The organism is Pseudomonas sp. 21615526 (assembly GCF_013386245.1).
In the GTDB taxonomy this organism is placed as follows: Bacteria; Pseudomonadota; Gammaproteobacteria; order Pseudomonadales; family Pseudomonadaceae; genus Aquipseudomonas.
The window spans coordinates 1-57,671 of record NZ_JACAOM010000010.1 but is presented as its reverse complement, the minus strand read 5'-3'; the positions used below and the strand labels follow the sequence as shown (position 1 = coordinate 57,671).

At 61.6% G+C, this 57,671-nt stretch carries 48 protein-coding genes and 3 pseudogenes; 31 read left to right on the top strand and 20 right to left on the bottom strand.

Translation table 11 applies throughout. The features are described from left to right. Positions 1-101: 101 nt before the first annotated feature. From HX786_RS04425 to HX786_RS04415, 3 genes are read left to right on the top strand one after another with little or no spacing between them, the layout of a single operon-like run. Positions 102-1,019, top strand: coding sequence for a putative 2-dehydropantoate 2-reductase (locus tag HX786_RS04425; protein ID WP_177067572.1), 918 nt, complete (start codon positions 102-104; stop codon positions 1,017-1,019). Positions 1,020-1,065: 46 nt separating this feature from the next. Further along, positions 1,066-3,102 carry an ATP-binding protein gene (locus HX786_RS04420; RefSeq protein WP_003209782.1) on the top strand — a complete coding sequence of 679 codons (2,037 nt, stop codon included), beginning with the start codon at positions 1,066-1,068 and terminating at the stop codon, positions 3,100-3,102. Positions 3,103-3,104: 2 nt separating this feature from the next. Continuing rightward, positions 3,105-3,683 carry a cob(I)yrinic acid a,c-diamide adenosyltransferase gene (locus tag HX786_RS04415; RefSeq protein WP_008432363.1) on the top strand — a complete coding sequence of 193 codons (579 nt, stop codon included), beginning with the start codon at positions 3,105-3,107 and terminating at the stop codon, positions 3,681-3,683. 148 nt (positions 3,684-3,831) lie between these two features. Here the strand turns inward: HX786_RS04415 and HX786_RS04410 are convergent, their stop codons facing one another. The 3 genes from HX786_RS04410 to secA all read right to left on the bottom strand — a co-directional run bounded on the left by HX786_RS04410 (position 3,832) and on the right by secA (position 8,893). Next, positions 3,832-4,776 carry a Nudix family hydrolase gene (locus HX786_RS04410; RefSeq protein WP_102369787.1) on the bottom strand — a complete coding sequence of 315 codons (945 nt, stop codon included), beginning with the start codon at positions 4,774-4,776 and terminating at the stop codon, positions 3,832-3,834. Positions 4,777-4,817: 41 nt separating this feature from the next. Continuing rightward, complete coding sequence (gene argJ, locus HX786_RS04405) at positions 4,818-6,035, bottom strand: bifunctional glutamate N-acetyltransferase/amino-acid acetyltransferase ArgJ (RefSeq protein WP_177041498.1); 1,218 nt, start codon at positions 6,033-6,035, stop codon at positions 4,818-4,820. 122 nt (positions 6,036-6,157) lie between these two features. Further along, positions 6,158-8,893 carry a preprotein translocase subunit SecA gene (gene secA, locus HX786_RS04400; protein ID WP_003209775.1) on the bottom strand — a complete coding sequence of 912 codons (2,736 nt, stop codon included), beginning with the start codon at positions 8,891-8,893 and terminating at the stop codon, positions 6,158-6,160. A gap of 305 nt (positions 8,894-9,198) precedes the next feature. On the opposite strand from secA, the gene HX786_RS04395 reads away from it, so the two are divergent. After that, positions 9,199-9,654 carry a DUF721 domain-containing protein gene (locus tag HX786_RS04395; protein ID WP_008432358.1) on the top strand — a complete coding sequence of 152 codons (456 nt, stop codon included), beginning with the start codon at positions 9,199-9,201 and terminating at the stop codon, positions 9,652-9,654. Between the two features lie 121 nt (positions 9,655-9,775). Here HX786_RS04395 and HX786_RS04390 read toward each other — a convergent pair whose 3' ends face one another. Next, on the bottom strand, positions 9,776-11,254 hold the full coding sequence (locus HX786_RS04390) for a helicase HerA-like domain-containing protein (RefSeq protein WP_008432355.1): 1,479 nt from the start codon (positions 11,252-11,254) through the stop codon (positions 9,776-9,778). Between the two features lie 196 nt (positions 11,255-11,450). On the opposite strand from HX786_RS04390, the pseudogene HX786_RS32275 reads away from it, so the two are divergent. Next, positions 11,451-12,482, top strand: a pseudogene (locus tag HX786_RS32275) (cache domain-containing protein); the annotation flags it as partial. Between the two features lie 93 nt (positions 12,483-12,575). Further along, a complete protein-coding gene (locus HX786_RS32270) occupies positions 12,576-13,340 on the top strand; it encodes a methyl-accepting chemotaxis protein (RefSeq protein WP_371132408.1) in 765 nt (254 codons plus the stop codon). A gap of 10 nt (positions 13,341-13,350) precedes the next feature. Here HX786_RS32270 and HX786_RS04380 read toward each other — a convergent pair whose 3' ends face one another. Together HX786_RS04380 and purU are read right to left on the bottom strand one after the other, a co-directional pair. Then, positions 13,351-13,551 (bottom strand): hypothetical protein, encoded by a 201-nt coding sequence (locus tag HX786_RS04380; protein ID WP_023659227.1) that lies wholly within the window; start codon positions 13,549-13,551, stop codon positions 13,351-13,353. Positions 13,552-13,635: 84 nt separating this feature from the next. After that, entirely contained in the window at positions 13,636-14,484 is an 849-nt protein-coding gene (gene purU / locus HX786_RS04375) for a formyltetrahydrofolate deformylase (RefSeq protein ID WP_003209762.1), read from the bottom strand. Positions 14,485-14,833: 349 nt separating this feature from the next. Between purU and mvaT the strand changes: the two genes are divergently transcribed. After that, a complete protein-coding gene (gene mvaT, locus HX786_RS04370; protein WP_008432352.1) occupies positions 14,834-15,208 on the top strand; it encodes a histone-like nucleoid-structuring protein MvaT in 375 nt (124 codons plus the stop codon). A gap of 90 nt (positions 15,209-15,298) precedes the next feature. Here the strand turns inward: mvaT and sbcB are convergent, their stop codons facing one another. Beyond that, positions 15,299-16,726: an exodeoxyribonuclease I gene (gene sbcB, locus HX786_RS04365; RefSeq protein ID WP_003214166.1), complete on the bottom strand. Its 1,428-nt coding sequence runs from the start codon at positions 16,724-16,726 to the stop codon at positions 15,299-15,301. Between the two features lie 189 nt (positions 16,727-16,915). On the opposite strand from sbcB, the gene HX786_RS04360 reads away from it, so the two are divergent. The 6 genes from HX786_RS04360 to HX786_RS04335 are packed head-to-tail and all read left to right on the top strand — an operon-like array spanning position 16,916 to position 23,571. Next, on the top strand, positions 16,916-17,608 hold the full coding sequence (locus HX786_RS04360; protein WP_003214165.1) for an RDD family protein: 693 nt from the start codon (positions 16,916-16,918) through the stop codon (positions 17,606-17,608). Further along, a complete protein-coding gene (locus HX786_RS04355; protein ID WP_003214164.1) occupies positions 17,605-18,585 on the top strand; it encodes a stage II sporulation protein M in 981 nt (326 codons plus the stop codon). Before HX786_RS04360 ends, HX786_RS04355 begins: the two co-directional genes overlap by 4 nt. Further along, positions 18,572-20,101 carry a DUF4129 domain-containing protein gene (locus HX786_RS04350; protein WP_178911767.1) on the top strand — a complete coding sequence of 510 codons (1,530 nt, stop codon included), beginning with the start codon at positions 18,572-18,574 and terminating at the stop codon, positions 20,099-20,101. Before HX786_RS04355 ends, HX786_RS04350 begins: the two co-directional genes overlap by 14 nt. Further along, the gene (locus tag HX786_RS04345) at positions 20,098-21,255 is read left to right on the top strand and encodes a DUF4350 domain-containing protein (RefSeq protein WP_102369791.1); all 1,158 of its coding nucleotides are present in this window, start codon (positions 20,098-20,100) and stop codon (positions 21,253-21,255) included. Before HX786_RS04350 ends, HX786_RS04345 begins: the two co-directional genes overlap by 4 nt. Next, the gene (locus HX786_RS04340; RefSeq protein ID WP_178911766.1) at positions 21,252-22,232 is read left to right on the top strand and encodes a MoxR family ATPase; all 981 of its coding nucleotides are present in this window, start codon (positions 21,252-21,254) and stop codon (positions 22,230-22,232) included. Before HX786_RS04345 ends, HX786_RS04340 begins: the two co-directional genes overlap by 4 nt. 7 nt (positions 22,233-22,239) lie before the next feature. Continuing rightward, positions 22,240-23,571 (top strand): DUF58 domain-containing protein, encoded by a 1,332-nt coding sequence (locus HX786_RS04335; protein WP_177041493.1) that lies wholly within the window; start codon positions 22,240-22,242, stop codon positions 23,569-23,571. Between the two features lie 16 nt (positions 23,572-23,587). Here the strand turns inward: HX786_RS04335 and HX786_RS04330 are convergent, their stop codons facing one another. Both HX786_RS04330 and HX786_RS04325 read right to left on the bottom strand, forming a co-directional pair. Beyond that, positions 23,588-23,947, bottom strand: coding sequence for a PilZ domain-containing protein (locus tag HX786_RS04330; protein ID WP_008432342.1), 360 nt, complete (start codon positions 23,945-23,947; stop codon positions 23,588-23,590). 226 nt (positions 23,948-24,173) lie between these two features. Continuing rightward, positions 24,174-24,548 carry a tol-pal system YbgF family protein gene (locus tag HX786_RS04325; protein WP_003214151.1) on the bottom strand — a complete coding sequence of 125 codons (375 nt, stop codon included), beginning with the start codon at positions 24,546-24,548 and terminating at the stop codon, positions 24,174-24,176. Between the two features lie 175 nt (positions 24,549-24,723). Here HX786_RS04325 and pyk point away from each other — a divergent pair, with 175 nt between their 5' ends. After that, entirely contained in the window at positions 24,724-26,175 is a 1,452-nt protein-coding gene (gene pyk, locus HX786_RS04320; RefSeq protein ID WP_003214149.1) for a pyruvate kinase, read from the top strand. A gap of 199 nt (positions 26,176-26,374) precedes the next feature. Here pyk and HX786_RS04315 read toward each other — a convergent pair whose 3' ends face one another. Both HX786_RS04315 and HX786_RS04310 read right to left on the bottom strand, forming a co-directional pair. Then, complete coding sequence (locus HX786_RS04315; protein ID WP_003214147.1) at positions 26,375-27,124, bottom strand: enoyl-CoA hydratase-related protein; 750 nt, start codon at positions 27,122-27,124, stop codon at positions 26,375-26,377. Positions 27,125-27,154: 30 nt separating this feature from the next. Continuing rightward, positions 27,155-28,087 carry an iron-sulfur-binding ferredoxin reductase gene (locus HX786_RS04310; RefSeq protein ID WP_102605688.1) on the bottom strand — a complete coding sequence of 311 codons (933 nt, stop codon included), beginning with the start codon at positions 28,085-28,087 and terminating at the stop codon, positions 27,155-27,157. A gap of 216 nt (positions 28,088-28,303) precedes the next feature. On the opposite strand from HX786_RS04310, the gene HX786_RS04305 reads away from it, so the two are divergent. The 4 genes from HX786_RS04305 to HX786_RS04290 all read left to right on the top strand — a co-directional run bounded on the left by HX786_RS04305 (position 28,304) and on the right by HX786_RS04290 (position 34,738). After that, positions 28,304-29,827: a fumarate hydratase gene (locus HX786_RS04305; protein ID WP_003214142.1), complete on the top strand. Its 1,524-nt coding sequence runs from the start codon at positions 28,304-28,306 to the stop codon at positions 29,825-29,827. 216 nt (positions 29,828-30,043) lie between these two features. Beyond that, positions 30,044-31,810, top strand: a complete 1,767-nt coding sequence (locus tag HX786_RS04300; RefSeq protein WP_008435493.1) for an ATP-binding protein — start codon at positions 30,044-30,046, stop codon at positions 31,808-31,810. Beyond that, entirely contained in the window at positions 31,804-33,129 is a 1,326-nt protein-coding gene (locus HX786_RS04295; protein ID WP_102605689.1) for a sigma-54 dependent transcriptional regulator, read from the top strand. Before HX786_RS04300 ends, HX786_RS04295 begins: the two co-directional genes overlap by 7 nt. Positions 33,130-33,418: 289 nt before the next feature. Next, complete coding sequence (locus HX786_RS04290; protein WP_008435500.1) at positions 33,419-34,738, top strand: MFS transporter; 1,320 nt, start codon at positions 33,419-33,421, stop codon at positions 34,736-34,738. Between the two features lie 62 nt (positions 34,739-34,800). Here the strand turns inward: HX786_RS04290 and HX786_RS04285 are convergent, their stop codons facing one another. After that, complete coding sequence (locus HX786_RS04285) at positions 34,801-35,556, bottom strand: hypothetical protein (RefSeq protein WP_102605691.1); 756 nt, start codon at positions 35,554-35,556, stop codon at positions 34,801-34,803. Between the two features lie 195 nt (positions 35,557-35,751). Here HX786_RS04285 and HX786_RS04280 point away from each other — a divergent pair, with 195 nt between their 5' ends. Continuing rightward, a complete protein-coding gene (locus tag HX786_RS04280; protein WP_178911765.1) occupies positions 35,752-36,384 on the top strand; it encodes a flavin reductase family protein in 633 nt (210 codons plus the stop codon). 141 nt (positions 36,385-36,525) lie between these two features. Here HX786_RS04280 and HX786_RS04275 read toward each other — a convergent pair whose 3' ends face one another. After that, positions 36,526-36,774 (bottom strand): hypothetical protein, encoded by a 249-nt coding sequence (locus HX786_RS04275; protein WP_003214132.1) that lies wholly within the window; start codon positions 36,772-36,774, stop codon positions 36,526-36,528. Between the two features lie 43 nt (positions 36,775-36,817). Further along, positions 36,818-37,159: an antibiotic biosynthesis monooxygenase family protein gene (locus HX786_RS04270; protein ID WP_003214130.1), complete on the bottom strand. Its 342-nt coding sequence runs from the start codon at positions 37,157-37,159 to the stop codon at positions 36,818-36,820. 326 nt (positions 37,160-37,485) lie between these two features. Between HX786_RS04270 and HX786_RS04265 the strand changes: the two genes are divergently transcribed. Continuing rightward, on the top strand, positions 37,486-38,415 hold the full coding sequence (locus HX786_RS04265; RefSeq protein ID WP_003214128.1) for an AraC family transcriptional regulator: 930 nt from the start codon (positions 37,486-37,488) through the stop codon (positions 38,413-38,415). A 29-nt stretch (positions 38,416-38,444) separates the two neighbouring features. Here the strand turns inward: HX786_RS04265 and HX786_RS32265 are convergent. From HX786_RS32265 to edd, 5 genes and pseudogenes are all read right to left on the bottom strand, one after another. Next, positions 38,445-38,546 (bottom strand): annotated as a pseudogene (locus HX786_RS32265) (N-acetyltransferase); the annotation flags it as partial. A 21-nt stretch (positions 38,547-38,567) separates the two neighbouring features. Beyond that, the gene (locus tag HX786_RS04260; RefSeq protein ID WP_178911764.1) at positions 38,568-40,037 is read right to left on the bottom strand and encodes an ATP-binding protein; all 1,470 of its coding nucleotides are present in this window, start codon (positions 40,035-40,037) and stop codon (positions 38,568-38,570) included. After that, positions 40,027-40,758, bottom strand: a complete 732-nt coding sequence (locus HX786_RS04255) for a response regulator (RefSeq protein WP_003214124.1) — start codon at positions 40,756-40,758, stop codon at positions 40,027-40,029. The genes HX786_RS04260 and HX786_RS04255 overlap by 11 nt, the downstream gene beginning before the upstream one ends. Before the next feature lie 154 nt (positions 40,759-40,912). After that, on the bottom strand, positions 40,913-41,869 hold the full coding sequence (locus tag HX786_RS04250; RefSeq protein ID WP_003214122.1) for a glucokinase: 957 nt from the start codon (positions 41,867-41,869) through the stop codon (positions 40,913-40,915). Continuing rightward, positions 41,866-43,692, bottom strand: coding sequence for a phosphogluconate dehydratase (edd, locus tag HX786_RS04245; protein WP_003214119.1), 1,827 nt, complete (start codon positions 43,690-43,692; stop codon positions 41,866-41,868). The genes HX786_RS04250 and edd overlap by 4 nt, the downstream gene beginning before the upstream one ends. Positions 43,693-43,913: 221 nt before the next feature. Between edd and gap the strand changes: the two genes are divergently transcribed. The 8 genes and pseudogenes from gap to HX786_RS32255 all read left to right on the top strand — a co-directional run bounded on the left by gap (position 43,914) and on the right by HX786_RS32255 (position 52,920). After that, entirely contained in the window at positions 43,914-44,915 is a 1,002-nt protein-coding gene (gene gap, locus HX786_RS04240; RefSeq protein ID WP_003214117.1) for a type I glyceraldehyde-3-phosphate dehydrogenase, read from the top strand. 184 nt (positions 44,916-45,099) lie between these two features. After that, positions 45,100-45,618: an RNA polymerase sigma factor gene (locus HX786_RS04235; RefSeq protein ID WP_003214115.1), complete on the top strand. Its 519-nt coding sequence runs from the start codon at positions 45,100-45,102 to the stop codon at positions 45,616-45,618. A 61-nt stretch (positions 45,619-45,679) separates the two neighbouring features. Continuing rightward, positions 45,680-46,648 carry a FecR domain-containing protein gene (locus HX786_RS04230; protein WP_178911763.1) on the top strand — a complete coding sequence of 323 codons (969 nt, stop codon included), beginning with the start codon at positions 45,680-45,682 and terminating at the stop codon, positions 46,646-46,648. Between the two features lie 117 nt (positions 46,649-46,765). Continuing rightward, a complete protein-coding gene (locus HX786_RS04225; protein ID WP_177021876.1) occupies positions 46,766-49,345 on the top strand; it encodes a TonB-dependent receptor in 2,580 nt (859 codons plus the stop codon). A 131-nt stretch (positions 49,346-49,476) separates the two neighbouring features. Next, a complete protein-coding gene (locus HX786_RS04220) occupies positions 49,477-50,085 on the top strand; it encodes a biliverdin-producing heme oxygenase (protein ID WP_177019288.1) in 609 nt (202 codons plus the stop codon). 170 nt (positions 50,086-50,255) lie between these two features. Then, the gene (locus HX786_RS04215; RefSeq protein WP_003214107.1) at positions 50,256-50,657 is read left to right on the top strand and encodes a YbaN family protein; all 402 of its coding nucleotides are present in this window, start codon (positions 50,256-50,258) and stop codon (positions 50,655-50,657) included. Positions 50,658-50,781: 124 nt separating this feature from the next. Next, a pseudogene (locus tag HX786_RS32260) lies at positions 50,782-52,062 on the top strand (HAMP domain-containing protein); the annotation flags it as partial. 102 nt (positions 52,063-52,164) lie between these two features. Continuing rightward, complete coding sequence (locus HX786_RS32255) at positions 52,165-52,920, top strand: methyl-accepting chemotaxis protein (RefSeq protein WP_371103562.1); 756 nt, start codon at positions 52,165-52,167, stop codon at positions 52,918-52,920. 149 nt (positions 52,921-53,069) lie between these two features. Here HX786_RS32255 and HX786_RS04205 read toward each other — a convergent pair whose 3' ends face one another. Beyond that, positions 53,070-53,633 (bottom strand): NAD(P)H nitroreductase, encoded by a 564-nt coding sequence (locus HX786_RS04205; RefSeq protein WP_003214103.1) that lies wholly within the window; start codon positions 53,631-53,633, stop codon positions 53,070-53,072. 139 nt (positions 53,634-53,772) lie between these two features. On the opposite strand from HX786_RS04205, the gene HX786_RS04200 reads away from it, so the two are divergent. The 3 genes from HX786_RS04200 to HX786_RS04190 are packed head-to-tail and all read left to right on the top strand — an operon-like array spanning position 53,773 to position 57,396. After that, positions 53,773-55,200 (top strand): di-heme oxidoredictase family protein, encoded by a 1,428-nt coding sequence (locus tag HX786_RS04200; RefSeq protein WP_178911762.1) that lies wholly within the window; start codon positions 53,773-53,775, stop codon positions 55,198-55,200. A gap of 31 nt (positions 55,201-55,231) precedes the next feature. Continuing rightward, a complete protein-coding gene (locus HX786_RS04195) occupies positions 55,232-56,296 on the top strand; it encodes an imelysin family protein (RefSeq protein WP_178911761.1) in 1,065 nt (354 codons plus the stop codon). Positions 56,297-56,298: 2 nt separating this feature from the next. After that, positions 56,299-57,396 carry a DUF1513 domain-containing protein gene (locus HX786_RS04190; RefSeq protein WP_008435520.1) on the top strand — a complete coding sequence of 366 codons (1,098 nt, stop codon included), beginning with the start codon at positions 56,299-56,301 and terminating at the stop codon, positions 57,394-57,396. Positions 57,397-57,671 lie beyond the last annotated feature (275 nt).

The following is a 57,671-nucleotide window of genomic DNA, read 5'->3' as shown; positions in this document are numbered from 1 at the left end:
GCGGCTCAGTAGAGATGGAGCACGCCCGGGCTAAAATGCCCGGGCATTATAGCGGTTCTTTCGCCTCGTTCACTGCGGGCAGCCTTACGGAGTAAAAACTGATGTCGACCACCTGGCACGTCCTCGGCGCCGGCAGCCTCGGAACACTGTGGGCCGCCCGCCTGGCCCGCGCCGGTCTGCCCGTGCGCCTGATCCTGCGGGATCCCGGGCGGTTGGCGAGTTATCAGACGGCCAATGGCCTGACCCTGGTCGAGCAAGGCGTGGCTCACACCTACCCGGTCGTCGGCGAAACCTCCGACAGCCCTGGGCCAATTCATCGCCTGCTGGTGGCGTGCAAGGCCTACGACGCCCAGGAAGCCGTCGCACAGCTGGAACATCGACTGGTACCGGACGCCGAACTGATCCTGTTGCAAAACGGGCTGGGCAGCCAGGACGCAGTCGCCGCCCAACTGCCCCAGGCACGCTGCATCTTCGCCTCCAGCACCGAAGGCGCGTTTCGCGAGAGTGACTGGCGAGTAGTGTTTGCCGGCCATGGCTACACCTGGCTGGGGGATGCTCGGCACCCTACTCCGCCGCTGTGGCTGGATGACCTGCAAGCCGCCGGCATTCCCCATGAGTGGAGCACCGACATCCTCACCCGCCTGTGGCGCAAACTGGCCCTGAACTGCGCCATCAACCCGCTGACCGTGCTTTACCAATGTCGCAATGGCGAGCTGCAAGACCATCAGTGCGAAGTGGCCACCCTGTGCGCCGAACTCGCCGACCTGCTGGAATGCTGCGGCCAACCCGCTGCCGCAGAAGATTTGCACAGCGAAGTGGAACGGGTAATCCAGGCCACGGCGGCCAATTACTCCTCGATGTACCAGGACGTGGCCAGTGCCCGACGCACCGAAATCAGCTATTTGCTGGGCTATGCCTGCCAGGCGGCCGCCCGCCACCAACTGAGCTTGCCGCACCTGCAACAACTCCAGGCGCGCCTGGTACGGCAACTGTCTGCACGCGGATTGCCCAGCGACTGAAGCACGCGCTACCCTGCCTGCTTGTTCCTTTGCAGCGAAAACCTTGATGCCACTGCGCCAGCGTCTCGAAAATCTACCGGTTGGGCAGAAACTGCTGGCGGCCCTGCTGGTTTTGTTGACCACCGTCTTGCTGGTGGCCAACCTGACCTTTATCAGCGCCGCCTACTGGATCTCCCAGGAAAGCATGGCGCCCCAGGCCTTGCAGGCCATCGGTCGGCTGGTGTCCAACCCTTCGCTCGCCGCCGAGTCCCTGGACTCACCGCTCAAGGCGCAAACCCTGCTGGATGAACTGACCAGCTACTCGCCATTGCGGGCCGCGGCCTTATACGACGGAGATGGCACGCGCCTGGCCCAGCTGCAACATGCCAATCGCCTGCACCTGCCAGATAATTTCCGGGACATTGAAACCTGGCGTACCACCGAATTTCGCAGCAACCAGGTGATCACCCTGCCCCGTGCCGGCAAACCGTCCGGGCACTTGCTGCTGGTGGCCAGCAGCGAACTGCCGGTGGCTTTCTATACCGGGACCTTCACCGCCAGCCTGGGTATCCTGATCTTCAGCGTGTTGCTGTGGCTGGTGATCGCCCGGCAGATCAAGCGCCTGATTACCCGGCCGATCCATGAACTGGAAGAATTGTCGCGCCAGGTCACCCGGGAAGAGAACTACGCCCTGCGCGCCGGGCGCGGCAATCATGATGAAATCGGCAGCCTCGCCGAAGCTTTCAACACCATGCTTTCGCGCATTGAAGCCCGTGAGCAGCAACTCAAGCGCGCGCGAGACGATTCCCAGGCCGCCTACGATCAAGCCCAGGGCCTGGCGGAAGAAACCCGCCACACCAACCGCAAGCTGGAACTGGAAGTCCAGGTGCGCAGCAAGATCGAGAAAAAGCTCACCGGCTTCCAGAACTACCTCAACAGCATCATCGACTCGATGCCCTCGGCGCTGATCGCCCTCGACGAACAACTCTACGTCACCCAGTGGAACCAGGAAGCCAGCGCACTTTCCGGGACCCGCCTGGACGAGGCGCTGAACCAGCCGATCTTCCTCGCCTTCCAGCCGCTCAAGCCGTTCCTGCCGCAGATCAAGGCCACGGTAGAGCAACACACCGTAGAGCGGATCGAGCGCGTTACCTGGGTCAAGGATGACGAACCCAAGCACTACGCCCTGACCTTCTACCCGTTGATGGGCGGTGCCGGGCGCGGCGTGGTGATCCGGATCGACGACATCACCCAGCGCCTGTCCCTGGAAGAAATGATGGTGCAGTCAGAGAAAATGCTCTCGGTCGGTGGCCTGGCCGCCGGCATGGCGCACGAAATCAACAACCCGCTGGGAGCGATCCTGCATAACGTGCAGAACATTCGCCGCCGGTTGTCCAACGAACTGCCGAAAAACCTCGAGCACGCCGAACAGGCGGGCATCGACCTGGACTCGGTCAACCGCTACCTGCAAAGCCGCGAAGTGCCACAGTTGCTCGACGGCATCCAGCAGGCTGGCGCCCGGGCGGCGAAAATCGTCACCCACATGCTCAGCTTCAGCCGCCGCAGCAACCGGCAGATGGCGCCGTGCGACTTGCCGGCCTTGATCGACCAGGCCGTGGAAATTGCCGGCAACGACTTCGACCTCACCGTCGGCTTCGACTTCAAGGGCCAGGCGATCATCCGCCAGTTCGACCCGCAACTGGGCCCGGTCCCCGGCACCGCCAACGAACTGGAGCAAGTACTGCTCAACCTGCTGAAAAACGCCGCCCAGGCGATTCATCAGCGCGAAGACGGCAGCGAGCCCGGCCGGATCATCCTGCGCACCCGGCTCAACCCGCCGTGGGCAGAAATCCAGGTGGAAGACAACGGCATCGGCATGAGCGAGAACGTGCGCAAACGCACGTTTGAGCCGTTCTTCACCACCAAGGAAATCGGCCAGGGCACCGGGCTTGGGTTGTCGGTTTCGTATTTCATCATCACCAACAATCACAAGGGGCAGATGGAAGTGCATTCGACCCTTGGCCAGGGTACCTGCTTCACCTTGCGCCTGCCCCTGGCGGGCAGCCAATTGCCACCCAACGAACTCACTCAACTGGAGCGCTAACCATGGGCTTTCGCCTGTCGAAAATTTACACCCGTACCGGCGACAAGGGCGAAACCGGCCTGGGCGACGGCCGCCGCGTGCCCAAGGACCATCCACGGGTGGAGGCGATTGGCGAGGTGGATGCGCTGAACAGCCAGTTGGGTTTGTTGCTGGCGGGATTGGAGGAACAAAGCGGGCAGCATCCAGCGTTGAAGGATGTGATCGAGGTGCTGACACCTTGCCAGCATCGTCTGTTTGACCTGGGCGGCGAATTGGCGATGCCGGTGTACAAGGCGCTGAACGCGGCGGAAGTCGACCGCCTTGAGGCGGCGATCGATCGCTGGAATGAAGAGGTCGGGCCGCTGGAGAACTTCATTCTGCCGGGTGGTTCGGCGTTGATTGCCCAGGCCCATGTATGCCGAAGCCTGGCTCGCAGTGCGGAGCGCCGGTGTCAGCACCTGAATGCAGAGGAACCGCTGGAAGGCGTCGGGTTGGCGTACATCAACCGGCTGTCGGACTTGCTCTTTGTGGCAGCCAGGGTGATTGCCAAGCGCCAGGGCGTTGCAGAGATCTTGTGGCAGGCGGCGGCAAAGCCGCACTGACGCTTACTGACCGATTGCAACCTGTGGCGAGGGAGCTTGCTCCCGCTGGGCTGCGTAGCAGACCCAAAATATTGGGAGCGCTGCGCACTCCAGCGGGAGCAAGCTCCCTCGCCACAACAGCTCCCCTGGCCACTCGCCAGGGTTATGCCTAAACCTCAGGCCAGAACGCCCGAATCCCCGCCACACCTTGAGCACCAGCCTCCCAGGCCTTTTCCCGCTCAGCAGGACCCACCCCACCGAGCAAGAACACCGGTTTGCTGAACCCACTGATCAACTGCTGTGCCTGCTCCCAGCCCAACGGCTCGGCATCAGGATGAGTCTGGGTCGGCTGCACCGGCGACAAGGTGACGAAATCCACGTCCATCAACTCCGCCAAGGCTAATTCCTCAGCATTGTGGCAAGACGCCGCCAACCAGCGATCCTTCGGCAAAGGACGTCCCTTGCTGGCGTACTTGCGCAGTTGCGCCGAGGTCATATGCCAGCCGGCCGCGGGAAAATCCCCCAGCCATTCAAACGGCCCCTTGAGCATCAGTTGCGCCTTGCCCGCACACAGGCCCACGGCGTCCACCGCCAGGTCACGGTACTTGGGGTCGTAACCGTTGGGGGCACGCAGCTGAACCAGTTTGATGCCACCAGCGATGGCTTTTTGAATACCGCGCAGCAGGACGGGTGTCTCCAGCTCGCCCGGAGTGATCAAGTAGTCAGCCGGTAAACGCGCCGCCGCAACGATCGGCGCATTGGCTGCCGGAAACTCATAGTTCGGCAGGTCCCGCTGGGCCACCCACTCAAGGGGTTGGCCTTCGGCACCGTGGGGCTCGCCGGTAAAGGCCGAGACTTCCCAGACATCCAGCAACACCTGTTTGTCCGGGTAATCATGCTGCACCTTGATCAACGGGCGAGCCGCCGTGACCTGGATGCCCAGCTCCTCCTGCAATTCACGGGACAGCGCGGTTGCGACCGACTCATCGGCCTCCACCTTGCCACCGGGAAACTCCCAGAGGCCGCCCTGATGCTGGGTATCGGCGCGGCGCGCCAGCAGAATCCTGCCGTCGACACCCCGGATGACCGCTGCTGCTACATGAACTCGTTTCACCGCACTATTTCCTCTGAATCGGTTTGAAGACCTGCCTGGTATCAGGTGCGGTATTCCGCGTTGATCTTCACGTACTCGTGGGACAGGTCAGTGGTCCAGATGGTTTCGCTGCACTCACCGCGACCCAATTCGATACGGATGGTGATTTCTTCCTGCTGCATCACCGCCGAACCCTGGGCTTCGGTGTACGTCTCGGCCCGGGCGCCACGGCTGGCGATGCACACTTCGCCGAGGAACACGTCGATCTTGCTCACGTCCAGGTTCGGCACGCCGGCACGGCCCACAGCGGCCAGGATACGGCCCCAGTTCGGGTCGGAGGCAAACAGCGCGGTCTTGATCAGCGGCGAGTGAGCCACGGTGTAACCGACATCCAGGCATTCCTGGTGGTTACCGCCGCCGTTGACTTCAACCGTCACAAACTTGGTGGCGCCTTCGCCGTCGCGCACGATGGCCTGGGCCACGTCCATGCACACTTCGAACACCGCCTGCTTCAACGCTGCGAAATACGCGCCGTTGGACGAGGTGATTTCCGGCAGGTCAGCCTGGCCGGTGGCGATCAACATGCAGCAATCGTTGGTCGAGGTGTCGCCGTCGATGGTGATGCGGTTGAAGGACTTGTTGGCGCCGTCGAGCATCAGGTTTTGCAGCACGTCACGGGAGACTTTGGCGTCGGTGGCGATATAGCCCAGCATGGTCGCCATGTTCGGGCGAATCATGCCGGCGCCTTTGCTGATGCCCGTGACGGTAACGGTCACGCCTTCGTGCACAAACTGACGGCTGGCGCCTTTTGGCAGAGTATCGGTGGTCATGATCCCGGTAGCCGCAGCCGCCCAGTTATCCACCGACAGGTCATCCAGCGCTGCTTGCAGCGCGCCTTCGATTTTCTCTACCGGCAGCGGCTCACCGATCACACCGGTGGAGTACGGCAGCACCTGGCTGGCGTCTACGCCGGTCAGCTCCGCCAGCTTGGCGCAGGTGCGGGCAGCTGCGGCCAGGCCAGGCTCGCCGGTCCCGGCGTTGGCATTGCCGGTGTTGGTCAACAGGTAACGCACCGGGCCTTCGACACGCTGCCTGGCCAGAATCACGGGAGCGGCGCAAAACGCGTTCAGGGTGAACACACCCGCGACGGTCGAGCCTTCGGCACAGCGCATCACCACCACATCCTTGCGCCCCGGGCGCTTGATGCCCGCCGAAGCGATACCGAGTTCAAAACCGGCAACCGGGTGCAACGTGGGCAAAGGACCAAGACCAACAGCCATGAATGCGCTCCTAAAAATATTGGGTGTGTACCCCGTCGCTATCGACGGTGACGAAATGGCAAAACGCCGCGACGGCTGATGCCGGTCGCGGCGCGGGGGTGTTGCAGCGTCAGGCGAAAATCTTAGTTGATTTCGCCGTGGCAGTGTTTGAACTTCTTGCCCGAACCGCACCAGCACAGTTCGTTGCGGCCCAGCTTCTGTTCGTTGCGCACCGGGGCCTGGGCCAGGGCAACATCGACCTCTTCGCCCAATACTTCCGGAGCCTCAAGACCAGGCGCTTCGTCGTGCTGGAACTGCATACGCGCAGCCAGTGCCTCGGCTTCCTGACGCAGGCGGGCTTCTTCCTCGATCGGGTCTTCGCGACGCACCTGAACGTGGGACAGCACACGAATCGAATCGCGCTTGATCGAATCCAGCAGTTCGGAGAACAGCGTGAACGACTCGCGCTTGTACTCCTGCTTCGGGTTCTTCTGGGCGTAGCCACGCAAGTGGATGCCGTGACGCAGGTGGTCCATGGTCGACAGGTGGTCTTTCCACAGGTCGTCCAGCACACGCAGTACGATTTGCTTCTCGAAGGTGCGCAGTGCTTCGGCACTCGCCTGCTCTTCTTTCTCGTTGTACGCGGCCAGCAGCTCGGTCATGAGCTTCTCGCGCAGGGTTTCTTCGTACAGGTGGTCGTCTTCGTCGAGCCATTGCTGGACCGGCAAGTCGACACCGAAGTCGCTCTTCAACGCAGCTTCCAGGCCGGCAACATCCCACTGCTCAGGCAGGGACTGTGGCGGGATATGGGCGCTGACGGTGGCGTTGAGCACGTCCTGGCGGAAATCGGCAATGGTCTCGCCGATGTTGGTGGCAGCCAACAAACTGTTACGCATGTGATAAATCACTTTACGCTGTTCGTTGTTGACGTCATCGAACTCAAGCAGTTGCTTACGAATGTCGAAGTTACGGCCTTCTACCTTGCGCTGGGCTTTCTCGATGGCGTTGGTCACCATGCGGTGTTCAATCGCTTCACCGGACTGCATGCCCAGGGCTTTCATGAAGTTCTTCACCCGATCCGAGGCGAAGATGCGCATCAGGCTGTCTTCCAGGGACAGGTAGAAACGGCTGGAACCGGCGTCACCCTGACGACCGGCACGACCACGCAGCTGGTTGTCGATACGGCGCGATTCGTGACGCTCGGACGCGATCACCTGCAAGCCGCCGGACTCCAGCACTTGCTGGTGACGCTTCTGCCAGTCGGCCTTGATCTGCGCGATCTGCTCAGGGGTCGGGTTGTCCAGGGACGCAACTTCCACTTCCCAGTTACCGCCCAACAGGATGTCGGTACCACGACCGGCCATGTTGGTGGCGATGGTCAGTGCGCCCGGGCGACCGGCCTGGGCAATGATCTCGGCTTCTTTTTCGTGGAACTTGGCGTTGAGGACCTTGTGCTCGATGCCTTCCTTGGCCAGCAAGCTGGACATGTGCTCGGAAGTTTCGATGGTGGCAGTACCCACCAGCACTGGACGGCCCTGGGCCATGCATTCCTTGATGTCGGCGACGATTGCAGCGTATTTCTCGTCGGCGGTCAGGAACACCAGGTCGTTGAAGTCTTTACGCGCCAGCGGCTTGTTCGGCGGGATAACCATCACCGACAGACCGTAGATCTGGTGGAATTCGAACGCTTCGGTGTCGGCTGTACCGGTCATGCCGGACAGTTTGTTGTACAGACGGAAGTAGTTCTGGAAGGTGGTCGAGGCCAGGGTCTGGCTTTCAGCCTGGATGTTCAGGGCTTCCTTGGCTTCGATCGCCTGGTGCAGGCCTTCCGACAAACGGCGACCCGGCATGGTACGACCGGTGTGTTCGTCGACCAGTACGACCTGGCCGTCCTGCACGATGTATTCAACGTTGCGATGGAACAGCTTGTGGGCACGCAGACCGGCATACACGTGGGTCAACAGGCCCAGGTTGTGCGCCGAGTACAGGCTCTCGCCTTCGGCCAGCAGGCCGATCTGGGTCAGCATGTCTTCGACGAACTGGTGACCGGCTTCGTTGAGTTCGACCTGGCGGGTCTTCTCGTCGATGGTGAAGTGACCTTCTTTGGTCACCACGCCTTCCACTTCCTCGATGTGTTGCTCAAGGCGCGGGATCAGCTTGTTGATCTCGGTGTACAGGCGCGAGCTGTCCTCGGCCTGACCGGAGATGATCAGCGGGGTACGGGCTTCGTCGATCAGGATGGAGTCGACTTCGTCGATCACGGCAAAATTGAGTTCGCGCTGGAATTTTTCTTCCATGCTGAACGCCATGTTGTCGCGCAGGTAGTCGAAACCGAATTCGTTGTTGGTACCGTAGGTGATGTCGGCAGCGTAGGCGGCGCGCTTCTCTTCCGGCGGCTGGAACGGCGTGACAACGCCGACCGTCAGGCCGAGGAATTCGTACAGCGGACGCATCCAGTTGGCATCCCGGCGGGCCAGGTAGTCGTTCACCGTCACAACGTGCACGCCCTTGCCGGACAATGCGTTGAGGTAAACGCCCAGGGTAGCTACCAGGGTCTTGCCTTCACCGGTACGCATTTCGGCAATCATGCCTTCATGCAAGGTCATGCCGCCGATCAACTGGACGTCGAAGTGGCGCATGCCCATGACACGCTTACCGGCTTCGCGGGCGACCGCAAAGGCTTCGGGAAGCAGCTTGTCGAGGGTTTCACCTTTGGCTATGCGGGCCTTGAACTCTTCGGTCTTGGCGCGCAATTGCTCGTCCGAAAGGGCAACCATCTGCTCTTCGAAGGCATTGACCAGCTGCACCGTCTTGAGCATGCGTTTGACTTCGCGCTCATTCTTGCTTCCAAAAAGTTTCTTTAACAAAGGCGCAAACATATCGGCAGGTTCTTCCACACATAGGGATGGAGGGCGCCCCGTGAGTCGCCCGAGCAGCCCTCACGGCCGCATGCGAACGAGCATTCTACCCGGAAACGTGGGTGAGGAAAGTGGCGTTATTCCACGATGCTGGCACGGCGCTCTTGGAGGGCTTGTTTAAAATAAGGGCTTTTTGCTGAACTTCAACCCATTCGGGTAATAAGTTACTCGTTGATTTAATGGATAAACTGCCGGTAATGCAATGGCGGCGGTGTCGCAGACGCTTTCTGCTACCATGGCCTCTCTGTTACTTAAGGTGTCTAGTCATGGCATTTCGCCCTCTTACGGCCCGAGCTCCCGCCGTGTTGCTTCGCGAAGCCAAGCCTTTAAAAGCCATCTTCGGCCATGCGCAACGCCTTGGTCATCTGCAACGCCTGGTAGAAAGCCAACTGCAACCCGCCGCCCGCGAACACTGCCATGTGGCCTCGTGGCGCGAAGGCAATCTGCTGCTGATCGTCACCGACGGCCATTGGGCGACGCGCCTGCGCTACCAGCAGAAACGTTTGCAGCGCCAATTGATGGCCTTCGACGAATTCGCCAGCCTGACGCGCATCCAGTTCAAGGTGCAACCGCCGACCGTGCCGCAAGGTGCGGTGGGGCACACGATGGATTTGTCGGAAATCGCCGCCGAAACCATTCAGGCCACGGCAGACGGGATTACCGATCCGAACTTACGCGCTGCGCTGGAGCGGCTGGCCGCTCACGCCAAACCCAAAACCTGAGACCGGCGTAGAACCAAGTGTGGGAGCGGGCTTGCTCGCGAAGGTGGCGTGTCAGTCACTGGATATATTGACTGATCCACCGCTTTCGCGAGCAAGCCCGCTCCCACATTTGATCCCATCGTTATTTACGTTTGCTGCCGCCTAACAAAGACCCCAGTAACCCGCGCACCAACTGCCGGCCCATCTGATTGGCCGCCTGTTGCATCGCCGATTTCAGTGCCTTGCCTGCCGTAGTACCGAGGAACGCACCGGCCTTGTCGGTAAAGCTTGGCTCTTCAGCGGCGGGCGTCGAATCCTCTTGCGGGCCCAAGTCCTTGCGCGCCATCAACACTTCGTACGCCGACTCACGATCAATCGGCTTGTCATAGCGCCCCTGCAATGGCGAACTGGCAATCAGTGCTGCCCGCTCAGCTTCGCTCAGTGGCCCGATCCGCGATTGCGGCGGTGCTACCAGTACGCGTTGGACTACTTCAGGCGTCCCCTTTTCCTGCAAGGTTCCCACCAATGCCTCACCTGTACCCAACTCGGTCAGCACCGCCAGCGCATCAAATGCCGGATTGGGCCGGAAGCCATCGGCCACCGCCCGCAGGGACTTCTGCTCCTTGGTGGTGAACGCCCGCAGCCCGTGCTGGATGCGCAAGCCGAGTTGCGCCAGCACGGTGTCCGGCAAGTCCCCGGGAGACTGGGTGACGAAATACACACCGACGCCTTTCGAGCGAATTAGCCGCACCACTTGCTCCAGGCGATCCTGCAGGGCCTTGGGGGTGTCGGCAAACAACAGATGCGCCTCGTCGAAAAACAGCGCCAGCAGCGGCTTGTCGGCATCGCCACGTTCCGGCAGTTGCTCGAACAGTTCGGCCAACAGCCAAAGCAGGAAGGTCGCGTAGACCTTCGGCGCCTCATGCACCAGCCGGCTGGCGTCCAATAGATGAATACGCCCGCGGCCGTCACTGGCCGGTTGCAGGATGTCTTCGAGTTGCAGCGCCGGCTCGCCGAACAACGCTTCGGCACCCTGCTGCTCCAGCACCGCCAGGCGCCGCAACAGCGCCTGGCTGGAACCGGTGGTCATCAGGGCCGCGTCTTCCCCGAGCAACTCCGGGTGATAGCGCAAATGGTTCAGCAGCGCCTTGAGATCCTTGAGGTCCAGCAGTAACAGGCCTTCACGATCGGCCACCTTGAAGGCTGCGTAGAGGGCCGATTGCTGGCTGTCGGTGAGCTCCAACAGGCTGCCGAGCAACAGCGGGCCCATTTCACTCATGGTGGTGCGCAACGGATGACCGGACTGGCCGTGGATATCCCACAACGTCACCGGATACGCCTTGGGCGTGTAATTAAGGAAAGGCATGCCGGCTATGCGCTCGGCGACCTTGCCCTGAGGGTTGGCCGCAGCGCCCAGGCCACACAGGTCACCCTTGATATCGGCGGCAAATACCGCGACCCCGGCGTCGCTGAAAGCTTCCGCCAGGCGCTGCAAGGTCACGGTCTTGCCGGTGCCGGTGGCGCCTGCGATCAGGCCGTGGCGGTTGGCCAGGCGCATCGACTGGGCAATCGGCTGGCCCTGAAGATCTGCACCAATAATGAGTTGCGAGGAGTCAGGCATTTTGTCACCCATGGTTAATCTTTGGCGCTGAATGGTCGATACAGATAAAGCGAGAGACCCAAAAAGTCTTGGAAAAACAGGCCGGATAATTCCTGCAGGAGCAGATGGAAATATCACACTTTTTTTGACGCAGCCATTCCGCGCGCCCCAGAAGGACGTGCATCGGATATTAAGACCATAGCGGACCCCACAAGCCATGAATAAAAATCTGCGTTTCAGCCATAAAATCCTGCTTGCCGCCGCTCTTGTCGTCATTGCCGCCTTTGCGTTGTTTACCCTCTACAACGACTACTTGCAGCGTAATGCGATTCGCGACGACCTGAACAACTACCTGCATGAAATGGGCGATGTCACTGCCAGCAACATCCAGACCTGGCTTACCGGGCGCATAGTGCTGATAGAAAGCGCCGCACAGAACATCGCCATCAACCCGGATTCAACCAGCGTCGCCAGCCTTCTGGAACAGAAGGCCCTGACGTCCTCGTTCATGGCCACGTACCTTGGCGACAGCAATGGCGGATTCGTCATCCGCCCCGATACCAAGATGCCCGACGGCTTCGACCCACGGGTACGCCCCTGGTACAAGGGCGCGCAGGGCAGCAACGGCTCAACCCTGACCGAACCCTACATTGACGCGGCCACCGGCCAGTTGATCATCTCCATCGCCACCCCCAGCAGCAAGGCCGGCCAGAGTGTCGGCGTGGTGGGCGGCGACCTGAGCCTGCAAACCCTGGTAGACAACATCGGTGCCCTGAACTTCGGCGGCATGGGTTATGCCTTCCTGGTCAGTGCCGATGGCAAAGTGCTGGTACACCCGGACAAGGGCCTGGTGATGAAAACCCTGGCCGACGTCTATCCGAACAACACCCCCCGAATCAGCAGCGACTTCAGTGAAGTCGAGGTAAACGGCAAGACACGTATCGTCACCTTTACCCCGATCAAGGGCCTGCCCTCGGTGAACTGGTACCTCGGCCTGTCGGTGGATAAAGACAAATCCTTCGCCATGCTCAGTGAGTTCCGCACCTCGGCGATCATCGCCACGATCATCGCCGTGGTCATCATCATCGCCCTGCTGGGCATGCTGATTCGCATCCTCCTGCAGCCACTGCACGTCATGACCCGCGCGATGGAAGACATCGCCGACGGTGAAGGCGACCTGACCCGCCGCCTGACCATCCAGAACCACGACGAATTCGGCGTGCTTGGCAGCGCTTTCAATCGTTTCGTGGAGCGGATTCACACCTCGATTCGCGAAGTTTCCTCGGCCACCGAGCAGGTCAATGAAGTGGCCCTGCGGGTGGTCAGCGCCTCCAATTCCTCGATGGTCAATTCCGACGAGCAGGCCAACCGGACCAACAGCGTCGCGGCCGCGATCAACGAGCTGGGGGCTGCCGCCCAGGAAATCGCCCGCAACGCCGCACAGGCCTCCAACCAGGCCAGCGACGCCCGGCACTTGGCCGAAGACGGTCAGCAAGTGGTGGAACGCAATATCAAGGCGATGAACCAGTTGTCGCAGATGATCAGCGCCTCCAGCACCAATATCGAAGCGCTTAACAGCAAGACAGTGAACATCGGGCAGATTCTGGAAGTGATCACCAGCATTTCCCAGCAAACCAACCTGCTGGCCCTCAACGCGGCGATTGAAGCCGCACGGGCCGGGGAAGCCGGACGCGGCTTTGCGGTGGTGGCCGATGAAGTGCGCAACCTGGCGCACCGCACCCAGGAGTCGGCGCAGCAGGTGCAGAAGATGATCGAGGAGCTGCAAGTCGGCGCCCGAGATTCGGTCAGCACCATGAGCGAAAGCCAGCGGCACAGCCAGGACAGTGTGGAAATCGCCAACCTGGCGGGCGAGCGTCTGAACAGCGTGACCCAGCGTATCGGCGAAATTGACGGGATGAACCAGTCGGTAGCCACCGCTACCGAGGAACAGACCTCGGTGGTGGAGTCAATCAACATGGACATCACCGAGATCAACACCCTCAATCAGGAAGGTGTGGAAAACCTGCAATCAACCTTGCGGGCCTGTTCCGACCTGGAACAGCAAGCGGCGCGCTTGAAACAACTGGTGGGTAGTTTCCGGATTTGATCCCGCCGGGTCAGCGGCTGCCTTGCACAGCCGCTGACGCCTTTTCTTCAGGCAATTCGGATGTGTCCTGCAATTGTTCCCACAACTCGGCGGCGCCTGGAAACTCGGTGCCGTCCTCACTGCTCAGGTCATCCGGGTCATATCGACTCAAACAACCCTCTCCCAGCGTCGCGGGGGCTTTGGAAGTCGCCTTGTCCAGTGGATCGCTCATGCTCCAGTCCTCACCCGCGCTCAAAAAAAGGGCCTGTAGCGATTTAACGCCCAGGCCCTTCATTCTTCAATCAAAACACTTCAATCAGAACACGACAGTCTTGTTGCCGTGCACCAGTACCCGGTCTTCCAGGTGATAGCGCAGGCCGCGAGCCAGCACCATCTTCTCGACGTCACGGCCAAAACGGACCATGTCTTCGATGCTGTCGCTATGGCTGACACGCACCACGTCCTGCTCGATGATGGGACCGGCGTCCAACTCTTCGGTGACGTAGTGGCACGTTGCACCGATCAGCTTCACGCCACGCAGGGATGCCTGGTGATACGGCTTGGCACCCACAAACGATGGCAGGAAACTGTGGTGAATATTGATCACCTTGCCAGCGTATTCACTGCACAACTCCGGCGGCAGAATCTGCATGTAGCGCGCCAGTACCACGACGTCCGCATCGTGCTGCTTGACCAGGCGCGAGACCTCGGCAAAGGCCGGCTCCTTGTCCTGCGGGTTGACCGGGACGTGGTAGTACGGAATGCCATGCCACTCGACCATGCTGCGCAGGTCGTCATGGTTGGAAATCACGCAGGAGATTTCGCAGTCCAGTTCATCGCTGTGCCAGCGGTGCAGCAGGTCTGCCAGGCAGTGGGACTCACGACTGGCCATCAGGACCACGCGTTTTTTCTGTTCCGTGTCGGTGATGCGCCAGGTCATCGAGAACTCTTCAGCGATCGGCGCAAATGCCTCGCGAAATGCCTCTAGACCAAAGGGCAGCGTATCGGCACGAATTTCGTGACGCATGAAAAACCAGCCGCTGAGATTGTCCGAGTGATGGCTCGCTTCGGTGATCCAGCCGTTGTGGGAAGCCAGAAAGTTACTGACCTTGGCAACGATGCCAACCCGGTCCGGGCAAGCAATCACCAGCCGAAAAGTGCGCATTAGGGGGAAACTCCAGAACTTCGCAAAGGCCGCCATTCTAGCGATTGCGCAGAAAAACTGCAGTATTCCTCAACGCTTATTCTGATCGGCTGCGTCAACCCTGCCCCTTAATAGCGTAGGGTTTTTCCCCACTATGTGTGCAAACGCGTGGACTCCGGCAGTAAGCCAAGACTTAACCAGAGTATCTTTAGGCCATCCCCCTTACTAATTAACTCAATTCCACGCTTTTGCCACAAACAACCAAAGTAAATTACATAAATGCGGCCTTAAATGTTTACTTGGGCAAACTGTCTGACTATTATTGAGCCACTATCCCCTTTCACCCAGCGCCCTGCATAAGGTAGTCCCCATGTCCCTGATCAACGAATATCGCGCCACCGAAGAAGCTATCAAAGAGCTGCAAGCCCGTTTGAAGAACCTGTCCCAAGACGACAAACTGCAAACCGAGCTGGAATTCGAAGGCAAATTGCGCACCCTGATGGGCGAATACTCCAAATCCCTGCGTGACATCATCGCGCTGCTGGATCCGGATTCGAAAGTTAAGGCTCCACGTGGCGCCGTAAAAACTACCGGCACCAAGCGTGCACGCAAGGTTAAACAATACAAAAACCCGCACAACGGCGAAGTGATTGAAACCAAAGGTGGCAACCACAAGACTCTGAAAGAGTGGAAAGCCAAGTGGGGCGGCGACGTGGTTGAAGGCTGGGCTACCCTGCTGGGCTAAGCCTCGCCAGGACGCTGCGTGATACGCAACGCAATAAAAAACGCCAGCTTGCTGGCGTTTTTTATTGTCCGTATTTTACCGGGAAGCTGATTACAGACTCATTCGAGTCGCTAAGGCATCAACATACTCCTGCCATTCATCAAGCACCTGGCGCTGAAACGGTGTGGCACTAACAGCCAACTCAAGACACGCCTGCTTAAAACCCTCAAGGGTGTTTGGCGCGCCCCATTGAGGGTCTGACAAACGTTGCTGACAGAAAACTCTCCAGCGTTGTTGCTCTTCACTATTCAAGGTGTCTGGAAAGTTGCGTGCACGATAGCGAAATAATAATTCAGGCAAACGTTCATCATCGAAAGGCCATTGCTGGCGCGCTAGTTGCGCCGGCTCGGCGACTCTCACTTGCTCACATAAACGTCGATCACGATCCCCGATAAAACCATCGTATAGCTGCTGCTCGGGATCGGCGCTTGGCGCAAAATCTTCCTCGGCGTAAATCGCCGCCAGTTTATCGCGCCATAGTTCCTGTGCGTCGCTTAGCCGCAGGGCCCGCGCATCACACTCATCCATATCCAGCTGCAAACGCTCGCGGTCTTGCGGCCGAAGCACGCTCAACGGTGCGACCACCGGGCAACGATTGATGTGCAGCAACTTGAGCGGTACCGGCAACTCACCTTCGGCCAGCTCGTCGCGGCGAGTATATAAGCGCCGGCGCAAGGTATCGGCGTCCTCGTCCAACAGCCCTTGCGGATCGAGCCCCAGGTCGCAGACGATCAATGCATTGCGATTGCGCGGGTGCCACGCCAGCGGCAGCACCACCCCCAGGTAATGACGCTCGGCAGAAAAACGACCGGAAATATGCACCATCGGCTGCAACAACCGCACCTGGTCCATGACCCGTTGTTTGCTACGCAGTTGAAACAGCCAGTCATAGAGCTTGGGTTGCTTCTCGCGGATCAACCGGGCCAGGGCGATGGTGGCGCGCACATCGGACAAGGCGTCGTGGGCTTGGCCGTGGTCGATGCCGTTGGCGGCCGTCAACCGCTCAAGCTTGAGGGTGACGCGCCCGTCCTGTTCCGGCCAGACGATCCCGTCAGGGCGCAGGGCGTAGGCAGTGCGCACCACGTCGATCAGGTCCCAGCGGCTGTTGCCGCCTTGCCATTCCCGGGCATAGGGATCGAAGAAATTGCGGTACAAGCTGTAGCGCGTCATCTCATCGTCAAAACGCAAGGTGTTGTAGCCGGCCCCGCAAGTGCCCGGGGTGGCCAGCTCGGCGTGCACCCGGGTCATGAAGTCGGCTTCGGCCAGGCCTTTTTCCGCCAGCACGCCGGGAGTGATGCCAGTGATCGCGCACGCTGCCGGATGCGGCAGGATATCGTCGCTGGGGTGGCAGTAGAGATTGACCGGCGGCCCGACCTCGTTAAGCTCGAGGTCGGTGCGAATACCGGCTACCTGCAGCGGGCGGTCGGTACGCGGATTGATGCCGGTGGTTTCATAGTCGTACCAGAAAATGGTGGTCACGGGCTATTCCTGTGCTGAAGACCGGCAAAGTCTAGGCGCTTGCAGGCATCGGGGGCCAGCGCTGTGTTCCCTGTACAAATATTCAGTAAATCGTTGAGTGGTTGCTTCCACCGTCGACACTGCTAGCATCGGTCTTTCCAACCCCGCCGCTGCCGCCCAGGCGCCAGCGCCGCACTGCCAAGGACCGCGATGCCACCTGCGCCACTGGATACCCGCTACCAGATCGAGACCCCGGAGGGTATCGACCTGCCCCTGCGCCCGGCCGGCCTGCTGGTACGCTCACTGGCCTTTGCCTTCGACCTGGGTTTGCGCGGCCTGATTCTCGGCATCCTGTTTATCGCATTGGCCTTTCTCGGCAACCTGGGCATTGGCCTGGGTTCGCTGCTGCTGTTCCTCGTCAGTTGGTGGTACATGGTGCTTTTCGAAGTGCTCAACCAGGGCTGCTCGCCCGGCAAACAGGTCATGGGCCTGCGGGTGGTACAGGACGATGGCACGCCCATCGGCTGGTCCGCCTCGCTGATCCGTAACCTGCTGCGCTTTGTCGACATGCTGCCCTTCGGCTATTTCCTCGGCGCCATCAGTTGCCTGCAACACCCCAACTTCAAGCGCCTGGGCGACCTGGCGGCCGGGACCCTGGTGATCTACCGCGAACAACCGCTTTCCCGCCCGCAAGTGCCCCAGGCCCCGGCGCTGCGCCTGCCGTTCGCCCTTGAGCTGAACGAACAACGGGCGATTCTCAGCTTCGCCGAACGCCAGGGCGAACTGTCGGCCGAACGGGTCAACGAACTGGCCGCTATCCTGGCCACGCCCCTGCAGGTCTCCCCTGCCCGCGCCGTGGCAGAACTCAACGGTGTGGCCCGCGGATTGTTGGGGCCAGCATGAAACAGAGTCTTTTCGAAAGCCGCCATCAGCCACAATGGCAAGCCTTTGCCGAGCAATTGACGCAGTTGGAGAAAGGCAAAGCCAAAGGCGCCGACTTCGTCGACTTCCCTCATCAATACCGGCAGTTGTGCCAGCACCTGGCCCTGGCCCAGGAGCGCGGCTACAGCAGCTACCTGGTGGACCCGTTGCAGCAGCTTGCCTTGCGCGGCCATCAACAGTTGTATCGTCATCGCAGCCGGATGGGGGCAAACGTGCTGAGCTTCCTGCTGGCCGATTTCCCCAGGCTGGTTCGCGCGCAATGGCCATTTGTGCTGGCTGCCGGCCTGCTGTTCTTTGGCAGCCTGCTCGGCATTGCCTTGCTGGTGTACCTGTTTCCGGACTTGATCTACAGCATCGTCAGCCCTCGGCAGGTGGCCGAGATGCAGGCCATGTACAACCCCGATGCCAGCCGCCTGGGCCGGGCAGCCGAACGCGCTTCCAGCGAAGACTGGATGATGTTCGGCTACTACGTGATGCACAACATCGGTATCGCCTTCCAGACCTTTGCCGCCGGGCTGCTGTTCGGCCTGGGCAGCGTATTTTTCCTGTTCTTCAATGGCCTGATCATTGGCGCCGTTGCCGGGCACCTGACGCAAATCGGCTACGGGCAAACGTTCTGGTCATTTGTCATCGGCCATGGCGCCTTCGAGCTCAGCGCAATTGCCCTGGCTGGCGCGGCTGGCCTGCAACTGGGCTGGGCGCTGATTGCACCGGGGCCCCTCACCAGAGGCGAATCCCTGCGCCTGGCCGCGCGCAAAAGTGTGCAAATGATTTGTGGTGTGATGGTGTTCCTGCTGATCGCCGCGTTTATCGAGGCGTACTGGTCGTCCACCAATGCCGTGGCGCCGTGGGTCAAGTACCTGGTCGGCACCGCCCTGTGGTTGCTGATGGCGGCCTACCTGCTGTTTGCCGGACGGAATCGCCATGCGCCTGAGTGATGCCAGCGTCGTGATCCGCCCGCGTACCTCCTGGGAGGCCATGGACCTCGGCATCCTGCTGGCCCGGGAACACCGGCTGCTGTTGATGAGCAGTTGGGCCATCGTGACCTTGCCGGTCTTCGCCCTGTTCAGCGTGCTCCTGTGGAATCACCCCACCACCGCGCTGTTGCTGTTCTGGTGGTTGAAACCGGCATTCGACCGCCTGCCACTGTATATCCTGTCCAAGGCCCTGTTCGGCGAAACACCCAGCCTGAAACAAGCGCTGCGCCAATCGCCGCGGCTGCTCAAGGGCCAACTGCTGGCCAGCCTGACCTGGCGGCGCTTCAGCCTCAGCCGTAGCTTCGAGATGCCGGTGGTCCAGCTCGAAGGGCTGCAAGGCCAGGCGCGCCAACAACGTCTCGGGGTGTTGCAGCAGCGCAACGCAGGCGCCGCGCGCTGGCTGACCCTGATCGGGGTGCACCTGGAAATCGCCCTGTGGTTCGGGTTGATGGCCGTGTTCTATTTCTTCCTGCCGCAAGAGGTCGAACGCGACTGGGATTGGCAGCAACTGGCGCTCACCGCCGGCCACGACTGGCGTTGGCTGGAGCACCTGACCAACATGTTCTACGCCTTGATCCTGGTGTTCTGGGAGCCGATCTATGTCGCCTGTGGCTTCAGCCTTTACCTGAACCGCCGCACGGTGCTGGAAGCCTGGGACCTGGAACTGGTGTTCCGCCGAATGCGCCAGCGCCTGAGCGGTGTGGCGTCGCTGCTGTTGCTGGTGGCCGGGCTGACGCTGATTCCGCCGATCCCATCGGCATGGGCTGATGAACCGGTTCCCCAAACGCCGCTGACTACACAATCGGCCAGTCACTCGATCAAGACGCTGTTGGAGCAGCCACCGTTCAAGAACCCGGAAACGCTCACTCGCTACCGCTTCGGCGAGGATAAAGCAGCCGACAAAAACAAAGCGGCAGGTGATGCCAAGCTGCCAGCCTGGCTGGAAGCATTGCTGAAAAACCTCAACAGTGATTCGTTCAAGCACATCGCCAAGGGCCTTGAAGTACTGCTCTGGGGATTGCTGGCAGGTGGCCTGGCACTGGTGATCTGGCGCTACCGCGACTGGCTGCATGCCTTTGTCAGCCGCCGCAGCCCGCGCAAACCCAAGGCTGCCAAACCCGTGCCTTCGCAGCTGTTCGGCCTTGAACTGGGGGCTGACACCTTGCCCGAAGACATCGCAGGCGCCGCCGAACAGCTGTGGGCAACACAGCCCCGGGAAGCCCTCGGCCTGCTCTACCGTGGGTTGCTCAGCCGCTTGCTGCACGACTTCAACCTGCCGCTGAAAAGTGCCGACACGGAAGGTGAAGTCCTGGAACGTATCCGCCAACTGCAACAACCGCAGCTGCTGGCATTCAGCGGTGACCTGACCCGTTACTGGCAAAACCTTGCCTATGGCCATCGCCTGCCGCCTGCCTTGGTGCAACAACAGCTATGCAGCGATTGGCGAACCCTGTTCGGTTCGGGAGCGGCGCAATGAACCGGCCGTTGCTGTGGGTCGGGCTGCTGGTCGCGGGCTTGCTGGCAGCAGGCGGTTTTTATGCCTGGCACAAGGCGATTCCTTATCAGGAAGTGGTCGATCGCGGCCCTTCACCCGAAGCCCTGGCCAACCCCTACCTGGCGGCTGAACACTTTCTGCGCCAGCAGGGCCTGGTGGTGGAACATGCCAACAGCCTCGAACGGCTGGCCAGCCTTTCGCCCAAGGGCAACAGCCTGCTGTTGCTGGGCGAGCGCAGCAACATGAGCCCGCCCCAGGTTGATCAATTGCTGCAGTGGACCCGGGCTGGCGGCCATCTGCTGCTGGTAGCCGAAGCGCTGTGGGATGAGGACACCGGTGAAAGTGGCGACCTGTTGCTGGATCGTGTGCAGATACACCAATCCTTCAGTGAAGAATTCGACGCTCCGGCACCCGCGCGTAAAAAGAAAACGCCGGACCTGACCAAACTCTATGTGGACAACGAAACAGCGCCGGCCTATTTCAGCTTCGACACCGACTTCAACCTCACCGACCCCAGGCACCTGGCACAATTCTCGGCCAACAGCGCCCGGTCGACGCACCTGATGCAGGTCAACCTCGGGCAAGGGCGTGTGACCGTGGTCACCGACAGCGACCTGTGGAAAAACCCGGGCATCGGCCTGCACGATAACGCGTGGCTGCTCTGGTACCTGAGCCAGGGCACCCAGGTCACACTGCTATTCAACACTGATGTCGAGGACCTGTTCAGCCTGTTGTTGCGCTACTTCCCCCAGGCACTGGTGGCACTTGCCGCACTGATCGCCCTGGGCCTCTGGCACGCCAGCCTGCGCCAGGGTCCGATCCGGCAACCGGCGCCCAAGGCACGGCGGCAATTGCAGGAACACTTGAACGCCAGTGCCGACTTCCTGTTGCGCCGCAGCGGGCAAGACAGCTTGCTGCAAGCCTTGCAGCGCGACATCCAGCGCACCGCTCGGCGCCGTCATCCCGGGTTCGAACACCTCGATACAGCCGAACAATTGCGGGTGCTTGAACGCCTGACCCGCCAACCCTCCCTTGTTATCAGCCAGGCCCTTGGCCCACCTGCGACGAAACGGCTCTCCAGCGCCGATTTCAGCCGCCAGGTGGCCTGCCTGCAAACCCTCAGGAATGCCCTATGAGCGAATTTCCCGCCACTGACCCGATTCAGCGCGCCAGCCAACTGGCCCAGGCCTTGCGCGTCGAACTGCGCAAGGCGGTTATCGGTCAGGACCCGGTGATCGATGACGTGCTCACGGCGTTGATCGCGGGCGGCCATGTGTTGCTTGAAGGGGTTCCCGGCCTGGGCAAGACCTTGCTGGTACGCGCGCTGGCACGCTGTTTTGGAGGCGAGTTCGCGCGCATCCAGTTCACCCCGGACCTGATGCCCAGCGACGTGACCGGCCATGCCGTATACGACCTGCATACCGAACAGTTCAAGCTGCGCAAGGGACCGTTGTTCACCAACCTGCTGTTGGCTGACGAGATCAACCGTGCCCCGGCGAAAACCCAGGCAGCGTTGCTGGAAGCCATGCAGGAACGCCAGGTAACCCTTGAAGGCGAGGCGCTGCCCATCGGCCAGCCGTTCATGGTACTGGCCACCCAGAACCCCATCGAGCAGGAAGGTACTTACCCGTTGCCCGAAGCCGAACTGGACCGTTTCATGCTCAAGGTGCGCATGGACTATCCCGAGGCACAGCAGGAACTGGACATGGTGCGCGAAGTCACCCGCTCGTCCCGAGCCGACATGCTCGACGTACAGCCGCTGCGCACGGTGCTGCAAGCCGAAGACGTGCTGCTGTTGCAACAGATTGCCAGCGAGTTGGCGCTGGATGAGCAGGTGCTCGACTACGCCGTGCGCCTGGCCCGCACTACGCGCAGTTGGCCGGGCCTGACCATCGGCGCCGGGCCCCGGGCCTCCATCGCCCTGGTTCGCGGTGCACGGGCGCGGGCCTTGCTGCGCAGGGGCGAGTTCGTGACCCCGGACGACATCAAGGGCTGCGCCCTGGCAGTGTTGCGCCATCGGGTGCGTATTGCCCCGGAGCTGGATATCGACGGGTTGGAAGTCGACCAGGTGCTCCGGCAATTGCTGGACCAAGTCCCGGCGCCACGCCAATGAGACGCCCATGAGACCAACCCGCCTGCTGTTGACCTGGCTCGGTGTACTGCTGGGCCTGAGTATCCTGCTCGGCGCACTGGTGGCGCTACAGGTCAAGGTGCCAGACGCCCTGCACTCAGTGACGTGGGGCCTGCTGCTGGCCCTGTTGCTGCTGGCCCTGCTGGATGCCAGCCGCCTGCGCCGCCGGCCGTCCCCGCGCGTGCGACGGCAGATGCCCGGCAGCCTGGCACTGGGGCGCTGGGGGGAAGTGCGGGTAAGCCTGGAGCACGATTATCCCCAGCCGTTGGCGGTCCAGGTATTCGATCATGTGCCTGACGGCCTGGCGGTGGAGGACCTGCCGCAGTCCATCGAACTGCGGCCCGGCGAGCACAGTGAACTGGGTTATCGGCTAAGGCCCCAAAGGCGCGGGCATTTCAGCTTTACCCGCTGTGAAGTGCATCTGCCCAGCGCCCTGGGGCTATGGTCGGCCCGGCGCCTGATCGACGTCAGCGACGCCACCCGGGTCTACCCGGACTTCGCACGCCTGTATGGTGCGCAGTTGCTGGCGGTGGACAACTGGCTCAACCAGCTGGGCGTACGCCAGCGGCAACGGCGTGGGCTGGGCCTGGAGTTTCACCAGCTGCGTGAGTTTCGCGAAGGTGACAGCCTGCGCCAGATCGACTGGAAAGCCACCGCCCGGCAACGCACGCCCATTGCCAGGGAGTACCAGGACGAGCGCGACCAGCAGATCATGTTCATGCTCGATTGTGGCCGCCGTATGCGCAGCCAGGACGCCGAACTGTCGCACTTCGACCACGCGCTCAACGCCTGCCTGCTGCTCAGTTATGTAGCCTTGCGCCAGGGCGATGCCGTAGGGCTGTGCACCTTTGCCTGCGACCAGCCGCGCTACCTGGCGCCGGTCAAGGGCAGTGGCCAGCTCAACCTGTTGCTGAATGCGGTGTATGACCTGGACACGTCCCGGCGTACGGCCGATTACCAGGCGGCCGCCAGCCAACTGCTGGCCCGGCAGAAACGTCGCTCGCTGGTGATCGTAGTGACCAATTTGCGGGATGAGGAAGATGAAGAGTTACTCAGCGCCGTAAAGCGCATCAGCCGCCAGCACCGGGTAATGGTCGCAAGCCTGCGGGAGGAGGTCCTTGACCAGTTACGCCAAGCTCCCGTGCAAACCCTGCCCGAAGCCCTGGCCTACTGCGGCACGATCAACTATCTCAATACCCGGGACGAACTCCACGACCGCTTGAACGCCCACGGGCTGTCGGTACTGGACACACTGCCTTCGGACCTGGGTGCCGCCCTGGTGACCCGCTACCTGGGCTGGAAAAAAGCCGGCGCGCTATGAACGCCGGATGCAGCACCTAGGCAGAGGCCTGCAACGGATCAAAGCTGAAGTAATCCAGCAGCGCGCTGATCACCTCCCCATATTCGGCAGGGGCCTGGGATATGCTGAACCCGGAATCGTAATGCTGGGGGTTTATATCCTCATGACACCACAGGCAGGTGGCCGTGAGGTCTACCGCCTGCACCTCACCCTCAGGCCCGGGGATCTTCAAGCGCAGCTCGAACTCCACATCGACCATCATGGGTAACTGGCTGATCAACATCAGGCCCTGCTCGGAAACATTGCCCAGATAGCCGATTGGCTTGTCCGTCAGGCGATTGAACACTTGAAGGAAGCAAGGTAACTGATGCCGCTCGATCCGTCGGTGAGTAAACATGATGAGGTCGCCATCCAATGGCCATATATGTGGCCGCTCCAGTGATTCGAAACGAGCCTGAAGGCCCGCTCTCCCCGGATATCGGTGCGACAACCGCAAACGGGTTGCCACTTTTACAGCTGCCAAATCCGGGAACGCCATCCGTTTGAATAGAAACTTATACAAACTGACATTCAAAGATTAGCCCAAGACTGGCAACGAGCCAGCTATGGCATGACAAATATCATCACAACGACGCCGGCCGCGGCTGGGCAACGCTCGCGCCGGGGTAATGCCCCAGTTGCTGCAGGGTATCCAAACGGGCACGGGCACGGAATGCGTACTCGCTCGCCGGGTACTGGCTGATGATGAACTGATAGGTTTGCGCCGCATCGACAAACAGCTTCTCGCGCTCCAGGCACTGCCCGCGCAACATCGAGACTTCCGGTTGCACGTAGCGCCGGGAACGGCTTTCACGGTCGACCTGGGACAACTCAAGGGTGACCCGCTGGCAATCGCCCACACCGTAGGCGCGGTACGCATTGTTCAAATGATGGTCCATCGACCAACGGGTGCAGCCGACAACACTGACGGCCAGGGCAGCAATGATCACGATTCGCATGGGGGTTCTCCTGTCTTGTGCAGTGTATCGACCCTTCATCGAAAATCTTCAAGGTTGTTCATCTGTTCATGCAGAGTGAAAACAAGCGAATCATCGATAAGTAGTGCAAACGAACAATGACTACAACCAAAGAGCATAGTAGCCTTCCCCAGCGCTTGAACTCAGGAGTCCGTGCATGTCCGTCCGTCGTACCAAAATCGTCGCCACCCTTGGCCCGGCCAGTAACTCGCCGGAAGTCCTCGAACAGCTGATTCTGGCTGGCCTGGACGTTGCCCGTCTGAACTTCTCCCACGGCACCCCGGACGAGCACAAGGCTCGCGCCAAGCTGGTGCGTGACCTGGCCGCCAAGCATGGCCGCTTCGTGGCGTTGCTGGGTGACCTGCAAGGCCCGAAAATCCGTATCGCCAAATTTGCCAACAAGCGGATCGAGCTGAAGATCGGTGACCAGTTCACCTTCTCCACCAGCCATCCGCTGACCGAAGGCAACCAGCAAGTCGTGGGTATCGACTACCCGGACCTGGTGAAAGACTGCGGCGTGGGCGACGAACTGCTGCTGGACGACGGCCGTGTGGTAATGCGCGTCGACACCGCCACCCCGACCGAACTGAATTGCACCGTGATCATCGGCGGCCCGCTGTCGGACCACAAAGGCATCAACCGTCGCGGCGGTGGCCTGACTGCCCCGGCCCTGACTGAAAAAGACAAGGCCGACATCAAGCTCGCCGCCGAAATGGAAGTGGACTACCTCGCGGTATCCTTCCCGCGCGACGCCGCCGACATGGAATACGCCCGTAAACTGCGCGACGAAGCCGGCGGCACTGCCTGGCTGGTGGCGAAGATCGAACGCGCCGAAGCCGTAGCCGACGATGAAACCCTCGACGGCCTGATCAAGGCTTCCGACGCCGTGATGGTTGCCCGTGGCGACCTGGGTGTGGAAATCGGTGACGCCGAGCTGATCGGTATCCAGAAGAAAATCATCCTGCACGCACGTCGCCACAACAAGGCGGTGATCGTTGCGACCCAGATGATGGAGTCGATGATCCAGAACCCGATGCCAACCCGTGCCGAAGTGTCCGACGTGGCCAACGCCGTGCTCGACTACACCGACGCCGTGATGCTTTCGGCTGAAAGTGCGGCTGGCCCGTACCCGCTGGAAGCCGTGCAGGCCATGGCACGCATCTGCGTCGGCGCTGAAAAGCACCCGACCAGCAAGACCTCCAGCCACCGTATCGGCAAGGTCTTCGAAAGCTGCGACCAGAGCATCGCCCTGGCGGCCATGTACACCGCCAACCACTTCCCGGGTGTGAAAGCGATCATCGCCCTGACCGAAAGTGGCTACACGCCGTTGATCATGTCGCGCATCCGTTCCTCGATCCCGATCTACGCGTTCTCCCCGCACCGCGAAACCCAGGCCCGTGCGGCCATGTTCCGCGGCGTCTACACCGTACCGTTCGACCCGGCATCGCTGCCGCCTGAGCAAGTCAGCCAGGCCGCGATCGACGAGTTGCTCAAGCGCGGCGTCGTGGAGAAAGGCGACTGGGTCATCCTGACCAAGGGCGACAGCTACCACACCATCGGCGGCACCAACGGCATGAAGATCCTGCACGTTGGCGACCCAATGGTCTGAGTGACCGCTCGCTGAAAAACAAAAGCCCTGCCATGTGAATGGCGGGGCTTTTTGCATTGCAAATTGGCTTGTGTGTTGGCTTTACTGGCCTATTCGCGAGCAAGCCCGCTCCCACATTTGATCGCGTACATCCTGAAGAAACACGGTCGAATGTGGGAGCGGGCTTGCTCGCGAAGACGGCCGACCAGTCAACGCTCATTCATCTCCGAGTGATAAACCCCGACAACGCCGCAATCGCCTCCGGCGACTTCAACCTCTGGGTAAACAACGCCCCCTCCTCCTCGATCACCTTGCGCAACTGCTCGCGATCAACGCTTTTCATCAGATGCTTGCTGACCTGTACCGCGCCCGGCGCCAGGGTCTCAAACCGTCCAGCAATTTCCCGCGCCTTGGCCAGGGCCGATTCACCGCTGCCCAATGCCTCGGTGGCAATGCCCCAGGCGGCAGCCTGTTCGCCGGTAAACCCTTCACCCAGCAGCAGCAACTCCGCCGCCTTGGCATGCCCCAGCAAGCGCGGGAGGATCAAGCTGGACCCAAACTCCGGACACAGCCCCAGGTTGACGAACGGCATGCGCAACCGTGCATCCCGGCTGACATACACCAGGTCACAATGCAGCAGCAGCGTCGTGCCAATTCCCACCGCCACGCCCGCCACTGCCGCAATCACCGGCTTGCGGCAGTTGAGCAAGCTGCGCATGAAATTGAAGACCGGGCTGTCGAGATCCGCCGGCGGTTGTTCGAGGAAGTCGCCAATATCGTTACCGGCGGTGAAGCACTCGCTGCTGCCCTGGATCAGCACGGCATTCACGCTGGTATCGGCATCCGCCTGCTCCAGCGCCTCGGCCAATTGGCTGTACATGGCGCGGGTCAGGGCATTTTTCTTGTCCGGGCGATTGAGCTGCAAAATCAGCAACCCGCGTTCGCGTTGCTGCAGGATGGCATCGGTCATGACAAATCTCGCGGCTGGGAAATTCAGCGCTCAACCACGGGGCAGGAACACATCGGCCAGCAGTTGATTGCGCGGCAGTCCGGCCAGGAACAGGCGCTTGGAAAAGGCCTCGACACTGGCCGGGTGCCCGCAGAGTAAAGCCAGAGTTTGCCGGGAAACAAGCCGCAGTTGCGCCAACGCCTGCGTCACCTCAGCCGCTGTCCATAGCTCAACGGTCACGTTCGGATGCGCACCAGCCAGCTGGGCCAATGGCCCGGCGAGGTAATGACCGCCCGCGTCATGGGCCAGGTGAATGACCCGGATGGCGCCCTGGTGATCCTGGCGCAAGGCCTCGCGCAACACGCCCCATAGCGGGCCGAGTCCGGTGCCCGAGGCCAGCAGCCAGAGCGGCCGCGATTGCCAGTCGGGGTCGTACTGCAAGGCGCCGCCCCGCAATTCGCCCAGGCGCAGGCTGTCACCGGCCTTGAATTGGCGGGCGGCGTCGCTGAATTCGCCGGGCAGGCGGCAATCGATGTGAAATTCGAGAAACGGATCTTCCTGGGGCAGGCTGGCCAATGAATAAGGCCGCGCAACGCTGCCGGCCCACAACACCAGATGCTGCCCCGCCCGGTAGCGCAAGCCGCGTTCGGGTTGCAGCCGCAAGCGCAGTACACTCGGGGTCAACCAATCGACGCTCAGCACCGTCGCCGGCAACCCGTCACGCAGCGGGTCGAAGGCTTCGACCTGCAAGTCACCTGCGACCTGGCACTGGCACGCCAGGCGCCAGCCATCCTGGCGCTGCGCCGGGCTCAGGGCATCCGGCTGGTTGTCCTGGATATCACCCTGGCAACGCACCAGGCAGGCATGGCAGCTGCCGGCGCGGCAACTATAAGGCACGGCCACGCCCGCCTGGTTCAGGGCATCCAGCAGGTTGCTGCCGGCGGCTACCGACCAGTGGCGTTCACCGACGTGAAGTTCAGGCATCAAGGGTCTCGGATCAAAAAGGCGTCTACAGGGAATCACGCCCCGTAGAGTTTGACCATAGTCGGGTGTATCGGCCACCGTGGCGGGTTATACTGCCGCGCCTTTTTAGCGTCGCGCCTGCACCACTTTGGCGTGCCTTGGAAAGGTGGCTTCAGCCGACCGATGCAACACTGACGCCACCTTTATTGAATGTTCCCTTATAGAGGAGCGCGACTCATGACCGTGATCAAGCAAGACGACCTGATTCAGAGCGTTGCCGACGCCCTGCAATTCATTTCCTACTACCATCCCGTTGACTTCATCCAGGCGATGCACGAGGCCTACCTGCGCGAAGAATCGCCAGCGGCCCGTGACTCCATGGCTCAGATCCTGATCAACTCGCGCATGTGTGCCACCGGCCACCGCCCGATCTGCCAGGACACCGGGATTGTCACCGTATTTGTACGTGTAGGCATGGACGTGCGCTGGGATGGCGCCACCATGAGCCTGGACGACATGATCAACCAAGGCGTGCGCCAGGCCTACAACCTGCCGGAAAACGTCCTGCGGGCTTCGATCCTCGCCGACCCGGCCGGTGCGCGTAAAAACACCAAGGACAACACCCCTGCCGTGATCCACTACTCCATCGTCCCGGGTAACACCGTGGAAGTGGACGTGGCCGCCAAGGGCGGTGGTTCCGAGAACAAGTCGAAAATGGCCATGCTCAACCCGTCCGACTCGATCGTCGACTGGGTGCTCAAGACCGTTCCGACCATGGGCGCCGGCTGGTGCCCACCGGGCATGCTTGGCATCGGCATCGGCGGCACCGCCGAGAAAGCCGCGGTAATGGCCAAGGAAGTGTTGATGGAATCCATCGACATCCACGAGCTGAAGAAGCGCGGCCCGTCTAACCGTATCGAAGAGATGCGCCTGGAGCTGTTCGAGAAGGTCAACCAACTGGGCATCGGCGCCCAGGGCCTGGGTGGCCTGACCACCGTGCTCGACGTGAAAATCATGGACTACCCGACCCACGCGGCCTCGCTGCCGGTGTGCATGATCCCCAACTGCGCCGCCACCCGTCACGCGCACTTCGTGCTCGACGGCTCGGGCCCTGCATCGCTCGAAGCGCCACCGCTGGACGCCTACCCGGAAATCGTCTGGGAAGCCGGCCCGTCGGCCCGTCGCGTCAACCTCGACACCCTGACCCCGGAAGACGTGCAGAGCTGGAAGCCGGGCGAAACCGTGTTGCTCAACGGCAAGATGCTCACCGGTCGCGACGCCGCGCACAAGCGCATGGTCGAGATGCTGAACAAGGGCGAAACCCTGCCGGTGGACCTCAAGGGTCGCTTCATCTACTACGTCGGCCCGGTTGATCCGGTGCGCGAAGAAGTGGTGGGGCCTGCCGGTCCGACCACCGCCACGCGGATGGACAAGTTCACCCGCCAGATCCTCGAGCAAACCGGCCTGTTGGGCATGATCGGCAAATCCGAGCGCGGCCCGACCGCTATCGAAGCGATCAAGGACCACAAGGCGGTTTACCTGATGGCAGTGGGCGGCGCGGCTTACCTGGTGGCCCAGGCCATCAAGAAATCCCGCGTCGTGGCGTTCGCCGAGCTGGGCATGGAAGCGATCTACGAGTTCGACGTGAAAGACATGCCGGTCACCGTTGCCGTTGATAGCAAGGGCGAGTCGGTACACATCACCGGTCCTGCCATCTGGCAGAAAAAGATCAGTGAAAGCCTGGCGGTAGAAGTGCAGTAAGCATTTCCCCTGCAAGGATAAAAGGCGACCACTACGGTCGCCTTTTTTGTTTCATGCACCTCTCACTGTGGCGAGGGAGCTTGCTCCCGCTCCAGTGCGCAGCGCTCCCATTTTTTTGGGGCCGCTGCGCGCCCCAGCGGGAGCAAGCTCCCTCGCCACAACAGCCATGCGCCTCATGCTATGGTGCTCGCCCCTAATTGCACTGTTCATCTTCGTATGATTGCGATTCCCCGTCCGCTGCGTTTGACCTTCTACTCCTTGCTGATCATCGCCGGCGCGGTACTGGCTGCCGCCCTGGCTACCCGCCACGCCGAACGCCTGGCCCTGGTGGATGACGCCGCCCGCGCCAATCAGCAGCTCATGCTTTATGGCAACTCCCTGCACACCCTGATCGAACGCTACCGCGCCCTGCCCGCCGTGCTGGCCCTGGACTCGGAAATGATCAGCGCCTTGAAGGGCCCGCTGGACACCGCCACCCAGGATTTGCTCAACCGCAAGCTGGAGCGCATCAACGGCGCCGCCCAGTCCTCGACCCTGGAACTGATGGACCGCAACGGCCTCGCCGTGGCCGCCAGCAACTGGAACCTGCCCAGCAGTTATGTGGGGCACAACTACGCGTTTCGCCCGTACTTCAGCCAGACCCTGAGCCAGGGCACCGGGCGTTTTTATGCAGTGGGGGTGACCACCGGGATTCCGGGGTATTTCCTCTCCAGCGCGGTGGTCGGCGAGAACGAGCAGTTCCTCGGCGCCATGGTGGTCAAGCTGGAGTTCCCGGAACTGGAGCGCGAGTGGGCCCAGGGCAATGACTTGCTGCTGGTCAGCGATGCCCGGGGCATTGTGTTTATCGCCAATCAGCCGGGCTGGCGCTACCGCGCGCTGCGTCCGTTGTCGGACAGCGACCACGCCGAACTCAAGGCCACCCGCCAATACGACAAGAAACAATTGCTGCCGCTGGACACCGAAGCCTTGCAACGCTTTGACGAAAACAGCCACCTGATGCGCGTCGACGGCCCCGATGGCAAGGCCAATTACATTTGGGAATCCCTGCCGCTGAAGGCCGAAGGCTGGACCTTGCACCTGCTGCGCAAGCCACAATTTGCCTTTGAAGACCAACGCAACGCCGGCCTCGCCGCCGCCGGCTCATGGCTGGCGCTGGTGTTCCTGGTGCTGTTCCTGACCCAGCGCTGGCGCCTCGCCCGCTTGCGCCAGCGCAGCCGCGAAGAACTTGAACAACTGGTGGAAGAACGCACCCGCGCCCTGCGCACCGCCCAGGATGGCCTGGTGCAATCCGCCAAACTGGCAGCGCTGGGGCAGATGTCTGCCGCCCTCGCTCACGAAATCAACCAGCCATTGACCGCCCAGCGCATGCAGTTGGCGACTCTGCGGCTGCTGCTGGACCATGGCCGGGTGGACGACGCCTACCAGGCCCTGACCCCGCTGGACGACATGCTCACACGCATGGCCGCGCTCACCGGCCACCTCAAGACCTTCGCCCGCAAGAGCCCCAGCGGCCTGCGCGAACGCCTCGACCTGGCGACGGTGGTGGACCAGTCCCTACACTTGCTCGATGCGCGCCTGCGGGACGAAGCCATCGGCACCGTACTGGACCTGACCCGCCCCGCCTGGGTACGCGGCGACGCGATCCGCCTCGAACAGGTGCTGATCAACCTGCTGCGCAACGCCCTCGACGCCATGGCCGACAAGCCACGCAAGCGCCTGGAGATCCGTCTGCACGCCGATCAGCAGCTATGGCACCTGACCGTCAGCGACAGCGGCGGCGGGATCGCCGAGGAAAACCTCAACAGCGTGTTCGACCCGTTCTTCACCACCAAGCCGGTGGGCGACGGGCTCGGCTTGGGGCTCGCCGTGTCGTACGCTATCGTCCACGAACTTGGCGGGCGCCTGAGCGCCGGCAATCAAGGTGACGGGGCGATCTTTACCCTAACCTTGCCCATCGCGCTGGAGACACCAGACCTATGTTGAATGCGGTGATTGTGGTCGACGACGAAGCCAGCATTCGCACGGCCGTCGAGCAATGGCTGAGCCTGTCGGGCTTTGAGGTGCAGTTGTTCAGCCGCGCCGAGGAATGCCTGGCGCAATTGCCCCGGGACTTTCCCGGGGTGATCCTGAGCGACGTGCGCATGCCCGGCCTCAGCGGCCTGGAGTTGCTGGCTGAAGTGCAGCGGCGTGACGCCGACCTGCCGGTGATTCTGCTCACCGGCCACGGCGATGTGCCGATGGCCGTCGAAGCCATGCGCGACGGCGCCTACGACTTCCTCGAAAAACCCTTCAGCCCCGAAGCCCTGCTCAGCAGCCTGCGCCGGGCGCTGGACAAGCGCGGGCTGGTGCTGGAAAACCGCCGGTTGCATCAGCAGGCCGATCACCGGGCCCAACTGGAATCGAGCCTGCTGGGGGTGTCCCGGGGTTTGCAGAACCTGCGCCGGCAAGTCCTGGACCTGGCCGGCTTGCCGGTCAATGTGTTGATTCGCGGCGAAACCGGCAGCGGCAAGGAGCTGGTCGCCCGTTGCCTGCATGATTTCGGCCCCCGGGCGAAGAAGCCGTTTGTGGCGCTGAACTGCGCGGCGATTCCCGAGCAGCTGTTTGAAGCCGAGCTGTTCGGCCATGAAAGTGGCGCGTTCACCGGCGCCCAGGGCAAGCGCATCGGCAAGCTGGAATACGCCAATGGCGGCACGCTGTTTCTCGATGAGATCGAAAGCATGCCGCTGGCCCAGCAGGTGAAATTGCTGCGGGTGTTGCAGGAGCAAAAACTCGAACGGCTCGGTTCCAATCAAAGCATCAAGGTGGACTTGCGGATCATCGCCGCCACCAAACCCGACCTGCTGGACGAAGCTCGCGCCGGGCGTTTTCGCGAGGACTTGGCCTATCGCCTGACCGTCGCACAACTGCGCCTGCCACCGCTGCGGGAACGCCGGGAAGACATTCCCCTGCTGTTCGAGCACTTTGCACAAAGCGCCGCCGAGCGCCTGGGCCGCAACTTCGCGCCGCTGAGCGGACCCGCGCTGGGGCGCCTGCTCAGCCATGACTGGCCGGGGAATGTGCGGGAGCTGGCCAATGCCGCGGAACGCCAGGTGCTGGGGCTGGGTGAACCGGAACCGGAAGGCATCGAAGCCGGGCAGTCGTTGGCGGCTCAGCAGGAAGCATTTGAAGCCCATTGCCTGAAAGCCGCGCTGACCCGGCACAAAGGCGATATCAAGGCGGTGCTGGCCGAGCTGCAACTGCCACGGCGCACCTTCAATGAAAAAATGCAGCGCCATGGCTTGGCGCGGGATACGTTCCTCTAACCCGATCGTTCCCACGCTCCGCGTGGGAATGCAGCTCTGGACGCTCCGCGTCCGCCCTTAAAATCGTGACGCGGAACGTCACAGGATGCGCTCCCACGCAGAGCGTGGGAGCGATCTTCGTCGGCGGATTTCCGCTCATCCCCCTTGATTCATCAGCAATTTTCCGCTCAAAAATTTCCGCAAACCCTTCTAGACCGGGCCTTCATCGGCTTGGCACAGCTCCTGCTATAGCCCAGCCAGGCTGCGCTACCGCGCGCTCCACAAAAACAATTAGATGAAGGATCCTTAAATGGATAACTCCAACTCCCTGCCTCTGGGGTCGGCGACTGCGCCGGCAAAAGGACGCACCACCTCCAGCCGTATCAAGTCGATCTTCAGCGGATCGGTCGGCAACATGGTCGAGTGGTACGACTGGTACGTCTACGCGGCTTTCTCCCTGTATTTCGCCAAGACCTTTTTCCCTAAAGGCGACACCACCGCCCAACTCCTGAACACCGCCGCGATCTTCGCCGTGGGCTTCCTGATGCGCCCGATCGGTGGCTGGCTGATGGGCCTGTACGCCGACAAAGTCGGGCGTAAAAAGGCCTTGATGGCCTCGGTGTACCTGATGTGCTTCGGCTCTTTGCTGATTGCCCTGAGCCCGGGCTATGAAGCCATTGGTATCGGTGCGCCGATCCTGCTGGTATTCGCCCGTTTGCTGCAGGGCCTGTCGGTCGGCGGTGAATACGGCACCTCCGCCACTTACCTCAGCGAAATGGCGACCAAGGAACGTCGGGGCTTCTACTCCAGCTTCCAGTACGTGACCCTGATCTCCGGCCAGCTCATCGCCCTGGCGGTATTGATCGTGCTGCAACAATTGCTGACCACCGAACAACTGTACGACTGGGGCTGGCGTATCCCGTTCGCCATCGGCGCCCTGTGCGCGGTAGTGGCGCTGTACCTGCGTCGTGGCATGGAAGAAACCGAGTCGTTCACCAAGAAAGAAAAGGCCAAGGAAAGCGCAATGCGCACCTTGATGCGCCACCCCAAGGAACTGATGACCGTGGTCGGCCTGACCATGGGCGGCACCCTGGCGTTCTACACCTACACCACCTACATGCAGAAATACCTGGTGAACACCGTCGGCATGAGCATCTCCGACTCCACCACCATTTCGGCGGCCACACTGTTCCTGTTCATGTGCCTGCAACCCATCATCGGCGGGCTGTCGGACAAGGTTGGCCGCCGGCCGATCCTGATCGCCTTCGGCGTCCTCGGCACCCTGTTCACCGTGCCGATCCTCACCACCCTGCACACCATCCAGACCTGGTGGGGCGCGTTCTTCCTGATCATGGCGGCGCTGATCATCGTCAGCGGCTACACCTCGATCAACGCCGTGGTGAAGGCCGAATTGTTCCCCACCGAAATCCGCGCTCTGGGCGTTGGCTTGCCCTATGCGCTGACCGTGTCGATCTTCGGCGGCACCGCTGAATACATCGCGCTGTGGTTCAAGAGCATTGGTATGGAAACCGGTTACTACTGGTACGTCACCGCGTGTATTGCGGTGTCGCTGTTGGTGTATGTGACCATGAAGGACACCCGCAAGCATTCACGGATTACTACGGACTAAGGGTTCGGCAGGCGTAAAAAAAGGGCCATGTCAGTCAATGACACGGCCCTTTTTCATTGCCCTCAAGACAGCTCGGCAGCCGCCTGGCGTCCATACCGACGCTGGGCATACGCCGCCCCGGCAATCATCACCACCAGCACCGCCGCCAACACGGCCGACGAGCCGATGGTGCCAAAGTCCAGCCCGCCCTTTTCATGGGGTTTGGTCAGGAAGTCACCCAGGGTTGCGCCGAACGGCCGGGTCAACACAAACGCCACCCAGAACAGCAGCACCGACGAAATCCGCGTGAAGTATTTAAGCAACACCACCACCGCGATACTCGCCCCGATCAGCAACGCGCCACCAGCGAACCCCAGCCCGGAATCATCCGCGAGGAAATCACCCAGCGCCGTGCCCAGGGTGTTGGAGAACAGAATCGCCATCCAGTAGAACAGCTCACCGCGAAAGGTCTGCACCTTGTTCACGTTCAGCGAGTCGCCGCTGATACGCCACAGGGCAAAGATCGCCACCAGGATCGACACCAGAATCATCGAGCCCGTGGCATAACCCAGCCCCAGCGTGCGGTCCATAAAGTCCGACATGGTGGTGCCGGCGGTGCTGGTGGACAGGATCACGATCCAGTACAGCACCGGGTTGTAGGTTTTCGACCAGAGTTGCGTCACCAGAGTGACCAGGAACACGCTGATCAGGATCATCGAGCTGATGGCGTAACCAACATTCAAGGTCATCGACAGCAAGTCCCCGGCGGTTTCGCCCAGGGTCGTGGCGCAGATTTTCATGACCCAGAACGCCAGGGTGATCTGAGGAAGTTTGTTCATTGTGCAGAAGGCTCCAAAGGCTCAGTCGTTCAATCGGTCGACTTATAGGGGGTGTCGACCTGGCGCGCAGACTGACCCGGGAGCTGTGAAAAATAGGTGGGGGCTGTATGAAAATTCCATATGGATGATAGAAATCCGCCGCGCCGGATTGCACTATGGTGCCCTCCCCAGAACCGCGCAGCAGGAACCCCGGCCATGTCCGACGATATTCATTTCTACGAACCCGCCAACGGCCACGGCCTGCCCCATGACCCGTTCAATGCGATTGTCGGCCCGCGCCCGATTGGCTGGATTTCGTCACACGACAGCCAGGGCCGCCTGAACCTGGCGCCCTACAGTTTCTTTAACGCGTTCAACTACATTCCGCCGATCATTGGGTTTTCCAGTGTCGGGCGCAAAGACAGCCTGAACAACATCGAACAGACTGGCGAATTCGTGTGGAACCTGGCTACCCGCCCGCTGGCCGAGCAGATGAACCAGAGTTGCGCGCCGGTATCACCCGAGGTCAACGAGCTTGAATTGGCCGGCTTGACGCCGGTGGCTTCAAAGGTGATCGCCGTGCCTCGCGTGGCCGAAAGCCCGGTGTCGTTCGAGTGCAAGGTGACGCAGATCATTCAGCTGCAGCGCGCCGACAAGGAGCTGGTGCCAAGCTGGTTGGTGCTCGGCGAGGTGGTCGCGGTGCATATCGCCAAATGGCTGCTGAAAGACGGGGTGTACGACACGGCTGCCGCCCAGCCGATCCTGCGTGGAGGTGGCCCGGCGGATTATTTTCAGTTGGGGCCGGAAGCGCTGTTCAAAATGTACCGCCCAGGCGCCGCGCAACGCTGATTGGAACGAGATAAAAATGTGGGAGCGGGCTTGCTCGCGAAGGGGGCGTATCAGTCAATGCATATGCCAACTGATCCACCGCATTCGCGAGCAAGCCCGCTCCCACACAAGCCCGCTCCCAGATTTGGATCAGCGGTGTTTTTAGTTGGCGGAAGTTGCCCAAGAGAGCTGACCGTCTTCATCTACATCGACCAAGCGCTCCAGTTGCAGAGCTGCGGCATCGTCGGCGTCGGAGGCAGTCTTGAACGTCTGTCCATCGAGGATCTTGTGAAAGCGCGGTGCGCCCATGCCATCCAGCGCCTTGACGGCGATGGCGGCGCTATAGCCACCCTCTTCTTCACGCACCAAGGCGGAAACGGCTTCGTGGTGGGCAAACTCTTTACGTGCCATGTTGCAGGTCCTGGCCAATGGGAAAGGCGGCCATTCTAAAGCACTAGCCCGCCAGTTGCAGGTACTCGCCATAGGCATTGGCCGCCGAGGCGTCGGTAAAGGTCTGGAAGTCCATGCTGCGAACCACCATGTCATTCAACAACTCGGTGAAGACCATCAGCGCCGGCGAGCTGAAGTAGGCACTCATCGCCTGCTCGCTGCTCCAGAAGCCCGACACCAACCACACATCCGGGTCGGCCAGGGAGTGCTGCAACGAGAATTGCAGGCAACCCTGAGCCTGGCGGCCCGGTTCGATCAAACTGCTCAAGCGTGCACCCAGTTCGGTGCTGTACCCGGTACGGGCACGGATAAAGGCCATATGGCTCGCGGGAATGGGGGTGGACATGTTCGACTCTCCCGTTGAGAAGTGATGCTCGGCAAGCACTGTGAGGGCGTGTTGCCACAGGATCAAAGATACGGGCGCGGGTGTGGATGCGGTTAGTCAATTCCTGCTGGCTTATTGCACAATCCTGCGAGATACGTAGATATAGCAATCGGCCTGCGAAGTTTATTCCCGGCATGACTGCCGTATTTCAGGGGCATGACAGGCCCCGGCTTGCCTGATTCACGATTTTTCGCAGGATCAGGCAAGGATTGTGCAGAATCGAAATACCGCTTTTTGCAAAGCCGCCCTTAAGCTGTGCCCATCGTCAAAGCACCAGAGGATGTCCCATGTCGTCGCCCGAACTTCGCTCCAAACCCCTCGACGCCGATATGGAAAAGCAGCGCGCAGAACTCGCCGGCATCGTTCGCCGGCATACCTGGGAGGATGGTTCCTACGGCACGGCGATCACGTCGCTGTATCTCAACCGCCATAACTCCCCGCGTGAATTCACGCCGGTGCTGGTTGAACCCGCGCTGTGCATCCTCGCCCAGGGCAGCAAGGAAGTGCGCCTGGCGGATGAAGTCTTCGCCTACGACCCGCTCAATTACCTGGTGTTTTCGGTAGCGATGCCGGTGGCCGGGCGCATCCTTGATGCCACGCCGGAAGACCCCAACCTGTCGATTCGGGTGAATATCGACCCGGCACAGATCACCGCACTGATTGCCGAAGCCGGGCCGATGGGCGTGCCCCCGCGCCCGACCTCCCGAGGGATGTATGTCGACCGCCTGGACAGCCAGCTACTGGACGCCGTGCTGCGCCTGACCCGATTGCTCGACGCACCGAAAGACATCGCAATGCTCGCGCCGCTGATCAATCGGGAAATTCTCTATCGCCTGTTGCGCGGTCCACAGGGTTATCGGCTGTATGAAATTGCCGTCGCCAACAGTCAGAGCCATCGGGTGAGCCAGGCGATCACCTGGTTGAACGGCAACTACGAACAGCCCCTGCGCATTGATGACCTGGCCAAGGAAGTGAACCTCAGCGTCTCGACCTTGCACCACCGCTTCAAGGCGATGACCGCCATGAGCCCGTTGCAGTACCAAAAACAGTTGCGCTTGCAGGAGGCTCGGCGGTTGATGATCGCCGAGGGCCTGGAAGCCTCGGCGGCGGGGTATCGGGTGGGCTATGAGAGCCCATCACAGTTCAGCCGCGAATACAGCCGGCTGTTTGGTGCGCCGCCGTTGCGGGATCTGGCCAGGTTGCGCCAGAGCGTCTAACCACGGTTATAACACCGGATACTAATAATGTGGCGAGGGAGCTTGCTCCCGTTGGACTGCGCAGCAGTCCCATCTTTTGGGGCCGCTTCGCGCCCCAACGGGAGCAAGCTCCCTCGCCACAAGTACTCAATCAGCTGCGGTATTGGTGGTGTTCAATCCAGGCCACGAGGCAGTTGCAAGGTCACCCGCAAACCGCCCTCCCGCAGATTCTGCAAACTCACTTCACCGCCATGGCTGTGGGCAATGTTGCGGGCGATGCCCAGGCCCAGGCCGTAACCCTGTTGCTGCCCGGCCAGGCGGAAGTGCGGCTCGAAGACCTGCTCCAGGCGCTGTTCCGGCACGCCCGGGCCTTCGTCGTCGACGTGGAGGATGAACTCCGAGCCATCGTCTTCAATGTGCAAATGGGCGTTCTGCCCGTACTTCAGGGCGTTGTCGATCAGGTTGCCGATGCAGCGCTTGAGCGCCAGCGGCTTGCCCGGGTACGTCGTAAGTGCCCGACCATGTTGGGTCACGCGCCCATTGCCGTTGGGCGCCAGGTACGGCTCCACCAGGCAGTCGAGTACGTGGTTGAGGTCCACCGGTTCGATGTTTTCGTGGATGTCGGTGTCCTTCACGCACTGCAACGCGCCTTTGACCAGCAACTCCAGTTCATCCAGGTCGCGGCCGAACTTGGCTTGCAGGTTCTCGTCTTCCAGCAATTCCACCCGCAACCGCAGGCGTGTGATGGGTGTGCGCAGGTCGTGGGAAATGGCGCTGAACAGCTGGCTGCGTTCGGTCAGGTAACGGCTGATGCGTTCGCGCATGGCATTGAACGCGCGGCCTACTTCCACCACTTCGCTGCCGCCGCCTTCGGCCACCGGCTCCACGTCGGCGCCCAGGGACATGTCCCGCGCCGCCCTCGCCAGGCGCTTGAGTGGACGGCTTTGCCAGTGCACCAACAGGCCGATAAACAGCAGCAGGAAGCCGCTGGTGAGCACGATAAACCACACCTGCTGGTATGGCAGGCCTTGTTCTTCGAGGCTGGTATAGGGTTCGGGCAGCAAGGAGGCAATGTAGAGCCATTCGCCCTGGGCCAGCTGGATCTGGGTGACCAACACCGGCGGATTCACCGGTTCCAGGGTCAACGCGTAATGCGCCCAGGAGCGCGGCAATTCATCGAGTTTCAAGCCGGCGTTGAAGATGCGCAGGTCTTCGGCGCTGACGAACTCCACCGAAACATGCACGTCGCTGCCCAGGGTCTGGCGCAACACTTCTTCGACAGCACCGAGCACTGCATGCTTGCGCGGGGTTTCCGGCAATACCGCCATGTCCAGGGGCTTGTCGTTGAGCGTCACCACAAACCGGGTACCGCCCATGCTGCGCAACTGGTCCAGTACCAACGGCCGGAAGGCCACCGGCAACGAGCGGAAATAACTGACGCTGGCGGTCATCGAATGCGCCAGGCTGCGGGCGGCGGTTACCAGGCCTTCAAGCTGGGTAGCGCGCAATTGCGAGACCCAGATCACGCTGGACAACGCCTGGGCAAACAGCACCGCCAACAGGGTCAGCAGTAACATCCGCCCCAGCAGCGAACGCGGTACCGGGATGCGCCGGCGCAGTTCACGCAGGCGCTCAGTGGGCATTGCCGGCAACCACGCTGGCTGCCAATTGATAGCCACTGCCGCGCACGGTGCGGATCAGCCGGGGTGGTTTTTCGGTGTCGCGCAGGCGTTGGCGCAGACGGCTGACGGCCATGTCGACAATCCGGTCCAGGGGCATCAGGTCGCGGCCACGGGTGGCGTTGCCGATGGTGTCGCGGTCGAGGATTTGCTGGGGGTGGTCGAGGAACAGTTTGAGCAGGGCAAAATCGGCGCCGGAAAGAATCACTTCCTCGCCGTCGACGTGGAACAGCCGGTGGCTGACCATGTCCAGGCGCCACTCGCCAAACACCAGCACCTCGCCGCCGCTGCGCTCCTGGCCAAACTGGCAGCGCCGCAACAAGGCCTTGATACGGGCCTGCAACTCACGGGGGCTGAAGGGTTTGCCGATGTAATCGTCGGCACCCAGCTCCAGGCCGATGACGCGGTCGGCTTCGTCGGAACTGGCGGTGAGCATGATGATCGGCACCTGGGCCTGGCGCGGGTGCTGGCGGATCCAGCGGCAGAGGCTGAAACCGTCTTCGTCCGGCAGCATCACATCAAGGATCACCAGGTCGCACGGCGCTTCGTTCATCGCCTGGCGGAACCCCGCGCCATCCGGCACGCCACGCACCTGGAAACCGGCGCGGCTGAGGTAGGTTTGCAGCAACTCGCGGATTTCCTGGTCGTCGTCGACCAGGAGAATGGATTTACTGATTACGCTCACGGGGTCCTCCTTGTTGTTATGGCCAAGCTTAAGTCATTTGTTGCCCTTGAGGCCGCCTTCGCGAGCAAGCCCGCTCCCACATTCGACCTCATTCATCCAGTTGGAATGGGATTGAATGTGGGAGCGGGCTTGCTCGCGAAGAGGCCATCACTGCCTACGCAAATGCCTGCTCAAGCGCCACACCAGCACCTGTCAACCCTGAATACGGTGCCGTCACCAGCCACACCGGAATGCCTTTGAAGTAGTCGCTCATGCAGCCCTTGTCGCCAAAACTCCTGGCAAAACCACTCTTGATAAAGAAATCGGCAAAGCGCGGGATCACCCCACCCACGATGTACACGCCACCACGACCGCCGGTGGTCAGCACGTTGTTACCGGCGACGCGGCCCAGCCAGATACTGAACTGGTCCAGCACTTCCAGGGCTATCGGGTCACCCGCCAGGCCAGCGGCAGTGATGGCTTCGGGAGTTTCCAGAACCGCCTCGTGACCGTCCACCGCGCAGATCGCCCGGTACAACCTGGGCAAACCGCCACCGCTCAAGGCAGTTTCAGCGCTGACATGGCCGATCTCATTGTAGATGTGCTGCCACAGCTGGGCTTCACGCGGGCTGCTCACGGGCAGGTCGACATGGCCGCCCTCCCCCGGCAATGCCGCCCAACGGCCATGGCCGAGGTCGAGCAAGGTGCCGACGCCCAGGCCAGTGCCCGGGCCAATCACCACCGCAGGGCGCAACGGCTCCGGCGTGCCTTCGCACACCACGCGGAATTCGTCGGGCTTCAGGCGGGTCATGCCCAGGGCCATGGCCGAGAAATCATTCACCAGCAGCAGCTCGTCCACCTGCAAGGTCTTGCAGAACGCAGTCTTGCTCAGGCGCCAGTGATTGTTGGTGAATTTAAATTCATCTCCACTCACCGGCCCCGCGACCGACAGGCACACCGCGCCAATCGAGCCGATGGCCAAGCCTTCTTCCTTCAGATAGACCTGGATCGCCTCCTCCGGGCTGGCATGATCCGCCGTCGCATGGACGCGGATCGAATGCAGCTCCTGATCCCGCCACAACGCAAAACGGGCGTTGGTACCACCGATATCACCGACCAGCGCTAGCTTCACTTAAGTGTCTCCAAGGCAGAGGTAAAGGCGCTGGCGCCCTGCTCTGCGGAGCTTGCAGCCAAACGCATAAACGCAAACAACTCGCGACCGGCCCCCACGTTATTGCCCAGAAGGCCCGTGGCAGGCGCGCGCGCGGCAAATTCTTCGGCGTCCACCTTAAGCTCCAAGGTGCCTTTGACGCCATCCACGCGAATGATATCGCCATCGCGCACACGTGCCAGTGGCCCGCCGCTCTGGGCTTCGGGGTTGACGTGAATCGCGGCGGGAATCTTACCCGAGGCGCCGGACATGCGCCCGTCTGTTACCAACGCCACTTTGAAGCCACGATCCTGCAACACGCCGAGGAACGGGGTCATCTTGTGCAATTCCGGCATGCCGTTGGAGCGCGGCCCCTGGAAACGCATCACCGCAACAAAGTCTTTTTCCAACTCACCGGCCTTGAACGCGTCGGCCAGGTCTTGCTGGTCCTGGAACACCACGGCCGGGGCTTCGACGATTTGATGTTCGAGGGCCACGGCGGAGACCTTCATCACACCCCGGCCGAGGTTGCCTTCCATAACCCGCAGGCCGCCTTCCGGAGAAAACGCACGGGCCACGGGACGCAGGATGGTTTCGTCGAGGCTTTCGATCGGGCCTTCACGCCATACCAGCTCGCCGTCCACCAGGAACGGTTCCTGGGTGTAGCGGCTCAGGCCATGACCGGCCACGGTGTTGACGTCGTTGTGCAGCAGGCCGGCTTCCAGCAGTTCGCGGATCAGGAACGACATGCCTCCCGCCGCCTGGAAGTGGTTGATGTCGGCCTTGCCGTTTGGATACACGTGGGACAGGGTCGGCACCACCTCGGAGAGGTCGGCCATGTCATCCCAAGTGAGGATGATGCCCGCCGACATGGCGATGGCCGGCATGTGCAGGGTGTGGTTGGTGGACCCACCCGTGGCGTTGAGGGCGATGATGGAGTTGACGATGGATTTCTCGTCGACGATCTCGCCGATCGGCGTGAAGCTGCCGTTGGCCTTGGTCAGGCGCGTGACCTGGTGCGCGGCTTCGCGGGTCAGGGCGTCACGCAGCGGCGTGTACGGGTTGACGAACGAGGCGCCCGGCAGGTGCAGGCCCATGACTTCCATCAGCAACTGGTTGGTGTTGGCGGTGCCGTAGAAGGTGCAGGTGCCCGGGCTGTGGTAGGACTTCATCTCCGATTCCAGCAGCTCTTCGCGGGTGGCCTTGCCTTCGGCGTAGCGCTGGCGCACGTCGGCTTTCTGTTTGTTGGAGATCCCCGACGGCATCGGGCCGCCCGGTACGAAGATCATCGGCAGGTGGCCGTAGCGCAGGGCGCCCATCATCAGGCCGGGGACGATCTTGTCGCAGATACCCAGCATCAGCGCGGCGTCGAACATGTTGTGGGACAGCGCTACCGCTGTGGACATGGCAATCACTTCGCGGCTCAGCAGGCTGAGCTCCATGCCTGGCTCGCCCTGGGTCACGCCGTCGCACATGGCGGGGGTACCGCCGGCGAACTGGCCAACCGAACCGACTTCACGCAGGGCCTTTTTGATTTGCTCGGGGAAATGTTCGTATGGCTGGTGGGCCGACAGCATGTCGTTATATGACGAAACAATTGCCACGTTGGCGGCGTTCATCATGCGCAGACTGTTTTTGTCTTCGGTGCCACACCCGGCCACGCCGTGGGCAAAGTTGGCGCATTGCAGCTTGCCGCGCATCGGGCCGTCGCTGGCAGCGCCGCGAATGAGCGCAAGGTATGCCTCACGGGTTGCACGGCTGCGGGCGATAAGCCGTTCGGTGACCTCAAGTACGCGGGGATGCATGTATAGAACTCCAGGCTAACGGATGTGGCGACCTGAGTGTCTATGCTGGTCAAAAGCCCGCCGCGAAGAGGTTGGCAGGGTGTTGCTTGACCAATCGGACCAGTTGATTCAGGTCACTCGTTGTAGATTGAACAAAATATTGCCACTAAAAAGGCTTGTTTTCTATTTTTATGCGAATAATCTTGTAATTCTTACAACAAATCGACGACAGGCACCTTCCAATGACTCTACGTATCGCTATCAATGGTTTTGGCCGTATTGGCCGTAATGTCCTGCGCGCACTTTATACCCAAGGCTACCGTCAGGATTTGCAGATCGTCGCCATCAACGATCTCGGCGACAGCTCGATCAATGCCCACCTGCTTAAATACGACACCGTCCACGGTACTTTCGACGCAGAGGTCGCTCATGATCAGGAAAGCCTGACCGTGAACGGTGACCGGATTGCCGTGAGTGCCATTCGCAACCCGGCCGACCTGCCGTGGGCTGCCCACAAGGTGGACGTGGTGTTCGAATGCACCGGTCTGTTCACCGACCGTGACAAGGCCGCCGCCCATATTACCGCCGGCGCGCGCAAGGTGATCATCTCGGCCCCGGCCAAGGGCGCCGATGCCACCGTGGTGTACGGGGTAAACCATGACATTTTGCGTCAATCCCACCAGATCATCTCCAACGCTTCCTGCACCACCAACTGCCTGGCGCCCGTGGCCCAGGTGCTGCACCGCGAGCTGGGCATCGAAAGCGGCCTGATGACCACCATCCACGCCTACACCAACGACCAGAACCTGACCGACGTCTACCACACCGACCCGTACCGCGCGCGCTCGGCCACCCAGAACATGATCCCGAGCAAGACCGGCGCTGCCGAAGCCGTGGGCCTGGTGCTGCCGGAACTGGCAGGCAAGCTGACCGGCATGGCCGTGCGTGTACCGGTGATCAACGTGTCGCTGGTGGACCTCACCGTGCAACTGAAAAAAGAAGCCAGCGCCGAGCAGGTCAACGCGCTGCTGAAAGAAGCCAGCCAGCACTCGAAAATCCTCGGCTACAACACCCTGCCGCTGGTTTCCAGCGACTTCAACCATAACCCGCTTTCGTCGATCTTCGACGCCAATCACACCAAAGTGAGCGGCAAACTGCTGAAAGTGCTGGCCTGGTACGATAATGAGTGGGGCTTCTCGAACCGGATGCTGGATAACTGCCTGGCGCTGTGCAACGCCGAGTAATGCTCGGCCTGTAGGAGCGAGCTTGCTCGCGAAAAACGCAAAACCACCGCGTTTATTCAGGATGCCAGCGATATCGTTGACGCCCTTCGCGAGCAAGCTCGCTCCTACAGTAATCCAAAGTGCCACTTGCCATTTGCGTTGATGATAAGCATTATCATTCGCTGCAAATCGGTCTGGTATCACTGTGAGCCAATCTCGTTTCAACCAAGTCTTCCTCACCCAGCGGGTGATTTTGCTGCGCACCTTGCAGCGGATGGTGAATAACCACAGCACCGCCGAGGACCTGTTGCAGGAAACCTACCTGCGCGTTACCCGGGCCCTGAGCGAACGGCCGATCGACCACCTCGAACCCTTTGTCTACCAGACGGCGCGCAACCTGGCGCTGGACCACCTGCGCGCCCGCAGGATTCAGGCCCGCACCCTGCAGGAAGATGTCCCGCTGGACGTCCTGCAAAGCGTCGCCTCCCCCGTCAGCACCCCCGAAGACGCGACACAGGCCGAGCAATTGCTCGAGCATCTGAGTGTCAGCCTCGGCCAGTTGAGCGCCCGCCAGCAGCAGATATTCATCCTCAGCCGCCTGCACGGTTGCAGCTATCAGGAGATCGCCGACAAGCTCGACGTGTCCCTGAGCACCGTGCAGAAGGAACTGAAACTGATCATGGCCATCTGCATAGGTGTGGCCGAAAGACTGGATCGCCCTTAAGCTTTGGCGGCACAGTCTGTAGGACTATTGATTAAAACGTGGCGAAGACCCGAGGAACACCGTGACGGAACCGAATAAACGGCACCCCCATGAGCTGGCTCATGAGGTGTTGCAAGACGCGGCCATGGACCAAGCCCTCGACTGGCTGATCGCGTTGCAGTGCCCGCAACCCGGGCAGCAGGCGGAATTTGAAGCCTGGCTCGCCAACGACCCGTTAAACGCCGAAGCCTTCATCAAGGCCCAGACTGCCTGGGGCGGCGCGCCGGTTCACAGCGCTGCCGTCGCCCTGAATGCGCCACGCAAACCCAGCGTCTGGCGCCGTATCAAACCGCACTGGAAGCCCCTGGCCACTGCCGCCGTGTTGCTGCTGGGCCTGTTCAGCTTCAGCAACCTGCCTATGCGCCTGCAGGCCGACCATCTGACCGTGGTGGGCGAGCGCCAGCGCCTGCAGCTGGACGATGGCTCGAAAGTGTTGCTCAACACCAATTCAGCCTTCTCCAGCAGCATCAAGGACCACCAGCGCATCGCCCGCCTGTATCAGGGCGAGGCATTTTTCGAAGTGCTGCCCAGCCGTGGCCTGCCCCTGGAAATCGACGCCGGCCCGGTGCGCGCCAGCGTGCGCGACACCTCTTTCGCGGTGCGCTACTTGAACGGTGAAGCCCAGGTTCAGGTACAGCGTGGTGATGTCGACCTGAGCAACACGTTTGACGACGCGCGGGTGCGCCTGAGCGCCGGTGAAAGTATCCGCATCGGGCCCAAGGGCTTCGGCCAACCGGCCAAACTCGACACCACCAAGGATCTGGCCTGGGTCGACGGCCGGCTGATCTTCGAAAACTGCCCGATGAGCGAAGTGCTGGCCGAATTGCGTCGCTACTACCCCGGCTGGATCGTCAACAACAACGACAGGCTCGCCGGCGTGGCCGTCACCGGCAATTACCGGCTCGACCAGCCGCTCGACGTGGTGCGCTCCCTGGCCCACATCACCTCGGCCAAGCTCTCGGAATACCCGGCGCTGGTGATCCTGAACTAAATGAGAATTATTTTTACTCGATAGCCAGCGACGATACGTCTCGTTATAGCCAATGCAACTGATTCCTATTTGATTCAGTGCGCAACTATAAGATTCGTACCTTCCGGAGCGCTCTCGATGTCGTCTCGTTTCAACCGCCGGTCCTCTTCGCCCGTTCGCCGCCACGGCTTGTCGCTGCTGACGGCCGCAATCCTGTTGGCCGGTGCGCCCGTCATGGCCGCCACCGCCGCCGAGCCTGCCAGCCGCAGCCAGGGCAACTACAGCTTCAGCATCGAGCAGCAATCTCTGGTCTCGGCGCTGAACGCCTTCACCGCGGTGACCGGCTGGCAAGTCGGCCTGCCCGCCGAGCTGGGCCAGGGTGTGTCGTCCCCTGGCGTGCGCGGCTCATTGCCGGCGGATAAAGCCCTGGACCGGCTGTTGGTGGGGACCAACCTGGGCTATCGCAAACTGGGCAACAACAACATCGTGCTGGAAAAACGCGTCGCCGTCGGCGCCATCACCCTGCAACAGATGACCATCAGTGCCACCCGCCAGGAACAGGCCGTGGACAGCGTGCCCAGCACCGTGACCGTGCACGACCGCGAAGAACTGGACCGCCAGAACGTCAACACCATCCGCGAACTGGTGCGTTATGAGCCAGGTGTTTCGGTGGGCGGTGCCGGCACCCGCTCCGGCAATGCCGGCTACAACATTCGCGGGATCGACGGCGACCGCATCCTGACCCAGGTGGACGGCGTCGAAGTCCCCGACAACTTCTTCAACGGCCCCTACGCCAAGACCCGCCGCAACTACGTCGACCCGGAAATCGTCAAGCGCGTGGAAATCCTGCGCGGCCCGGCCTCGGCCTTGTACGGCAGCAGTGCCATCGGCGGCGCGGTGAGCTATTTCACCCTCGACCCCAACGACATCATCAAGCCCGGCCAGGACTACGGCGCGCGCCTGAAGACCGGCTACAGCTCCGCCGATGAGAGCTGGCTGACCTCCGGCACCGTCGCCGGTCGCGTGCAGGACTTCGACGGCTTGCTGCACCTGAGCCAGCGCAACGGTCACGAGATGGAGTCCTACGACGGCAATAACGCCACCGGCCTGGCCCGCACCGGCGCCAACCCGGAAGATGCGCGCACCACCAACGTGCTGGCCAAACTGGGTTGGAACTACGGCGAAGACAACCGCCTGGGCCTGACCTACGAGAAGTTCAAGGACGATCGCGACACCAACCTGAAAAACGCAGTGGGTGGCCCGTTTGTCGGTGGCCAGGGCTTCAACTTCTACCGCGGCCGCACGGGCAACGACACCATCACCCGCGAACGCTTCGGCATCGAAAACAAGTTCGCCCTCGACTCGCCGATTGCCGATCACATCAAGACCAGCCTCAACTACCAGATCGCCAAGACCGACCAGACCACCGCAGAAATCTACCAGCCATCGCGCAAGGTATTGCGCACCCGCGAGACCCTGTACGAAGAGAAGCAGTGGGTATTCGACGCGCAGTTGGACAAGGCTTTCAGCATCGGCGAAACCGACCATGTCGTGACCTACGGCACCACCCTCAAGCAGCAGAAAGTCACCGGTTCCCGTGAGGGCGCCGCGACCTGCCTGGCGGTCGGCGCAGGCTGCACCGCCATCGGTGCACCAAGCCCGTCGGCCGCCGACAGCGTGAAAAAAGCCAGCGACTTCCCGGATCCGACCATCAACTCCTACGCGCTGTTTGCCCAGGACCAGATTGCCTGGGACAAGTGGACCTTCCTGCCCAGCGTCCGCTACGACTACATCCAGCTCAAACCCAAGCTGACCCAGGAATTCCTCAATACCGTTGACCCGACACGCATCTACGACCACAGCGACTCGGAAAAGAACTGGCACCGTGTAACGCCAAAATTCGGCATCACTTATGCCCTGACCGAGCAATACACTTGGTTCGGCCAATACGCCGAAGGCTATCGCACCCCGTCGGCCAAGGCCTTGTATGGCCGCTTTGAAAACCTGCAGCAGGGCTACACCGTCGAACCCAACCCGGACCTCAAGCCGGAAAGCAGCCGGGGTGTAGAAACCGGGATTCGCGGCAACTTCGACTCGGGCTCGTTTGATGTGGCGGTGTACTACAACAAGTACCGTGATTTCATCGACGAAGATGCCTCGGTTGCCGGTGGCACCGTCCAGCAGTTCGAAGCCAACAACATCAAGCACGCCACCATCAAGGGCGTGGAGGCCAAGGGCCGCTTGAGCCTCGACGCATTCGGCGCACCGCAGGGCCTGTATACCCAAGGCTCGATTGCCTACACCTACGGGCGCAATGACGACAACGGCGAACCGTTGAACAGCGTCAACCCGCTCAAGGGCGTGTTCGGCCTGGGCTATGACCAGCAGAACTACGGTGCTCTGGTCAGTTGGACCCTGGTCAAGAAACAGGACCGCGTCGACAGCACCACCTTCTTCGCCCCTGACGGCAACAGCGCCAACGGCCCGTTCAAGACCCCGGGTTTTGGCATCGTCGACCTGACCGGCTTCTACAAGGTCACCAACGATGTGACCATCAACGGCGGCCTGTACAACCTGACGGACAAGAAATACTGGAACTGGGATGACGTGCGCAGCTACGACAGCGTCGGCGAAGCCGGTGTGACCGGCCCAGCCAACCTCGACCGCCTGACCCAGCCGGGCCGCAACTTTGCGATCAACCTGATCTGGGACATCTGATCCATGGAGCCTCATCCCGGCGCGATTTAATCTGCGCCGGGGTGAGGATTTTTTACTGTGACGCGTCTTCTGGTTCGTCTAGTTCATAACAGCCTGGCAACCAGACGCTTTCTCTTCTCAAGGACTCCCCGATGACCGCCTCCCCTACCGCAGAACGTGCAGCCCTGCGCTCCCAGCGCCTGAACCAGATCACCAATGAACCGCACACCAAGCTCGATGCGTTGGTGAAGGCCCATGCACCGTTTGAAACCCAGGCCAACTTCGCCCGCTTCGTGGTCGCGCAGTACCTGTTCCAGTCGGAGCTGGTGGCGCTGTACAACGATGCCGAGTTGATCAAGATCGTCCCTGACCTCGCTGAACGCTGCCGTGCCGAAGCGGCCAAGCTGGACCTGGGCGACCTGGACACCGAAGTACCGGCACCGGTGGCCGGCGCGGTGAAAAACCCGAGCAAGGCTGAAGCCCTGGGGTGGCTGTTCGTGTCCGAAGGTTCCAAGCTGGGCGCCGCGTTCCTGATCAAGCGCGCCGTGGGCCTGGGCCTGAGCGAAACCTTCGGTGCCCGTCACCTGGGCGAGCCGGCAGGTGGTCGCGCTGAAGGCTGGAAGCGCTTCACCCGCACCCTCGACGCGCTGGAATTCAGTGCCGAAGAAGAAGCCGAAGTGGAGAAAGGCGCGATTGATGCGTTCGTGCGCTTCACCGTGTTGCTGGAACAGGCGTACGCTAGCGCCCCTGAACTGGCCTGATTCCCTGATTGGAATGCAATCAAATGTGGGAGCGGGCTTGCTCGCGAATGCCGTGGTTCAGTCACCAGATATATTGACTGAACCACCGCATTCGCGAGCAAGCCCGCTCCCACATTTTGATCCGGTTTCACTTTGAATCCTTCGTAAATCCATCCATGCAAACCGCACCCATGACCGGCAAAACCCAATCCTCATCCAAAATCGCCCGCGTCCTGTTCGGCCTGCTGGCCTACGTCAGCCTGGGCATCGGCTTGATTGCGATTGTGGTACCGGGCTTGCCCACCACCGAATTCATCCTGCTGGCCGCCTGGGCCGCCACCAAAAGCTCGCCGCGCCTGAGTGCCTGGCTGGAAAACCACCGGCTGTTCGGGCCGATCCTGTTCAATTGGCGCAATGGCAGGATCATCGCCCGCCGGGCCAAAGTCAGCGCCACCGTGAGCATGCTGCTGTGCGCCGGCCTGATGCTGGTGATGCTCGACCACGGCTGGCCGATCTACCTGGCCATCGCCGGAATGAGCATGGGCAACCTGTGGATCTGGTCGCGACCGGAACGTCTCCCGCAACCCACCTGACACCCCCCACTACCGCTCATCGGCTCCCGCTCATGAACTGCCGGCCCAAGCCGATGTTCCGGGCATAGCGCCGAATGGACTCGCCTGAGCTTGCATACTAATAAGTCCATTCGCGGGTACTTCTATGTTCGACACCCTCTCCATTCGCTTGAAAATCGTGCTGTTGTCCGGTCTGTGCCTGCTGGGGGTGATTGCCCTGGTGGTCGGCATGAACCTGTACCAGACCAACCAGAACGACGAACTCATCAGCGATTCAAGCTCGCGAATGCTCACCGACAGTGTGCAGAACCTGCTGCAGGCCAAGGCCGCCGAGCAAGCGGTGCAACTGCAAAAAACCTTCGGTGAAAGCCTGTTGGTGGTGACGGCCCTGGCCGACCAGATCAAGGACCTGCGCACTCTGGCCGCCAAGCGCTCGCTGGATGCCGGGGCCTTGCGTGAAGAACTCAACCACAGCCTGAAAACCGCCTTCGACCGCAACACCAAGGTGCTCGGCATCTGGCTGTCGTTCGAGCCCAACGCCCTCGATGGCAAAGACAGTGAATTCGTCAATGATGCCGCCCGTGTGTCCAACGAAAAAGGCCGCTTTTCCAGCTACTGGAGCCGCGCTGGCGGTGAAGGCCTGAACACCGTGATGGTCGAGGATGACCTGACCAAGACCACCCTCAACCTCAGCGGCACGCCCTACAACATCTGGTACACCTGCCCGCGGGACACAAAAAACACCTGCCTGCTGGACCCGTATGAAGACACCGTGGCCGGCAAGCCGGTGTTGATGACCACCATTTCCCTGCCCCTGCTGGTCGACGGCAAAGTGATCGGCGTGGTCGGTGTGGACCTCGCCCTCAACGCCCTGCAAGCGGCGACCGATGCGGCGCAAAAAGAACTGTTCAACGGCGCCGGAATTCTCGAAATACTGTCCGGTAACGGCTTGATCGCCGGCTACAGCGGCGAGCCGGCCAAAGTCGGCAAAAACCTGGTGGACACCCTCGGTGCCGAAGGCAAAGAGATCGTGCAACTGCTGGCCAGCGATACCCGCAAGATCCGCGAGGAAGACGGCACGATTCGCGCCGTGTACCCGGTCAAACCGATTGCCGACGCCAAATCCTGGGGCGTGGTGATCAAACTGCCCAAACAAGTGCTGCTGGCAGACTCGCTCAAACTCCAGGCGGTGCTCGACAAGGCCCAGGCCAGTGGCACCGTCAAGGCGTTGCTGGTAGGCGCAGCCGCCGGGCTGCTGGGCCTGTTGCTGATCTGGCTGACCGCCACCGGCGTGACCCGGCCGATCAACAGCGTGGCCGCCATGCTCAAGGAAATCGCCAGCGGCGACGGCGATCTCACCCAGCGCCTGGCCTACGGTAAAAAAGATGAACTGGGGGAACTGGTGAACTGGTTCAACCGCTTCCTCGACAAGCTGCAGCCGACCATCGCGCAGATCAAGCAAAGCATCACCGAAGCCCGTGGCACCGCCGACCAGTCCTCGGCAATCGCGCGCCAGACCAGCGAAGGCATGCAGGTGCAGTTCCGTGAGATCGACCAGGTGGCCACCGCCTCGAATGAAATGAGCGCCACCGCCCACGACGTGGCCAACAGCGCCTCCAACGCCGCCAGCGCGGCCCGCGGCGCCGACCAGTCAGCCCGTGAAGGCATGCAGATTATTGAACGCAGCACCCGCGACATCACCACCCTGGCCGAAGAAGTCAGCAAGGCCGTGACCGAAGTCGAAGCCCTGGCGGTGAACAGCGAGCAGATCGGTTCGGTACTGGAAGTGATCCGCAGCATTGCCGAACAGACCAACCTGCTGGCCCTGAACGCTGCGATTGAAGCGGCGCGAGCCGGGGAAAGCGGGCGCGGTTTTGCGGTGGTGGCCGACGAGGTGCGCAACCTGGCCAAGCGTACCCAGGACTCGGTGGAGGAGATTCGCCTGGTGATCGAACGCATCCAGACTGGCACCCGTGGAGTGGTGGCGACCATGCATTCGAGCCAGACCCAGGCGCAGAACAACGCCGGGCAGATTCATCAGGCGGTGCAGGCCCTGGGCAAGATCAGCGATGCAGTAACGGTGATCAGCGACATGAACCTGCAAATCGCCAGCGCTGCCGAGCAGCAGAGTGCGGTGGCCGAAGAGGTCAACCGCAATGTCTCGGCAATCCGCACGGTGACCGAAACCCTGACTGGCCAGGCCACCGAATCGGCGGCCATCAGCAGCCAGCTCAATGCCCTGGCCAGCCAGCAGATGAAGCTGATGGATCAGTTTCGGGTTTGACCCGGGCTTGAAGCCAGTAAGCACCCAATGTGGGAGCGGGCTTGCTCGCGAATACGGTGGATCAGTCGGTACATGTATTGACTGACACACCGCATTCGCGAGCAAGCCCGCTCCCACACAAGCCCGTCCACATTTAGAATCGCGGTGCCTTATTGACCCGTCCAGGCTGCCACAAACGGCGCCAGGTCTTCTTTCGGGGCCGTACGCGGCGGGTTTTGTGGGGTGCCCAGGTAGAGGAAACCAATCACTTCCTCATCCGCCTTCAGCCCGAGGCCTTTGGCGACATGGGCCGAGTACGACAACTCACCGGTGCGCCACACCGCGCCGATCCCCTGGGCGTACGCCGCCAGCAGAATCCCGTGAGCCGCACAGGCCGCCGCCAGCAGCTGCTCGGATTTTGGCACTTTGAAATGTTCTTGCAGGCGGGCAATCACCACCACCACCAACGGCGCCCGCAGCGGGCCGTTCTGCGCCTTGTCGATCGCGGCCTGGGGCGCGTCGGCGTCCTGCAGGCGGGCGGCTTCGGCCAGCAGGGTGCCCATGCGCTCACGTGCCGCACCCTCCACCGTCAGGAAGCGCCAAGGGCGCAGTTGGCCGTGGTCGGGCGCGCGCATGGCAGCGGCGAACAGCAGGTCGCGCTGCTCCTGGGTCGGTGCCGGGTCCAGCAGTCGCGGCACGGAAACACGGTTGAGCAAAGCGTCGAGAGCCTGCATTGGCCACCTCCAGAGAAAAATGTGCGGTCATTCTAGCGGGAATGAATCGGATACCACCAAACGATAATTGCTCTTATTCAATCCGCCCTGCCCTGTTAGACTTTGCGGCCTTATTTTCAGCCTACGTTCAGGAAGACTGATGTCCCGTTCGCCCCTTCGCCTGTCTGCACTGTTGATGGCCTTGAGCCTGAGTGCCTGCGATGACGCCCCGCGATTCACCAAGGCCGAGCCTGGTGAAGCGCGTGCCGGTGGCGCGACCACGGTGAGGAAGACCGACCAGAACGCCTTCTCCCTGCCCTCGGCCAACCTGTCGCCCACCCGGCGCCTGGACTTCAGCGTCGGCAACAGTTTCTTTCGCAGCCCCTGGGTGATTGCCCCGTCCACCACCACTGCCCGCGACGGGCTGGGGCCGCTGTTCAATACCAATGCCTGCCAGAACTGCCATATCAAGGATGGCCGTGGGCATCCGCCATTGCCCGATGCGCCCAACGCGGTGTCGATGCTGGTACGCCTGTCGATTCCCGATGCGCCGCCCTATGCGAAGGTCATCGAGCAACTGGGTGTAGTCCCCGAACCGGTCTACGGTGGGCAATTGCAGGACATGGCCGTGCCCGGCGTCGCCCCGGAGGGCAAGGTGCGGGTCGACTACACGCCGGTCAACGTCCGCTTCAAGGACGGCACCGTGGTCGAATTGCGCAAGCCGGCCCTGCAAATCACCCAGCTCGGTTATGGGCCGATGCACCCCGACACGCGCTTCTCGGCGCGAGTTGCACCGCCGATGATCGGCCTGGGGCTGCTCGAAGCGATCCCCGACGCCGACATCCTGCGCAACACCGACCCGAAAACCGCCGACAAGGAAGCCATTGTCGGGCGGGCGAATTGGGTCTGGGACGACGCGCAACACAAGACCGTACTCGGTCGATTTGGCTGGAAAGCCGGGCAACCGAACCTCAATCAACAAAATGTTCACGCGTTCTCTGGTGATATGGGCCTGACCACCTCCCTGAGACCGTTCGATGACTGCACCGATGCACAAGTGGCCTGCAAACAGGCGCCCAACGGCAATGGCCCGGATGGCGAGCCTGAGGTCAGCGACAACATCCTGCGCCTGGTGCTGTTCTACACCCGCAACCTGGCCGTCCCCGCCCGCCGCGACGTCAACGCACCGCAAGTGCTGGCCGGGAAAAACCTGTTCTACCAGGCCGGTTGCCAGGGCTGCCACACCCCGCAATTCACCACGGCGCCCACCGCCGCCGAACCTGAATTGGCTAACCAGGTGATTCGCCCCTACAGCGACTTGCTGCTGCACGACATGGGCGACGGCCTCGCCGACAACCGCAGCGAATTCAAGGCCAGTGGCCGCGACTGGCGCACGCCGCCGTTGTGGGGCATTGGCCTGACGCAAGCCGTCAGTGGCCACACCCAGTTCTTGCATGACGGCCGCGCCCGCAACCTGATGGAGGCCGTGCTGTGGCACGGCGGTGAAGCCCAGGCGGCGCAGCAGCATGTGTTGTCGTTCAATGCCGAGCAGCGCGTCGCGTTGCTGGCATTTCTGAATTCTTTATAAGCTTTGTCCTAATTACAGAAGGGAGCTCGACATGTTCCGTCCCAAGTTGTTGTTCACCAGCCTGGCCGCCCTCGCCCTCGGTGCGTGCTCGCCCCAGGACCCGCAAGCGGTGACCTCGGCGGCCATCGCCAAGCAAGTGATCCTGCCGACCTACAGCCGCTGGGTTGAAGCCGACCGCCAACTGGCCGTCAGCGCCCTGGCCTACTGCCAGGGCAAGGAAAGCCTGGAGACCGCCCGCGCCGACTTCCTGCACGCGCAAAAGGCCTGGGCCGAGTTGCAACCGCTGCTGATCGGCCCGCTGGCCGAGGGCAACCGCTCGTGGCAGGTGCAGTTCTGGCCGGACAAGAAAAACCTGGTGGGTCGTCAAGTCGAGCAACTGGTGACCGCCCAACCACAGATCGACGCCGCCGCCCTGGCCAAATCCAGCGTCGTGGTGCAGGGCCTGTCGGCCTACGAATACATCCTCTACGACGCCAAGACCGATCTGGCGGACGAGACGCAAAAAGCCCGCTACTGCCCGTTGCTGGTAGCCATCGGCGAGCGCCAGAAACTGCTGGCCGAAGAAATCCTGTCGAGCTGGAACAGCACCGACGGCATGCTGGCGCAGATGACCAAGTTTCCTAACCAGCGCTACGCCGATTCCCACGAAGCCATCGCCGACCTGCTGCGGGTTCAAGTGACTGCGCTGGACACCCTGAAGAAAAAACTCGGCACCCCGATGGGCCGCCAGACCAAGGGCATCCCGCAACCGTTCCAGGCCGATGCGTGGCGCAGCCAGTCGTCCCTGCAAAGCCTGGAAGCCAGCCTGGCTGCCGCCCAGACCGTCTGGGTCGGCGTCGACAACAAAGGCCTGCGCGGCTTGTTGCCTGCCGATCAAAAGCCATTGGCTGACAAGATCGACGCCGCGTATGCCGCCTCCCTGAAACTCTTCGCCAGCAACCAGCGTACGCTGAATGAAATGCTGGCCGACGATGCCGGGCGCCAGCAGCTCAACGATATCTACGACAGCCTCAACGTGGTCTACCGCCTGCACGAAGGCGAGCTGGCCAAGGCGCTGGGCATCCAACTGGGCTTTAACGCCAACGACGGTGACTGATGATGCTCAGGCGACAGGCTTTGGCCCTCGGCAGCGTGCTGCTCAGTGCGATCACTTTGGGCGGCTGGACGCTGTTCAAGCAGAAGGGCAAAAGCCCGCTGCTGCTCTCGGCGCGGGATGACAGTGATGGCAGGCACTACGCCGTCGGCTTTCGCCTGGACGGCAAGCAGGTATTTGCCACCGAGGTCGGCCAGCGCTGCCACGACATCATCAACCACCCGACGCTGCCGATTGCGCTGTTTGTCGCCCGCCGGCCCGGCACCGAGAGTTACCTGATCGACCTGCGGGACGGGGCGCTGTTGCAAACCATCACCTCCAAGGCCAATCGCCACTTTTACGGGCATGCGGTGGTGCACAAGGATGGCGAGTGGTTGTATGCCACAGAGAACGACACGTCTGACCCGGGTCGCGGTTTGCTGGGTGTGTACCGGTTCGAGGGTGAGCGGCTGGTGCACACCGGGGAGATTTCCACCCATGGGATTGGGCCGCACCAGGTGTCGTGGATGCCTGATGGCGAGACGCTGGTGGTGGCTAATGGCGGGATTCGTACCGAGGCGGAGAGCCGGGTCGAGATGAACCTGAATGCCATGGAGCCGAGCCTGGTCCTGATGAAGCGCGACGGGACGCTGTTGAGCAAGGAGACCCTGGGCCAGCAGATGAACAGTGTGCGGCATATGGGGATTGCCAGCGACGGGACGATCCTCGCGGGGCAGCAGTTCATGGGGGCGTCTCATGAGCGGTCGGAGTTGCTGGCGATCAAGCGGCCGGGGCAGGCGTTTGTGGCGTTTCCGGTGGCGGATGAGCAGTTGCAGGCCATGGGGCATTACACGGCCAGTGTGGCGGTGCACAGCGAGTTGCGGCTGGTGGCGTTGACGGCGCCACGGGGGAATCGATTCTTTATCTGGAACATGGACAGCGCGCAGTTGCTGCTGGACGGGCCGTTGCCGGATTGTGCCGGGGTGGGTGCGGTAGCTGATGGGTTTGTGGTGACTTCCGGGCAGGGGCGTTGCCGGTTTTATGATTGCCGGCAGGTGCCGTTGGTGGGCAAGCCGCTGGAGTTGCCGGCGGGGCTTTGGGATAACCATCTGCATCTGGTTTGATTGGGGGGCTGATTGGGGGCATATCCGTTGCTGCGGTAACGGCCACTTATGGTTCCGCTCTTACAGCGGGTCACTTTTGGAAAAGAGCCCCAAAAGTAACCAAAAGGGCTCTTGCCCCACCACTCGGCACCTCGCCTAGGCTCGGTGTGCCCTCACTCCGGCTTTGGACCGTGGGCCGCCGTCATTGGCCATCCTTGTCCCAGGACGGCTAACCCGGCGTCCTGCCGGGTTACCCACGCTCTAAAGCCTGCGTTCGGCCAGTGTCTGTCTCTTAT

Coding starts and splice junctions, on each gene's coding strand:
- HX786_RS04425 (WP_177067572.1), top strand. CDS start 102: ATGTCGACCACCTGGCACGTCCTCGGCGCCGGCAGCCTCGGAACACTG.
- HX786_RS04420 (WP_003209782.1), top strand. CDS start 1,066: ATGCCACTGCGCCAGCGTCTCGAAAATCTACCGGTTGGGCAGAAACTG.
- HX786_RS04415 (WP_008432363.1), top strand. CDS start 3,105: ATGGGCTTTCGCCTGTCGAAAATTTACACCCGTACCGGCGACAAGGGC.
- argJ (WP_177041498.1), bottom strand. CDS start 6,035: ATGGCTGTTGGTCTTGGTCCTTTGCCCACGTTGCACCCGGTTGCCGGT.
- secA (WP_003209775.1), bottom strand. CDS start 8,893: ATGTTTGCGCCTTTGTTAAAGAAACTTTTTGGAAGCAAGAATGAGCGC.
- HX786_RS04395 (WP_008432358.1), top strand. CDS start 9,199: ATGGCATTTCGCCCTCTTACGGCCCGAGCTCCCGCCGTGTTGCTTCGC.
- HX786_RS04390 (WP_008432355.1), bottom strand. CDS start 11,254: ATGCCTGACTCCTCGCAACTCATTATTGGTGCAGATCTTCAGGGCCAG.
- HX786_RS32270 (WP_371132408.1), top strand. CDS start 12,576: ATGGTCAATTCCGACGAGCAGGCCAACCGGACCAACAGCGTCGCGGCC.
- HX786_RS04380 (WP_023659227.1), bottom strand. CDS start 13,551: ATGAGCGATCCACTGGACAAGGCGACTTCCAAAGCCCCCGCGACGCTG.
- purU (WP_003209762.1), bottom strand. CDS start 14,484: ATGCGCACTTTTCGGCTGGTGATTGCTTGCCCGGACCGGGTTGGCATC.
- mvaT (WP_008432352.1), top strand. CDS start 14,834: ATGTCCCTGATCAACGAATATCGCGCCACCGAAGAAGCTATCAAAGAG.
- HX786_RS04360 (WP_003214165.1), top strand. CDS start 16,916: ATGCCACCTGCGCCACTGGATACCCGCTACCAGATCGAGACCCCGGAG.
- HX786_RS04355 (WP_003214164.1), top strand. CDS start 17,605: ATGAAACAGAGTCTTTTCGAAAGCCGCCATCAGCCACAATGGCAAGCC.
- HX786_RS04350 (WP_178911767.1), top strand. CDS start 18,572: ATGCGCCTGAGTGATGCCAGCGTCGTGATCCGCCCGCGTACCTCCTGG.
- HX786_RS04345 (WP_102369791.1), top strand. CDS start 20,098: ATGAACCGGCCGTTGCTGTGGGTCGGGCTGCTGGTCGCGGGCTTGCTG.
- HX786_RS04340 (WP_178911766.1), top strand. CDS start 21,252: ATGAGCGAATTTCCCGCCACTGACCCGATTCAGCGCGCCAGCCAACTG.
- HX786_RS04335 (WP_177041493.1), top strand. CDS start 22,240: ATGAGACCAACCCGCCTGCTGTTGACCTGGCTCGGTGTACTGCTGGGC.
- HX786_RS04330 (WP_008432342.1), bottom strand. CDS start 23,947: ATGTTTACTCACCGACGGATCGAGCGGCATCAGTTACCTTGCTTCCTT.
- HX786_RS04325 (WP_003214151.1), bottom strand. CDS start 24,548: ATGCGAATCGTGATCATTGCTGCCCTGGCCGTCAGTGTTGTCGGCTGC.
- pyk (WP_003214149.1), top strand. CDS start 24,724: ATGTCCGTCCGTCGTACCAAAATCGTCGCCACCCTTGGCCCGGCCAGT.
- HX786_RS04315 (WP_003214147.1), bottom strand. CDS start 27,124: ATGACCGATGCCATCCTGCAGCAACGCGAACGCGGGTTGCTGATTTTG.
- HX786_RS04310 (WP_102605688.1), bottom strand. CDS start 28,087: ATGCCTGAACTTCACGTCGGTGAACGCCACTGGTCGGTAGCCGCCGGC.
- HX786_RS04305 (WP_003214142.1), top strand. CDS start 28,304: ATGACCGTGATCAAGCAAGACGACCTGATTCAGAGCGTTGCCGACGCC.
- HX786_RS04300 (WP_008435493.1), top strand. CDS start 30,044: ATGATTGCGATTCCCCGTCCGCTGCGTTTGACCTTCTACTCCTTGCTG.
- HX786_RS04295 (WP_102605689.1), top strand. CDS start 31,804: ATGTTGAATGCGGTGATTGTGGTCGACGACGAAGCCAGCATTCGCACG.
- HX786_RS04290 (WP_008435500.1), top strand. CDS start 33,419: ATGGATAACTCCAACTCCCTGCCTCTGGGGTCGGCGACTGCGCCGGCA.
- HX786_RS04285 (WP_102605691.1), bottom strand. CDS start 35,556: ATGAACAAACTTCCTCAGATCACCCTGGCGTTCTGGGTCATGAAAATC.
- HX786_RS04280 (WP_178911765.1), top strand. CDS start 35,752: ATGTCCGACGATATTCATTTCTACGAACCCGCCAACGGCCACGGCCTG.
- HX786_RS04275 (WP_003214132.1), bottom strand. CDS start 36,774: ATGGCACGTAAAGAGTTTGCCCACCACGAAGCCGTTTCCGCCTTGGTG.
- HX786_RS04270 (WP_003214130.1), bottom strand. CDS start 37,159: ATGTCCACCCCCATTCCCGCGAGCCATATGGCCTTTATCCGTGCCCGT.
- HX786_RS04265 (WP_003214128.1), top strand. CDS start 37,486: ATGTCGTCGCCCGAACTTCGCTCCAAACCCCTCGACGCCGATATGGAA.
- HX786_RS04260 (WP_178911764.1), bottom strand. CDS start 40,037: ATGCCCACTGAGCGCCTGCGTGAACTGCGCCGGCGCATCCCGGTACCG.
- edd (WP_003214119.1), bottom strand. CDS start 43,692: ATGCATCCCCGCGTACTTGAGGTCACCGAACGGCTTATCGCCCGCAGC.
- gap (WP_003214117.1), top strand. CDS start 43,914: ATGACTCTACGTATCGCTATCAATGGTTTTGGCCGTATTGGCCGTAAT.
- HX786_RS04225 (WP_177021876.1), top strand. CDS start 46,766: ATGTCGTCTCGTTTCAACCGCCGGTCCTCTTCGCCCGTTCGCCGCCAC.
- HX786_RS04220 (WP_177019288.1), top strand. CDS start 49,477: ATGACCGCCTCCCCTACCGCAGAACGTGCAGCCCTGCGCTCCCAGCGC.
- HX786_RS04215 (WP_003214107.1), top strand. CDS start 50,256: ATGACCGGCAAAACCCAATCCTCATCCAAAATCGCCCGCGTCCTGTTC.
- HX786_RS32255 (WP_371103562.1), top strand. CDS start 52,165: ATGCAGGTGCAGTTCCGTGAGATCGACCAGGTGGCCACCGCCTCGAAT.
- HX786_RS04205 (WP_003214103.1), bottom strand. CDS start 53,633: ATGCAGGCTCTCGACGCTTTGCTCAACCGTGTTTCCGTGCCGCGACTG.
- HX786_RS04200 (WP_178911762.1), top strand. CDS start 53,773: ATGTCCCGTTCGCCCCTTCGCCTGTCTGCACTGTTGATGGCCTTGAGC.
- HX786_RS04195 (WP_178911761.1), top strand. CDS start 55,232: ATGTTCCGTCCCAAGTTGTTGTTCACCAGCCTGGCCGCCCTCGCCCTC.
- HX786_RS04190 (WP_008435520.1), top strand. CDS start 56,299: ATGCTCAGGCGACAGGCTTTGGCCCTCGGCAGCGTGCTGCTCAGTGCG.